Source organism: Streptomyces sp. NPDC088733, assembly GCF_044751185.1.
Taxonomy (GTDB): Bacteria; Actinomycetota; Actinomycetes; order Streptomycetales; family Streptomycetaceae; genus Actinacidiphila.
The window spans coordinates 55,346-113,016 of the sequence record NZ_JBIVLH010000014.1; the positions used below are offsets into that span (position 1 = coordinate 55,346).

50 protein-coding genes (2 of these 50 running past the window's edge) are annotated in these 57,671 nt (G+C 70.1%); 23 read left to right on the forward strand and 27 right to left on the reverse strand.

Translation table 11 applies throughout. The features are described 5' to 3' along the window. Positions 1–901, forward strand: partial view of a DUF4331 family protein gene (locus tag ACIP64_RS25005; RefSeq protein WP_401590771.1) — the 3' portion only. Its footprint begins 119 nt before the window's first position; only the last 901 of its 1,020 coding nucleotides appear in the window; the start codon falls outside the window, past its left edge; the stop codon is at positions 899–901. A gap of 119 nt (positions 902–1,020) precedes the next feature. Then, positions 1,021–1,737, forward strand: coding sequence for a hypothetical protein (locus ACIP64_RS25010; protein ID WP_401591114.1), 717 nt, complete (start codon positions 1,021–1,023; stop codon positions 1,735–1,737). 45 nt (positions 1,738–1,782) lie between these two features. Here ACIP64_RS25010 and ACIP64_RS25015 read toward each other — a convergent pair whose 3' ends face one another. After that, positions 1,783–2,175: a MerR family transcriptional regulator gene (locus ACIP64_RS25015; RefSeq protein ID WP_401590773.1), complete on the reverse strand. Its 393-nt coding sequence runs from the start codon at positions 2,173–2,175 to the stop codon at positions 1,783–1,785. 168 nt (positions 2,176–2,343) lie between these two features. Here ACIP64_RS25015 and ACIP64_RS25020 point away from each other — a divergent pair, with 168 nt between their 5' ends. Beyond that, a complete protein-coding gene (locus tag ACIP64_RS25020) occupies positions 2,344–3,306 on the forward strand; it encodes a TIGR03619 family F420-dependent LLM class oxidoreductase (RefSeq protein WP_401590776.1) in 963 nt (320 codons plus the stop codon). 245 nt (positions 3,307–3,551) lie between these two features. Here the strand turns inward: ACIP64_RS25020 and ACIP64_RS25025 are convergent, their stop codons facing one another. From ACIP64_RS25025 to ACIP64_RS25040, 4 genes are all read right to left on the reverse strand, one after another. After that, on the reverse strand, positions 3,552–4,718 hold the full coding sequence (locus ACIP64_RS25025; protein WP_401590778.1) for an ROK family protein: 1,167 nt from the start codon (positions 4,716–4,718) through the stop codon (positions 3,552–3,554). A gap of 284 nt (positions 4,719–5,002) precedes the next feature. Then, positions 5,003–8,299, reverse strand: coding sequence for a PQQ-dependent sugar dehydrogenase (locus ACIP64_RS25030; RefSeq protein WP_401590780.1), 3,297 nt, complete (start codon positions 8,297–8,299; stop codon positions 5,003–5,005). A gap of 140 nt (positions 8,300–8,439) precedes the next feature. Continuing rightward, complete coding sequence (locus ACIP64_RS25035) at positions 8,440–9,408, reverse strand: sugar phosphate isomerase/epimerase family protein (RefSeq protein ID WP_401590783.1); 969 nt, start codon at positions 9,406–9,408, stop codon at positions 8,440–8,442. Positions 9,409–9,502: 94 nt separating this feature from the next. Beyond that, positions 9,503–10,453: a hypothetical protein gene (locus ACIP64_RS25040; protein WP_401590786.1), complete on the reverse strand. Its 951-nt coding sequence runs from the start codon at positions 10,451–10,453 to the stop codon at positions 9,503–9,505. Between the two features lie 1,016 nt (positions 10,454–11,469). On the opposite strand from ACIP64_RS25040, the gene ACIP64_RS25045 reads away from it, so the two are divergent. The 3 genes from ACIP64_RS25045 to ACIP64_RS25055 are packed head-to-tail and all read left to right on the forward strand — an operon-like array spanning position 11,470 to position 12,984. Continuing rightward, positions 11,470–11,835 (forward strand): ArsR/SmtB family transcription factor, encoded by a 366-nt coding sequence (locus ACIP64_RS25045; RefSeq protein WP_401590788.1) that lies wholly within the window; start codon positions 11,470–11,472, stop codon positions 11,833–11,835. Further along, positions 11,816–12,319 (forward strand): SRPBCC family protein, encoded by a 504-nt coding sequence (locus tag ACIP64_RS25050; RefSeq protein WP_401590791.1) that lies wholly within the window; start codon positions 11,816–11,818, stop codon positions 12,317–12,319. Before ACIP64_RS25045 ends, ACIP64_RS25050 begins: the two co-directional genes overlap by 20 nt. Then, positions 12,319–12,984, forward strand: a complete 666-nt coding sequence (locus ACIP64_RS25055; protein WP_401590794.1) for a dihydrofolate reductase family protein — start codon at positions 12,319–12,321, stop codon at positions 12,982–12,984. The genes ACIP64_RS25050 and ACIP64_RS25055 overlap by 1 nt, the downstream gene beginning before the upstream one ends. Positions 12,985–13,024: 40 nt before the next feature. Here ACIP64_RS25055 and ACIP64_RS25060 read toward each other — a convergent pair whose 3' ends face one another. Next, on the reverse strand, positions 13,025–13,660 hold the full coding sequence (locus ACIP64_RS25060) for a hypothetical protein (protein WP_401590796.1): 636 nt from the start codon (positions 13,658–13,660) through the stop codon (positions 13,025–13,027). Between the two features lie 236 nt (positions 13,661–13,896). Between ACIP64_RS25060 and ACIP64_RS25065 the strand changes: the two genes are divergently transcribed. The 3 genes from ACIP64_RS25065 (at position 13,897) to ACIP64_RS25075 (ending at position 17,864) form a co-directional block, all read left to right on the forward strand. Continuing rightward, entirely contained in the window at positions 13,897–14,574 is a 678-nt protein-coding gene (locus ACIP64_RS25065; protein WP_401590798.1) for a helix-turn-helix domain-containing protein, read from the forward strand. 174 nt (positions 14,575–14,748) lie between these two features. Beyond that, positions 14,749–16,272 carry a GMC family oxidoreductase gene (locus ACIP64_RS25070; protein WP_401590801.1) on the forward strand — a complete coding sequence of 508 codons (1,524 nt, stop codon included), beginning with the start codon at positions 14,749–14,751 and terminating at the stop codon, positions 16,270–16,272. Between the two features lie 110 nt (positions 16,273–16,382). Continuing rightward, positions 16,383–17,864, forward strand: coding sequence for an aldehyde dehydrogenase family protein (locus tag ACIP64_RS25075; protein WP_401590804.1), 1,482 nt, complete (start codon positions 16,383–16,385; stop codon positions 17,862–17,864). A 71-nt stretch (positions 17,865–17,935) separates the two neighbouring features. On the opposite strand, the gene ACIP64_RS25080 is transcribed toward ACIP64_RS25075, so the two are convergent. The 3 genes from ACIP64_RS25080 to ACIP64_RS25090 form a co-directional block, all read right to left on the reverse strand. Next, a complete protein-coding gene (locus ACIP64_RS25080; RefSeq protein WP_401590807.1) occupies positions 17,936–18,442 on the reverse strand; it encodes a hypothetical protein in 507 nt (168 codons plus the stop codon). A gap of 216 nt (positions 18,443–18,658) precedes the next feature. Beyond that, a complete protein-coding gene (locus tag ACIP64_RS25085) occupies positions 18,659–19,201 on the reverse strand; it encodes an HAAS signaling domain-containing protein (RefSeq protein WP_401590810.1) in 543 nt (180 codons plus the stop codon). 222 nt (positions 19,202–19,423) lie between these two features. After that, positions 19,424–19,783: a DoxX family protein gene (locus ACIP64_RS25090; protein ID WP_401590812.1), complete on the reverse strand. Its 360-nt coding sequence runs from the start codon at positions 19,781–19,783 to the stop codon at positions 19,424–19,426. Positions 19,784–19,943: 160 nt separating this feature from the next. On the opposite strand from ACIP64_RS25090, the gene ACIP64_RS25095 reads away from it, so the two are divergent. Further along, the gene (locus ACIP64_RS25095; protein WP_401590815.1) at positions 19,944–20,795 is read left to right on the forward strand and encodes a LysR family transcriptional regulator; all 852 of its coding nucleotides are present in this window, start codon (positions 19,944–19,946) and stop codon (positions 20,793–20,795) included. Positions 20,796–20,903: 108 nt separating this feature from the next. Then, complete coding sequence (locus ACIP64_RS25100; RefSeq protein ID WP_401590817.1) at positions 20,904–22,205, forward strand: amidohydrolase family protein; 1,302 nt, start codon at positions 20,904–20,906, stop codon at positions 22,203–22,205. Here ACIP64_RS25100 and ACIP64_RS25105 read toward each other — a convergent pair. The 5 genes from ACIP64_RS25105 to ACIP64_RS25125 all read right to left on the reverse strand — a co-directional run bounded on the left by ACIP64_RS25105 (position 22,202) and on the right by ACIP64_RS25125 (position 28,086). Further along, complete coding sequence (locus tag ACIP64_RS25105) at positions 22,202–24,943, reverse strand: AAA family ATPase (RefSeq protein ID WP_401590820.1); 2,742 nt, start codon at positions 24,941–24,943, stop codon at positions 22,202–22,204. The genes ACIP64_RS25100 and ACIP64_RS25105 overlap by 4 nt on opposite strands. 109 nt (positions 24,944–25,052) lie before the next feature. Next, on the reverse strand, positions 25,053–25,781 hold the full coding sequence (locus tag ACIP64_RS25110) for a YoaK family protein (protein WP_401590822.1): 729 nt from the start codon (positions 25,779–25,781) through the stop codon (positions 25,053–25,055). Continuing rightward, entirely contained in the window at positions 25,756–26,592 is an 837-nt protein-coding gene (locus tag ACIP64_RS25115; RefSeq protein ID WP_401590824.1) for a fumarylacetoacetate hydrolase family protein, read from the reverse strand. The genes ACIP64_RS25110 and ACIP64_RS25115 overlap by 26 nt, the downstream gene beginning before the upstream one ends. Before the next feature lie 139 nt (positions 26,593–26,731). Continuing rightward, on the reverse strand, positions 26,732–27,295 hold the full coding sequence (locus ACIP64_RS25120; RefSeq protein ID WP_401590827.1) for a GNAT family N-acetyltransferase: 564 nt from the start codon (positions 27,293–27,295) through the stop codon (positions 26,732–26,734). 161 nt (positions 27,296–27,456) lie between these two features. Next, positions 27,457–28,086, reverse strand: coding sequence for an SMI1/KNR4 family protein (locus ACIP64_RS25125; RefSeq protein WP_401590830.1), 630 nt, complete (start codon positions 28,084–28,086; stop codon positions 27,457–27,459). Between the two features lie 251 nt (positions 28,087–28,337). On the opposite strand from ACIP64_RS25125, the gene alsS reads away from it, so the two are divergent. Beyond that, on the forward strand, positions 28,338–30,023 hold the full coding sequence (gene alsS / locus ACIP64_RS25130) for an acetolactate synthase AlsS (protein WP_401590832.1): 1,686 nt from the start codon (positions 28,338–28,340) through the stop codon (positions 30,021–30,023). 83 nt (positions 30,024–30,106) lie between these two features. Beyond that, complete coding sequence (locus ACIP64_RS25135; RefSeq protein ID WP_401590835.1) at positions 30,107–31,162, forward strand: NAD(P)/FAD-dependent oxidoreductase; 1,056 nt, start codon at positions 30,107–30,109, stop codon at positions 31,160–31,162. 87 nt (positions 31,163–31,249) lie between these two features. On the opposite strand, the gene ACIP64_RS25140 is transcribed toward ACIP64_RS25135, so the two are convergent. The 6 genes from ACIP64_RS25140 to mmsA form a co-directional block, all read right to left on the reverse strand. Next, positions 31,250–34,729, reverse strand: a complete 3,480-nt coding sequence (locus tag ACIP64_RS25140; RefSeq protein WP_401590837.1) for a phosphodiester glycosidase family protein — start codon at positions 34,727–34,729, stop codon at positions 31,250–31,252. 231 nt (positions 34,730–34,960) lie between these two features. Further along, positions 34,961–35,389 carry a pyridoxamine 5'-phosphate oxidase family protein gene (locus ACIP64_RS25145; RefSeq protein ID WP_401590840.1) on the reverse strand — a complete coding sequence of 143 codons (429 nt, stop codon included), beginning with the start codon at positions 35,387–35,389 and terminating at the stop codon, positions 34,961–34,963. 133 nt (positions 35,390–35,522) lie between these two features. Beyond that, a complete protein-coding gene (locus ACIP64_RS25150; protein ID WP_401590843.1) occupies positions 35,523–35,906 on the reverse strand; it encodes a VOC family protein in 384 nt (127 codons plus the stop codon). Between the two features lie 110 nt (positions 35,907–36,016). After that, entirely contained in the window at positions 36,017–37,132 is a 1,116-nt protein-coding gene (locus tag ACIP64_RS25155) for a substrate-binding domain-containing protein (protein WP_401590845.1), read from the reverse strand. 80 nt (positions 37,133–37,212) lie between these two features. Then, a complete protein-coding gene (mmsB, locus tag ACIP64_RS25160) occupies positions 37,213–38,511 on the reverse strand; it encodes a multiple monosaccharide ABC transporter permease (RefSeq protein WP_401590848.1) in 1,299 nt (432 codons plus the stop codon). Next, positions 38,508–40,055: a multiple monosaccharide ABC transporter ATP-binding protein gene (mmsA, locus tag ACIP64_RS25165; RefSeq protein WP_401590851.1), complete on the reverse strand. Its 1,548-nt coding sequence runs from the start codon at positions 40,053–40,055 to the stop codon at positions 38,508–38,510. The genes mmsB and mmsA overlap by 4 nt, the downstream gene beginning before the upstream one ends. 268 nt (positions 40,056–40,323) lie before the next feature. Between mmsA and ACIP64_RS25170 the strand changes: the two genes are divergently transcribed. Together ACIP64_RS25170 and ACIP64_RS25175 are read left to right on the forward strand one after the other, a co-directional pair. Next, a complete protein-coding gene (locus ACIP64_RS25170) occupies positions 40,324–41,520 on the forward strand; it encodes an ROK family transcriptional regulator (RefSeq protein ID WP_401590854.1) in 1,197 nt (398 codons plus the stop codon). Between the two features lie 171 nt (positions 41,521–41,691). Next, positions 41,692–41,913: a hypothetical protein gene (locus ACIP64_RS25175; RefSeq protein ID WP_360908072.1), complete on the forward strand. Its 222-nt coding sequence runs from the start codon at positions 41,692–41,694 to the stop codon at positions 41,911–41,913. A gap of 18 nt (positions 41,914–41,931) precedes the next feature. Here ACIP64_RS25175 and ACIP64_RS25180 read toward each other — a convergent pair whose 3' ends face one another. After that, on the reverse strand, positions 41,932–42,369 hold the full coding sequence (locus tag ACIP64_RS25180) for a GMC oxidoreductase (protein WP_401590858.1): 438 nt from the start codon (positions 42,367–42,369) through the stop codon (positions 41,932–41,934). Positions 42,370–42,653: 284 nt separating this feature from the next. On the opposite strand from ACIP64_RS25180, the gene ACIP64_RS25185 reads away from it, so the two are divergent. After that, on the forward strand, positions 42,654–43,064 hold the full coding sequence (locus tag ACIP64_RS25185; protein WP_401590861.1) for a hypothetical protein: 411 nt from the start codon (positions 42,654–42,656) through the stop codon (positions 43,062–43,064). Positions 43,065–43,089: 25 nt separating this feature from the next. Here ACIP64_RS25185 and ACIP64_RS25190 read toward each other — a convergent pair whose 3' ends face one another. The 3 genes from ACIP64_RS25190 to ACIP64_RS25200 form a co-directional block, all read right to left on the reverse strand. Continuing rightward, entirely contained in the window at positions 43,090–43,521 is a 432-nt protein-coding gene (locus tag ACIP64_RS25190; protein ID WP_401590863.1) for a hypothetical protein, read from the reverse strand. Between the two features lie 91 nt (positions 43,522–43,612). Further along, complete coding sequence (locus ACIP64_RS25195) at positions 43,613–44,098, reverse strand: VOC family protein (RefSeq protein ID WP_401590866.1); 486 nt, start codon at positions 44,096–44,098, stop codon at positions 43,613–43,615. Between the two features lie 151 nt (positions 44,099–44,249). Further along, positions 44,250–44,873 carry a hypothetical protein gene (locus ACIP64_RS25200; protein WP_401590868.1) on the reverse strand — a complete coding sequence of 208 codons (624 nt, stop codon included), beginning with the start codon at positions 44,871–44,873 and terminating at the stop codon, positions 44,250–44,252. A 128-nt stretch (positions 44,874–45,001) separates the two neighbouring features. Here ACIP64_RS25200 and ACIP64_RS25205 point away from each other — a divergent pair, with 128 nt between their 5' ends. After that, positions 45,002–47,854: a TIGR03767 family metallophosphoesterase gene (locus ACIP64_RS25205; RefSeq protein WP_401590870.1), complete on the forward strand. Its 2,853-nt coding sequence runs from the start codon at positions 45,002–45,004 to the stop codon at positions 47,852–47,854. Positions 47,855–48,287: 433 nt separating this feature from the next. On the opposite strand, the gene ACIP64_RS25210 is transcribed toward ACIP64_RS25205, so the two are convergent. Then, on the reverse strand, positions 48,288–48,608 hold the full coding sequence (locus tag ACIP64_RS25210) for a DMT family transporter (protein WP_401590873.1): 321 nt from the start codon (positions 48,606–48,608) through the stop codon (positions 48,288–48,290). 174 nt (positions 48,609–48,782) lie between these two features. On the opposite strand from ACIP64_RS25210, the gene ACIP64_RS25215 reads away from it, so the two are divergent. The 4 genes from ACIP64_RS25215 (at position 48,783) to ACIP64_RS25230 (ending at position 53,304) form a co-directional block, all read left to right on the forward strand. Next, positions 48,783–50,324: a molybdopterin-dependent oxidoreductase gene (locus ACIP64_RS25215; protein ID WP_401591116.1), complete on the forward strand. Its 1,542-nt coding sequence runs from the start codon at positions 48,783–48,785 to the stop codon at positions 50,322–50,324. 72 nt (positions 50,325–50,396) lie between these two features. Further along, the gene (locus ACIP64_RS25220; protein WP_401590876.1) at positions 50,397–51,056 is read left to right on the forward strand and encodes a fasciclin domain-containing protein; all 660 of its coding nucleotides are present in this window, start codon (positions 50,397–50,399) and stop codon (positions 51,054–51,056) included. Positions 51,057–51,353: 297 nt separating this feature from the next. Beyond that, positions 51,354–51,983, forward strand: a complete 630-nt coding sequence (locus ACIP64_RS25225; protein WP_401590879.1) for a TetR/AcrR family transcriptional regulator — start codon at positions 51,354–51,356, stop codon at positions 51,981–51,983. 433 nt (positions 51,984–52,416) lie between these two features. Then, on the forward strand, positions 52,417–53,304 hold the full coding sequence (locus tag ACIP64_RS25230) for an NmrA family NAD(P)-binding protein (RefSeq protein WP_401590882.1): 888 nt from the start codon (positions 52,417–52,419) through the stop codon (positions 53,302–53,304). 572 nt (positions 53,305–53,876) lie between these two features. Here the strand turns inward: ACIP64_RS25230 and ACIP64_RS25235 are convergent. Then, positions 53,877–54,335: a winged helix-turn-helix transcriptional regulator gene (locus ACIP64_RS25235; protein ID WP_401590884.1), complete on the reverse strand. Its 459-nt coding sequence runs from the start codon at positions 54,333–54,335 to the stop codon at positions 53,877–53,879. 175 nt (positions 54,336–54,510) lie between these two features. On the opposite strand from ACIP64_RS25235, the gene ACIP64_RS25240 reads away from it, so the two are divergent. Then, positions 54,511–54,927: a VOC family protein gene (locus ACIP64_RS25240; protein ID WP_401590887.1), complete on the forward strand. Its 417-nt coding sequence runs from the start codon at positions 54,511–54,513 to the stop codon at positions 54,925–54,927. Positions 54,928–55,151: 224 nt separating this feature from the next. Here the strand turns inward: ACIP64_RS25240 and ACIP64_RS25245 are convergent, their stop codons facing one another. Next, entirely contained in the window at positions 55,152–56,606 is a 1,455-nt protein-coding gene (locus ACIP64_RS25245) for an MFS transporter (RefSeq protein ID WP_401590890.1), read from the reverse strand. Positions 56,607–56,789: 183 nt separating this feature from the next. On the opposite strand from ACIP64_RS25245, the gene ACIP64_RS25250 reads away from it, so the two are divergent. Beyond that, positions 56,790–57,671, forward strand: partial view of a PIG-L family deacetylase gene (locus tag ACIP64_RS25250; RefSeq protein WP_401590893.1) — the 5' portion only. 21 nt of this gene lie beyond the right edge of the window; the window shows 882 of its 903 coding nt (coding positions 1–882); it begins with the start codon at positions 56,790–56,792; its stop codon lies off the right edge, out of view.

Here is a 57,671-nt window from a genome sequence, read left to right on the forward strand (position 1 = left end):
CGATGCCAACCCCAACGCGGATGCCCTCCACCCCGACGCCGTCTACCGGCTGAACATCGACAACGACGGCGACTACCTGACCGACATCGCCTTCAGCTGGGTCTTCAGCGCGCCGGGAGCGGACGGCTCGCAGACCTACAGCGTGTTCATGGCGACCGGCGCCGAGTCCCGCAAGCCGGAGGCGGTCGGCACCAAGATCGTCTCGGACGCCGCGGTCTCCTTCCGCCAGGAGGCCAACGTGGTCAGCAGCGGTGACTACAAGGTGGCCGCGGGCAGCCGCAGTGATCCCTTCTTCTTCGACTTCGACGGCATCAAGAATCTGTTCGACACCAGCGGCAAGAAGAATTTCACCGCCCCGCATCTGGGCGGGAAGTCCCCGTGGACCGGCGTCGACTCCAACACCACGGCCAACATCTTCTCCATGGCCGTCGAACTTCCGACCGCGGAGCTGGCTCCGAAGCCCGTACTCCACATCTGGGGCCGGTGCAGCGTGCGGCGCGACGGTGAACTCGTCCACGCGGACCGGGCCGGACACCCGTCGGTGAGCAGCTTCTTCAACACCGACGACACCAAGGAGGAGTACAACGCGAGCGAGCCGGTCAACGACCGGGCCAGGTGGACGGACCAGTTCGTCCACCTCCTCGGCCACACCGGCGGCTACACGTCGGAGGAAGCGGTCGCCGCGCTCGACGAGCACGGCATCCTGCCGGACGTGCTCACGTTCGACCCCGCGAAACCCGCCGCGTACCCCAACGGCCGGACCTTCACCGAGGACGTCATCGACATCCGCGTCGCCTTCCTCACCAAGAACGAGGCGCCCCCCACCGGCCTCACCCCGCACACGGACACCCTCGACCGCTTCCCCTACCTCGGCAACCCGCACCCGGCCGCGACCTCCTGAAGTTTCCGGGCGACCGCTCGCCTGAGTGGACAGGCGAGCGGGTCCAGGCACACGACGGGCTGACGGAAACCCCTTCGACGGACCGGGCCAGGACGGGCCATGATGCGCCCGTGACGGCGATGCAGCAGCACATGACCCGGGCCGCGGCCCGCAACAACGCCGAATGGTGCGCGTCGATGTGCCGATCGCACGGCCTGGCGGGCGAGTTCGGGTCGCAGGCCTGGGCCGTCCCGTCCCGGCCGCCGCGGTACTACCCCGACGCGGTGACGCTGGTGCGGGGGGCCGATGCCGCCGCGCTGGTGGACCGGATCGACACCGCCGCTCCGGGCGCGTGCGTCAAGGACAGTTTCGCCGACCTCGATCTGACGGGGGCCGGGTTCAAGGTGCTGTTCGAGGCGCAGTGGATCCACCGCCCGGCGAGCGCGCCGCACACCGCCCCGGATCTCGCCTGGGACGTGGTCGGCAGCCCGGACACGCTGCGGGCCTGGGCCCTTGCCTGGGATGACGGGGACGGCGACGCGGACCTCTTCCGGCCCGAACTGCTCGACGACCCGGCCACGTCCGTGCTCGCCGGGCGCTCCGCCGACGGCCGGGTGGCCGCGGGGGCGGTGGCGAGCCGCAACGGTCATGTGGTCGGCGTCTCCAACGTCTTCGCGGTGGACGGCGGCGCCGACCGGGCCTGGCCGGTGGTGCTGGACGCAGTGCACCGGCTGTTCCCGGCCCTGCCCGTGGTCGGCTATGAGCACGGCGCGGACCTGGATGCCGCCGTGCGGCACGGCTTCGAGGCGGTCGGCCCGCTGCGGGTCTGGCTGCACGGCCAGGCACTGTCTCCTTGACCGTCTGCACGGCGGTCCACCCTTCCGGCACCCCGAGCGCCCCACTTATGGTGTGTCACCGCTCCCGGTGTGCGCCGACGTGACGCTGAGAACCGTGTCGAGGTATTTGGCGATGGCGTCCCTGTTGCGGGTCAGGAACTCGATGCGTTCGGACAGTCCGGCCTGTTCGCGTTGCAGCGTGGCGATCATTTCCGGTGTCACGTAGGGGACATAGATGGTCTGCGGCTTGTCCAGGCAGGGCAGGATCTCCTGAATGATGCGCGTCGGCAGTCCGGCTTCGAGCAGCCCCTTGATCTGCCGCACGCTGTCCACATGCGCCTCGCCGTACTCGCGGTAACCATTGTCGGCGCGACTGGGTGTGATCAGCCCTTGCTCCTCGTAGTAGCGCAGTAGCCGACGGGATACGCCGGTCCGCTCCGCGAGCTCTCCGATTCTCATGTGCCCCAGCCTACGGCTTGACCCTCACATTAATGTGAATGTTCGAGACTGTATGAGATGGGCAAAGAACTGCCGAAATCAGCGCCCTGTCGGAAATTAGGGGTATGTCAGATTCTCGGCTCAGTCCTGTGCCTGCCACGACCATCACGACGACATCGAAGGCTTGACATGAAACTCGGACTTCGTCTTCCCCAGCGGCTGGGAGTCGACCTGCGACACGACGTGGTCGAAGCGGCCAGAACGGCCGAAGCGGCCGGTTACGCCAGTGTGTGGACGAACGAACGGCTGCTTTTCCCGGAGACGCCCGTCGAACCTTACGCCTACGCCCCGCCGGACGCGCCGTGGCCGGAGATCGCGCGGCAGGCCGCCGACCCACTGGCGCTCCTCACGGCAGCGGCGGTGGTGACCGAACGGGTACGCCTCGGTACCGCCGTCCTGATCGCCCCCCTCCACGCCCCCGTCCAACTGGCGAAGGCACTGGCCACCATCGACCAGATCAGCGGCGGCCGCATGATCGCGGGTATGGGCGCCGGCTGGTCCACCGACGAACTCCGGGCCACCGGAGCCACCCGGGCGGACCGGGGCAGATTCCTCGATGAGACGCTGGACGTCTTCGACGCCGTGTGGGGGCCGGACCCGGTGACCTTCCGGAGTCCCCGCGTCATCATCGACAACGCCTCGGTCCTGCCCAAGCCCGCGTCGAAAATCCCCGTGATGCTGGGCGGCGGTGTCAGCAACGTGGGCGGCGGTACGAGTTCCAAGGCGGTGGAGCGCATCGCCAGGCGCGCGGACGGCTGGCTGCCGTTCTTCACCACAACCGGGCCCGCCGGAGCCGCGGAACTGCGCGCGAGCTGGGACCGTATCCGGGAAATCGCGTCCGGGTACGGCCGGGACACGAGTCGGATGGAGTTGGTGGCGGTGGGCAACGTCACCTTCACCGACCGTCCGGCAGGACCTGACCGATCGGCGTTCGTCGGCACCCTCGACCAGATCATGGACGACATCCACACGGTCGAGGAGGCGGGCGCGGACGAGCTCATCGTGGATCTGAATCTGCAGGACTGGTTCACCAGTACCCCGCAGATGCTCGAGACGGCGGTGGAGATCCGCGAACGGATCGCGGCTGCCTGACCGGGGGTGCCATCGGTCAGCACGGCGGGCGGAGGCGGTGAAGGGGCTCGGGTCCTGTGATGAGGTTGCTCGGGCGGCCTGGCTACGGGATCGGTGGGGAGCCCCTGCACCCGATCATTCACATCGCGTGCAACAGGAGCCCGACGAAGAACTCGCCTGGAGGATCGGCAGCTTCTTCGCCCGCAAGCCCGCTGCTGCCAACGGCAGTCGGCCCTCAAGGCGCTCACAGGGTGGAGCCCTGTCCCTCAGAGATGGCTCTCGAAGTCGAGCTCACTGGCCAGGAGTGCCGCGCCGGCCACCCCGGCGCGCGGGCCGAGTTCCGACAGCACGATCTGGAGGTTCCCGGTCGCGAGGGGGAGCGAGCCCTTGTAGACGACGCTGCGGATCTCGGCGAGCAGCAGGTGGCCGAGCCCGGAGACGCCGCCGCCGATCACGATCATCGACGGGTTGATGAAGCTGACCAGCGTGGCGAGGACCTGTCCCACCCGGTGGCCGCCGTCCCGGATGAGGTTGACGCACGTGACGTCCCCGCCGGCCGCGCACTCCGCCACGTCCACCGCGGTGAGGGCGCCCTCCGCGGCGAGGCGTTCGGCCAGCGCCGGCGACTGCCCCGAGCGGGCGGCGGCGGTGGCGTCCCGGGCCAGGGCCACACCGCCGAAGAAGGCCTCCAGGCAGCCGGTCTTGCCGCACGAGCAGGCCGGTCCCTCGGTCTCGACCTGAATGTGGCCGATGTCGCCCGCGGACCCTTCCGACCCGCGATAGATCTGGCCGTGGACCTGGACCCCGCAGCCTATGCCGCTGCCGATCTTGACGAACAGCAGGTTGTCGACGGCCTTGGCGACCCCCGCGTACCGCTCGCCGAGTGCCATCACGTTCACGTCGTTGTCCACCACGACCGGGCAGCCGTGCGCGCGGGTGAGGGTGTCCCGGACGGGGAAGCGGTCCCAACCCGGCATGATCGGCGGGGAGACCGAGATCCCCTCCTTGAAACTGACCGGACCCGGCAGCCCGATGCCGATGGAGTTGAACCGCGCGCACCCGGCCTGGTCCGCCATTTTGTTCAGGAGTTCGTTGACCCTGTCCAGGACGGCACGGGGGCCTTTGCGGATATCGGCTGCCTCGGCATAGGAGGCGATCGGCTTCAGCCCTCCGTCGGTGATCTCGATGTCGATCGAGCTGGCCCCGAGGTCCACCGCCGCGAACCGTATGTCGGGGTCGAGTTGGACGAGAGTGGAGGGGCGGCCGCCGCGAGAAGTGGCCCGCCCCGCCTCGAGCACCCTTCCGGCGGCGATCAGGCGGTCGAGTTCAGCCAGCAGCCTCGGCCTCGCCACTTCCAGCTCGTCGGACAGCTGTGCGCGCGACAGCGGCCCGAGGTCGCGCAACAGGCTCAGCACGCGGTACTGGATGCTCACGGGCTCACTTCCTGGGTATCGGCCGAATGTGTGACAAAACGTTAGGGGCGTTGATTCACAAGCGTCAATGGCTTTCACGCGAATTGTCGAAAGTTAAATTCGAAACGAAGAAAGCATCAGTGGGTCGCAAAGTTACGCGAGGAGATTTTGAGTTCGGGGGTGCCGGGTACGTGGACGGACTCCAGGGCGGGCGGCCGACGTTCCGCGACGGCCGCTGGTGAGCCCTGGAGCCACCGGCAGGGTGCTGCCCGCCGCCGTGCGGCGGACGGGCAGCACTCCTCGCATCAGCCGGCCAGGCCTCCCTTCACGGCGAGGGCATCGCGGGCCAGCGCGGTCCGCGCGGTCGCGTCGGTCACCAGCTTGGTGTCCGCGGCCAGTTGGGCGACCTGGTCCAGGACGGCGGCCGCCTGGTTGGTGCGCCCCGCGTCGGCGTGCGCCCGGGCCTGGTCGAGCCGGACCGTCAGGCGCTGCCGGCCCTGCTCGGTCAGCCGGTTCTCCGCGCGCAGCTGGGTGATCAGGGTGTCCAGCTCGTCGAAGGAGGTGGTGGTGGTGAAGTGCACGGTGCGCGTGGTGGTGTTGCCCGCCGCGTCACGACCCGTGACCACCAGGTCGTGGCCGCCCACCGGCAACCGCCACAGCAGCAGGGGCTGCCCCGGGGTGACCGCCGTACCGTCCAGCTGCGCGGTCGCGGTCGGCCCTCCGGAGACGGCGTCCGTGACCGTGACCACCGGCGTCGGACGCTGGGAGTCCCCGTAGGCGGTGTCGGCCGTCACCCCGGTGACCGTCACCGCGGGTCCGGTCTTGTCGATCCGGACGGCGACGGTGCCCACGGCGGAGACGTTGTTGGCCGTGTCCGTCGCGCGGTACCGGATGGAACTCATGCCCTCCGTGGAGAGGGTGACCGCGCTGTTCGCGCTCAGCCAGGTCGTTCCGCCGTTGAGCGAGTACTCCCGGCTCTTGATGGCCCCGTTGTCGGTGGCGTTGACGCTCAGCGACACATTGCCGGTGTACCAGCCGTTGCTGCCGTTGGGCTGTGCCGGGTTGAGGGTGGCCGTCACCGTCGGCGGGGTCCTGTCGGCGACACCGGACCCCTGGAAGGTGAAGGAGTCCACGTCGACGCCGCCCGAGGAGGTGACGTAGAGCTGCCCGGTGCCGGTGGGAGCCGAACCCAGCGCCGTGTTGACGGTCTGCCAGCCGTCGCCCGCCGGGACCGTGATCGTGGCGAACGGGTCGGACCTGGGCGTGCCCCAGCGCAGCGACAGCGTTCCGGCGCCGGTGGCACGGGTCTGCACCCCGGTGATGCCGGCGAAGGACACCGGGTCGTAGCCGATCCAGTCGCCGGCGTCGAAGGCGGTCAGCTTGCGCTGTCCGGAGGCGGTGGTGTCATCGGTGATCGTGACGCCCTGGGCCGAGTCGTAGTGCTCGCCCTGCATGAGAGCGGGGTTGAGGACGACCTGGGCGTCGCTGGTGGCCGGGGGCACACTGCCGGCGCCGCGGTCGGTGTAGGTGAGACCGAGGACGCCGAAGACGTTCTCCGTGTCACCGTGGCCGGCGTCGGTCGGGGTGGTGATCGCCCCCGAGCAGCCGGTCCCGCTGCTGACCGGGTGGCCGTGCTGGTTGTGGCCGAGGCCGAGGGTCCAGGCGGCCTTGGTGCAGTCGATGTTGGTGCCGTCCTCCGGATCGTCGATCCGGGTGGCGTACGGCACCACGTCGCCCCAGGTGAAGAAGCCGCCGTTGGGCGGGGAGGTGAACGCCACCGTCGGAGCGGTGTTGCCCACGGTGATCTGCTTGCTGGTCAGGCCGGTCTTGCCCTCGGGGTCGGTGACCTTGAGGCGGGCCTGGAGCTGGCCGTTGTCGGGATACGTGCGGCTGGCCGTCGGGCCGGTGGTCTCGAACGTGCCGTTGCCGTCGAGGTCCCACTGGTAGGTGAGGGCGGAGCCTTCCGGGTCGCTGGAGCCGGTGGCGCTGAAGGAGACGGTCAGCGGTGCCTGGCCCGAGGAGGGACTGGCGCTGATCACCGCGGTGGGGGCCTTGTTGCCCTCCGCGTAGTCGATCCGGTAGAGGCCCGCGTCCGGGTTCTGCCGGAAGAAGCCGTCGCCGTAGTCGAGGACGTAGAGCGCGCCGTCGGGGCCGAACTCCAGGTCCATCGGGTTGTCCCACGGCGGGATGCCGTTGCCGGCACGTTCGCTGTTGGGCAGGACGTTCTCCAGCTTGGTGACCGGTCCGTCCGGGCCGGCCAGGGTCAGGGCGGCGACATAGTCCTGGGAGAACTCCCCGAAGAACGCCTTGCCGTCCCAATACGCGGGGAACTTGCCCGGAGCCGGATTGGACGCGTCGTAGTGGTAGACCGGGCCGCCCATCGGGGCCTGGCCGCCGGGGCCGCCGGGACCGCGGAAGGCGGTCAGTTCAGGCCAGGGCTGGTCGGTGTCGCGGTCGCCGTACCACAAGGTGGCCGCCCTCGCCGGGGGCAGATCGGTGAGGCCGGTGTTCCAGCGGGAGTCGTTGACCGGCGCGGCGCAGTCGAAGGCGGGGCCGGGAGTGAGGGTGGCGAAGTCGAAGTCCCTGTAGGGACGGGTGTTGTCACCGGTGCAGAACGGCCAGCCGCTGTTCATGGCCGTCGTGGTGGTGTCCCACTCGACATAGCCCATCGGCCCGCGGTTGGCGTCGGCGTTGCCGGCGTCGGGGCCGTAGTCGCCCCACATCACGGCGCCCGTGGCCTTGTCCACCGTCATCCGGTAGGGGTTGCGCAGGCCCATCACGAAGATCTCGGGACGGGTCTTGGGCGTACCGACCGGGAACAGGTTGCCCGACGGGATGGTGTAGCTCCCGTCGTCCTGGACGTGGATGCGCAGGATCTTGCCGCGCAGGTCGTTGGTGTTGCCGGAGCCGCGGCGCTCGTCGAGGCCGGGGTTGTAGGTGGCCGCGTCGTTGATCGGCGTGTAGCCGTTCACGTTCGGACCGGACGCGGGCGTGTTGCCGCCGGTGGACAGGTAGAGGTTGCCCTGCGCGTCGAAGTCGACGTCGCCGGCGACGTGGCAGCACTGACCGCGGTTGGTGGTGACGCGGATGATCTCCTGGGCGGTGGACAGATCGAGCTGGTCGCCCGTCCACTTGAAGCGGGTGAGGGCGTCGTAGCCCTCCCACTGCTTCCAGTACGCGTCGGTCTGCCCGGCCGGCAGCCGCTCGGGGGCCGAACCGGTGGGAGTGCTCAGCGGCGGCGAGTAGTAGAGGTAGACCCAGTGGTTGGTGGCGAAGTCCGGGTCGAGGGTGACGGTCTGCAGACCCATCTCTGAGTTCTGGTAGACGTCGAGGTGGTTCACGACCTTGGTGATGCCGGTGCCGGGGTCGGTCATCCGCAGATCGCCGTTGCGGGCGGTGTGCAGGACGCGCAGATCGGGCAGCACGGCGAGGTCGATCGGCTCGCCGGTGTTCTTGCTGAGCGTGACCTTCTCGTAGTTCGACCAGTCCACGGCGGGGTCGGCGGCCGCGGTCGCGTGGGCGTCGTCCGGGTGCGCCTGCGCGGCCGGTGCTAAGGCGAGACCGCTCAGCATGGGCAGCGATGCGAGGAGCACCCCGGCCATGAGGCCTCTCAGGGTACGGTACACAGTGATGCGTCTCCTTGGTCTGTTCCGGTCAGGAGGTGCGCAGCCGGGCCGGCCCGCCGGTTGCGCCGTGGCAGCGGTACGCCAACGGCGGGCCGGGCCCGGTGGGGTGCCTGCGATCAGGCCAGCAGCTGCTTCAGCGCCGTGAAGCTGCGCTGCGCGGCGCCGAACGAACCCGGCGGGTTCGGCTGGGTGTTGGGCGCGGTGTCCTGCTCCCAGATGCCGACGTGGCTGCCGCGGGCACCGATGTCCCGGATGAACTGCTGGTAGGGCAGGACGCCGGCGCCGAACTCGACGATGGAGTAGCCGTCCGCGCTCGAGTTGGCGGCGCCGTCCTTCATGTGGAACAGCGGGTAGCGGTAGGGCTGGTTGCGCACGTAGGCCGCGGGGTCGAAGCCCGGCCAGCGGTGCTGCCCGACATACGCCCAGTACACGTCCATCTCCAAGTAGACGTAGCGCGGGTCGGTGTTGCGCAGGAAGACGTCGTACAGCCGGACCGACGGCTGGTCGGTGGCGAAGGCGAACTCGCCGGCGTGGTTGTGCTGGTACAGCTTCAGACCGCGGGCGGCGGCCGCCTGGCCCCAGGTGTTGAACTCCTCCGCGGCGGCGAGGTAGCCGGAGACCGTGTTGGAGTTCGACGGCGCGTTGGCGGTACCGACGTGCGGCATGCCCAGGATCTGCGCCGCGTCGAGCTGGCCCTGGAGGTTGGAGCGGAAGTCCCCGATGCCGACGTGACTGCCGATCGCCTTCAGGCCGTTGTCGTCGAGCAGCTTCCGGATCTCCTGGAGCGTGATCTGCCGGCCGAGGATCGAGGTGTTCTGGGTGTAGCCCGCGAACTCGATCTCCTTGTAGCCGATGCGTGCCATCTCCTCCAGGACGACCCGGAAGCCGAGCGACGTGACCTTGTCACGGACGCTGTAGAGCTGCAGGGAGATGCGGTCCTTCGGGATGGACAGGATGCTGGGCGCGGCGGAGGCGGAAGTCGCCGTCGCGGCGCCGACCACGGAGGCGGCGGCGACCGCCACGGTGGCACCGGCGGTGGCCCGCAGGAAGTCTCTGCGGTCGAAGGATTTGTCCAGGTGGCCCACGGTCACTCCTTGGTGGATGCGGCGAAGAAGAGTGCGGTGCGAGGTGCGCGGTGCTGGCGGTGCGGAGCGCTTGTCGCCCGTGGCCGGGCCGGGATCACAGCCCGGTGCCCGCGGCGGCCGCTGCGGCCTCCGCCTGCGCGGTACGCTCGGCCACCTTCGCGGCGAGGTCGGCGCCGCGGTCCTGCGAGGCGGCCTTGGCGGCCCGGGCGAGCGACGTCGCGGGGGCGGTGGTGGTCGCGGTGATGCCGCCGCGCACGCGGGCCAGCGGGCCCACCTGGAGTGCGGGGCTGTTGTCGCTGGCGGTGAGCTTGCCGCGGACGATGGTGTTGTCCAGGACCGCGTTCGCGTTGTTGCCGGTGACCGCGAGGTCGCCGCCGAGGTAGGTCGCCCCCGCGCAGGAGCTGAGCGGGCCGTCGCCGCCGAGCTGCAGGTTGTCGGAGTTGTTCTGGTAGACCGTGTCGCCCTCGACCTCGCTGGCGCACAGGACACCGCCGAGCGTGTTGCCGCTCACGGTGAGCGTCTTGCCGACCGTGGTGTCGTAGACGTCGGTGTAGAGGTTCGCGTCGCCGGCGACGGCGCCGGAGACGGTGGTGCCCGAGATGTACAGCTCGCCCGAGGAGGCTCTGACGTCTCCCCTGACCGTGGAGTCGACGCTGTACAGGAAGCCGTCGACGGCCGAAATGCCGCCGCTCGCCGCGGTGTTCTGCACGTGCACGCCGAAGGCGCCCTGCTCGGTCACCGCGCCCTTGACGCTGCTGTCGGTGATGTCCAGGTAGGCGTTGTTCCCTACGGCGACAGTGCTGCTGAAGGTGACGCCCTTCGCCACGAGGTCGGCGCCGGCCTCGATGGTCACCGCGCCCTTGACCTTCGTACCGGTCAGCGTGCAGGACGCGCCGGCCGGCACCACGAGGGTGCCGTTCACGGTGACGGCCCCGCCCTCTCCGACACAGGTGGTCGTGAGCGCCGCCTGCGCGGGCGCCGCAATCGTGACCAGCCCGCCCGAGGCCACCAACGAGGCTGCAACAAGGTAGGAACGGATCTTCATGGGGCTTCCCTTTCTGCTGCGGTTACGGCCACGGCGGCATGCCGCGGCCGGGAACCCCCGCCGGGGCGGGGTGCTGCGGAGTGCGGGACATCTGTGCGGGGGGAAAGCCGCCGCTCGCGGGCGGGTGGGAGGTCGGCTTCTCGTCGGCGGTGAGGACGCGTCGCATACGGCCCCGGCGAGCGGGGCGGGTGGGTTGCAAGGCCGCACTGGCGTTACATCGACGAAACATCGTGTCGATCGGCTGGAACGCTAACCGGGGTCCCCAGTGGTGTCCAGAGCTTTGGACGGAGTCATCAAAATCTTTTTGGTGAACCGTCAAAAGATCGCCGTCATCCGCGAATTGAATCCAACGAAATGCTGGATAGCACCTTGACAGGGGTGACGCTCTGCCGCACGCTCGTGACGCTTCGCCACTCGGTCGGCGCTTCCGCGCACCGTCGTCGTCCCTGACAGGAGCGCTCATGTCGAGCGGATTGTGGATCATTGGCGCGCGCCCGTGGCTCCGTCGCCACCGCGGCCGCGCCTCCCCCTTCGCCGATGCGGGCCGTCGCGGCCGGTCCGGCCTGGTCCCGGCGTAGTCGAATCCGCACCCGGCGGCCCACTGTGCGGTCGGCGGATGATCCCCTTCCTGACCCGCGGCCCGGCGCAACTCGCCCTCGCTGTCGCCGGCTTCGCCCTCGTCGTGACCCTCGGCTGGTACGGCACCGAGACCGTGCACCCCGACTGCGCCTACGGGTATGCCACCGTGCGCGGTGGCGACGGGAAACCCATGCCCGGCGCGGACGGGAAGGTGCGGACGGATGGGAAGTGGCCGACCTCGCCCGCCGGCGGGCCTATGAGTCAGGTCAGTGCGTCATGCCGCACCCCCGCTGGCGCGACTGGCTCGGCTGAGTCGAGGAGGGGCGTCGCTGCAGCCGTACCCGCCGCAGGGTGAGCTGTGTGAGCCGTGACCGGCCGGAGCCGGGCGGGCGCCGCGTGTGCATTGACGCATTCCGATATAGGCATATGATGGTGCCATGGCACGAGCGGCGACGACCTCGGACACGTTCAACGCGATCGCCGAGCCGCAGCGGCGCGAGATCCTCATGCTGCTGCGGGCCGGCGAGCGACCCGTGACCGCACTGGCACGGGACCTCGGGATGAGCCAGCCGCAGGCGTCCAAGCACCTGCGGGTGCTCCGCGAGGTCGGCCTGGTGCGCGTTCGCGAGGCGGGCAAGCGGCGGCTGTACGGGCTGGACGCCCGGGGGCTGCGGCCGGTTCACGAGTGGGTGGGCGGCTTCGAGGAGTTCTGGAACGGGACCTTCGACCGGCTGGACGCGTTCGTGCGAGACCTGGAGCAGGAACGGCAGGAGGAACCACCGGATGACGACGACCAGCAGTGACGGCGAACCCGGCCGTACGACCGCGGACCGCGAGATCGTGATCTCCCGGGCGATCGGCGCCCCACGGGAGCTGGTGTTCCAGGCGTTCACGGAAGTCCGGTACCTGTCGCGGTGGTGGGGACCGGACGGCTTCACCACCACGACGCGGTCCTTCGAGTTCCGCGCGGGCGGGGTCTGGGCCTTCGTGATGCACGGGCCGGACGGGACCGACTACCAGGAGTGGATCACCTGGACCGAGATCGTCCCGCCGGAGCGGATCGCGCTGGTGCACGGCGAGTCCCGCGACGACCCCGACGCCTTCGAGTCGGTCCTGACGTTCGAGCCGGCGGGGGAGGAGACCCGGATCGTGATGCGCACGGTGTTCCCCACGAAGGAACTGCGCGACGAGGCGGCGGAGAAGTACCACGCGGTCGAGGGCGGCGAGCAGACGCTGCGCAACCTGGCGGCCTACGTCGACGAGCTCACGAGGAAGGCGGTGGGCTGATGGCCGGGAAGGTGTTCTTCAGCGTGACGATGTCGATCGACGGCTTCGTGGCGCCGGAGCCCGTACCCGTCGAGGACGTCTTCGCGCCCGGGGGCAGCAGCGACCCCGGGGTCCAGCGCTGGATGGCCAAGTGGTCGGAGCTGCAGGCGTGGGTGTTCCCGCAGCGGTGGTTCCGGGAGAACCTCAAGCTCGGCGAGGGCGGCGAGGAAGGACTCGACAACGACATCGTCCGCGCGACGTACGAGCGCACCGGCGCGAGCGTCATGGGCAAGCGCATGTTCGACGCCGGCGAGCGGGCATGGCCGGAAGAAGCCCCTTTCCACACCCCGGTGTTCGTCGTCACCCGCACCGAGCGCGCCCCGTGGGAGCGGCCGGGCGGCACGACGTTCCACTTCGTCAACGACGGCATCTCCAGCGCACTGGACCGGGCTCGCGAGGCCGCCGGTGACCGCGACGTCCGCATCGCCGGCGGCGCCGAGACGATCCAGCAGTATCTGGACAGCGGCCTGGTCGACGAGTTCTCGATCACCCTCGCACCCGTGCTGTTCGGCACCGGCATCCGCCTGTTCGACCACGTGGACCCGGCCCGGTTCACCCTCGACCAGACCCGCGCGGACGCCTCGACCCGGGTGACCCACCTGACGTACGGCGTCGGGAAGCGGTAGCGGGATCCTGCCGGCGGGGCGCGGCCCCCAGGAGTTGCCGTCAGTAGCAGAGTGTGAGCCCGACGGCGCCTGATCCCGTGCGCGCCGCGTGACGCAGCACCCGCAGCGGGCCGTCGATGAGCTCGTCGATGTCGCGATTCGGGTCGTCCGCCATCTCGTCCAGCCACAGCCGGACCCGGGCGGCCACGTCGGCCCTGCGCGGCAGTTGAACGACGAGCGCCTGCTCGGCTGCGGGAAGCGCGGCCCGTACCTGGGCGGCATCGAGCAGGAACTGTCCGCAGCAGCCGGGAAGTCGGAGCGTCGCGTCGAGGCCGAGCGCCCACATGAGCGCCGCCGCTCCGTCACTCCTGGGTACGGCGGCGCAGAACATGTCCTCACCCTCCTGTTGCGGGGCCGTGTGCAGCAGATGGTCCTGGAACGCGTCCACCTCTGGCGCGCTGTTGCGGACCTCGTCGACCGCGTGGGCGAAGAGCGCGATCTCGTTGGCGCGCGACGGCTGCCCAGGTGTCACCTCGAACGTCCCCACAGGCCCGAGACGCTCGTACCACTGGCTCTGGTCGTCGAACGGTTCCGGCCAGATGCCGTGGGCGCGTGCCGCGACGGGGAACCGGCGACGCGCTTCCGCGATCGCATCGTCCGTCACGACGCCGACGACCCAGACCCCGATCACGCTCATCCTCGCCCCTTCGTATGCACGTCGCTCATGTGCGGCGAAGGGAAAAAGTTAGCGCTGTGACCGAGGGTGAACGTACCTGGGGCCGTGTTACCCAGTGCTCCAAGGTGACTTCGTTGAGTGTCCCCCTCGTGTCGCCGGCCAACCGGAGCGGAACGCGAGAGGGGAGACACCGGCTTACGATCGATGAAGGGTGAGATGTGCGGCCGGCGCCCTTCCGGCGCGGGAAAGAGCGGACGATGATGGACGACTTCGCCTCGGAGCGCGTCCCGGCATCAGGACGCGCGGGCCAGAACGACGGCGTCGTGCGCAGTGCGTTCGCGCTCATCCGGGTCCTCGTCCAGGCCCGGCGTCCGATGGGCGTCACGAGTCTGGCGGCGGCGGTGGGCCTGCCCAAGACGACGGCACACCGGATCCTGGAGCAGCTGGCCCGCGAGGGTGTCGTGAGCCGTCGCGACCACGCATGGGCCCTGGGCGCGGGGCTGGGCGACCTGTCGCAAGTTCCCTACCGAGCCGACCTGGCAGGTGTGGCGCACGTTCGCATGCATGCCCTGAGCCGCGCCACGGGGGCGACCCTGTTCCTGTACGTGCATGCCCCGGGACAGCCGCTCAACGCGCTCTCCCGGGCCTACGGAGCTCGGGTACACGGCGCCGTGACCGCCCCCGAGCAGCGACGCTCCGCCGAGCATCCGGCCTCGGCCGTCTGGCGCGCCCTGGAGCGGGGACAACTGGCGGCCGAGTACGGAGAGGCACACCCGGACATCGACTGCATCGCCACGCCCGTGACCGTTCCCTGCGGCGACACGGCGATTCTCACCCTCGCCGAGCCCAGGGGCGTGGACCTGGAACCCTTCAAACGCCCCCTGGACCGGACCATCGCGCTGATCCTCTCCGACCTGCGCCGCCTGGAGCACTGAAAGAACCCGCGCGAGCCCTGCTCACTGCCCTGCCGCGCCGCCGGGGGGCACTCACCGTCCCGTTTCGCTGAGCGGAACGAAAGTCCTGCCGCCCTCTCTTTCGCGTTACCCCGGTAGGAGCGCACGTGAGTGCCCAGACATCCCTGACGGGGGATTTCGACGGTGGGAGAGACCATGCCAACCACGACCGACGGGTTCGACTACATCGTTGTCGGCGGAGGGACGGCCGGCTGTGTGATCGCCGCGCGGTTGTCCGAGGACGACGGCTCGCGGGTCCTGCTGCTGGAAGCGGGCCTGGCGCGTACCCCGGCTGCCAAGTCCGCGCCTCCGGCGTGGCCGACGCTGCTCCAGACGTCCGCGAACTGGGGGGATGTGACGGTCCCGCAGCGGACCACCGGCACGAGGATCCCCATCGGGAACGGGCGGGTGCTCGGCGGTGGGTCGGCCATCAACGCGATGAACTACGTCCGGGGCCATCGCAGCAGCTACGACGCGTGGGCGAAGGCGGGCCTCACGGAATGGGGGTTCGAGGACCTGCTGCCCTACTTCATGCGGAGCGAGAGCACGGTCGGACGGGATCCTGAACTGCGCGGCACCTGCGGGCCCTTGAGGGTGGGACCCCCTGATCCTCCGAACCCGGTCGTGGCGGCCATGCTGGAGGCGGCGGCGGAGTCCGGCCATCTCCGCGCGGCCGACATCAGCGGGGGAGCGGAGGAGGGGTTCGGCTGGTCCGATCTGAACATCGTCGACGGAAAACGGCAGAGCGCGGCTGATGCCTATCTGGCGCCCGCGATGGACCGGCGCAATCTGACGGTGGTGACCCAGGCACTGGTCCACCGGTTGCGGATCAGCGGCGGCCGGTGCACGGGAGTGGAGTACAACACCGGGGGCGACACCGTCTCGGTCGGCTGTACGGGCGAGGTGGTCCTCGCGGCCGGCAGCGTCGGGTCGCCGCAGTTGCTGATGCTCTCCGGGGTCGGCCCGGCACGGCAGCTGCGGCAGGCGGGCGTCGACGTCGCGGTGGACCTGCCGGATGTGGGGGAGAACCTGCACGACCACCCGATGTCCGACGTCGTCTACCAGGCGGCACGTCGTGTCCCGGCGGCGATGAACAATCACGGCGAGGCGTTCGGCCTGGTGCGCAGCCGGCCGGGGCTCGACGGACCCGACCTGCAGATACTCTTCATCGACGTTCCGGGCCACATCCCGGATGCCGACGTGCCCGAAACGGGGCGGGGCTACACGATCGCCGTCGCCCCGATGCTGCCGCTGAGCCGGGGCACCGTCCGGCTGGCGAGCGCGGATCCGGGGGTACGGCCCTTGGTGAACCCCAACTACTTCGGCGACGACCGGGACTTGGAAGCGGTCGTCCGGGGACTGCGCCTGGCACGTGAGATCGGCGAGGCGCGTGCGCTCGGCGAATGGCGTGAGCGTGAAGTGCAGCCGGGGCCGAGGGTGACGGACGACGTCGATCTGCGGCGGTTCGTGCTCACCACCCTGACCACCTACAACCACCCCGTGGGCACCTGCCGGATGGGTGTCGATCCGCGGGCTGTCGTCGACGACAGGCTGCGCGTGCGGGGTGTCGAGCGTCTGCGGATCGCCGACGCCTCGGTCATCCCGTCCATCCCCTCGGCCAACACCAACGCCACTGTCTGCGCCATCGCGGAACGGGCCGCCGAACTGCTGCGCTCCTGACGGCTCCGGCCCGTCGCACCACGCACCGGCCGGAGACCACGGCCCCCACCCCACCTTCGGGCGCCGCGGCCCACGTACGCCACGACGCCCCCGAGCACGGAGAACCACCCATGACGCTCACCACTGAGAACACCTTCCAGCACCTGCTGATCGACGGCATGTGGCAGCACGCTTCCCACGCGCGTACTTACACGGCACGCGACCCGTTCACCGGCCATGTCGCCTCCCAGGCCGCGGCGGCTGCTCCCGAGGACGTCGTGCTCGCGGTCGATGCCGCCGAGCGGGCCTTTCCCGCCTGGGCGGCGCTGGCACCGGGCGAGCGCCGCCGCATCCTGTGGACGGCGGCCGAGACGATCGAGGCCCGATCGGACGAGATCTCCCGGGCGATCACCGCCGAGATGGGCGGCCCCGCCGGCTGGGGCCACTTCAACACCACGGTCCTCGCCGACAACTTCCGCTACGCGGCGGGCGCCGTCCATGAGACCCTCACCGGCGAGATCATCCCCTCCGACATGCCGGGTCGTACCTCGATCGCGATCAGGAAGCCCGCCGGCGTGGTGGCCTGCATCGTCCCGTGGAACGCGCCGGCACTGCTGGTCGGCAGCTCGGTTCCCCATGCGCTGGCCGCGGGCAACACCGTGGTGATGAAGGCGGCGGAGCAGACTCCGCGCACCCACGGTCTGATCGCCGAGTGCATCACCGAGGCCGGGCCTCCGGACGGGGTGTACAACCTCGTCACCAATGCCCCTCAGGACGGCCCCGCCGTCGTGGACGCCCTGATCGCCCACCCGGCCGTACGGCGCGTGCACTTCACCGGGTCGTCCCGGGTGGGCCGCATCATCGCGGAGAAGGCCGCCGCGCACCTCAAGCGGGTCATCCTCGAACTCGGTGGCAAGGCGCCCGTTCTGGTCCTCGCCGACGCCGACCTCGACCAGGCGGTCAGCGCCGTCGCCTTCGGCTCGTTCGCCAACTCCGGCCAGGGCTGCATCACCACCGAACGCATCATCGTCGACCGCACCGTCGCCGATGAGTTCACGCGGCGCCTGACCGCCCTCGCCGTCATCCTCACCTACGGCGACGGTCGCGATCCGCGCACGGTGCTCGGCCCCCTCGTCGGACCGGACAGCATCAGGCGGCTGTCCGACATGGTCCACGACGCCGTGGCGGGTGGCGCACGGCTGCTGACGGGCGGCACGGCTGACGGTGCCTGCTACGCACCCACCGTACTGGCCGATGTCACGCCGGCCATGCGGGTCTGGCGTGAGGAGTCCTTCGGGCCGATCGTCGGAGTCGCCGTCGCCGACGGACCGGAGGAGGCCGTGCGCATGGCCAACGACAGCGACTACGGGCTTTCCGCGGCCATTTTCACCCGCGACATCCCCCTCGCGCTGGACCTCGCGAAGCGCATCGACGCCGGCATGTGCCACATCAACGGCACGACCCTCGACGACGAACCCCAGATGCCCTTCGGCGGGGTCAAGGGCAGCGGCTACGGAAAGTCCGGTGGGCGCGCCGGCATGCAGGAGTTCACGGAACTCCAGTGGGTCACCATCGAAGGCTCCCCGCCGCCGCGCTACCCCATCGCCGAATGACCGTCTCCCGGGAAGGGAGACATGCCCCTCGGAGACCGACTCCGAGGGGCACGGTCAGCGATTCGGCACGGTCAACGGGGCGACGCCGGCGGCCACTGACCGCGGGACAGGTCGTGATCGAGCAGCCGCTGACCGACGTCGCCCTGGTAGAACAGGTCCGGCCCGAACTCGTCACCGAAGTGCTTCGCCAGCAAGGACGAGAACAGCAGGGCGGCCGACTGCGGCCGGTGGTTCATGACGAGCTGACTGGTCTCGCCCGCCTCGTTGAAATACACGACGACGAAGTTGTAGATTTCGATTCCGCCAGGGCGGTAGTCCTCGCTGCCGCGGATGCTGGAGCGGTAGTCCTCCAGGAAGAGTTCGCCGCGCGGGCCGTAGAAGCGGAAGTCCTGGAAAGCGTAGATGCTCCGCGCGAAGCCCAGCAGCTTTGCCACCTTTTCCTTGCCGAGAACTTCGCCATTGGCGAAATTGCCCTGAAGAATGACGTCGTCGGCAAGGTTGTCGAGCCAGTGCGGGTAATAGTCGAGATGCGGTGCCTGGTTGATCGACCCGCGAGTGGACTCGTTCGGTGTGGTCACGGCAGTGTCTCCTCGTTCCCGGTTTTGACCAGCTATTCCGATGAACAGAATCACTCCGTGCACCGGCGGGTGTCCAACGCAATTTCGCGATTGCCCCGATCTCTCGGAGAGATGCCCTCGCGTCCCCGGTCGTCCGGGAATTCCCGCGGAACCTTATTGCCATTGAAATCAAAAAGTGTCCGGTGTGCCGGGCCGACAGGGCCAGAACCCTCGCCGCTATACCGGCATGCGGCGACCGGCCCGGAAGAGGTACAGCGATGCGGCTGCCGCAACAAGCGCTATGGCGGCGACAAGGGTGATCAGAACCGGCTCGGTGAGGCCCCCGGTCGCAGCGAAGGCCAGGCCGACGAACGCGACGCCCACGGGGACCAGAAGCGCCGCCGCAGTGCCGATGATCTTGTCGCGCCGGCCCCAATGAGGTGCCCCCCACAGCAGCACGACGCTCGCGATCATGACGATGCCGCCCAGGAGGGGGGTGACGGCCAGAAGTAGCCCACCGAGCGGCAGCAAGATCAATGGTGCGAGGCTGTGCCACGTAACGGGCGGCGGCGCGATCGTCTCGCCGTCCCGGGCCGCGGCCACGACGGTGCGGGGGTCGCCGAGGCGATCCAGCACGGCCTCCACCTCGGCGTCACTGCGGGCCGGACGCTCGGCGAGAGCCATCTGCAGGCGCTCTGTCAGATCGGCAAGCAGCGCGGTGCGGCGCTCCGGTACCAGGTCTGCGGCCTCGCGTGCCACAGCGTCCAGGTAGGCCACCACAAGCGGATGCTCGATGTTCTGCAGGGTGAATCTCCGGGTCTACGGTGTGAGTTGGTTGTTCCATCGGTGGTGAAGCGGTTGCCGCGGACGTGCGGCTCCTTATCGGCGACCTCGGTGTCGCGCCGCGATCCGTACTCCACCCTGCGGCGATGTCCCCTGTGTGCTTGCGAATTGAAAGTACGGGTAAGTCCTTGCCCGGTCAAGCACGTCCTTCTGGTGCGATCACAGCGTGGTCGACAGCCAGACGGCCACGGCCGCGGTGGCCGTGAGCCCGAGGTTGAGGGCGATCCGGCGGTCCTCGCCCGTCAGGTGGACGGCGATCGCACCGGCCTGCAGGAGGACGAAACCGATGGCCGCGACCCCTGCCAGGAACGGCGCGATGCCGGTCAGGGGCGGCAGGACCAGGCCGGCCGCGCCGAGTACTTCGAGCGTTCCGAGCGTCCTGACGACGGGCAGGGGCACGCGGTCGACCCAGGCCATCATGGGCCGGAGCCGATCGCGGTCGCGGAGCACCTTCAGGGTGCCGGCGTAGAGGTAGAACGAGGCGAGCAGTCCCGCCACGATCCAGTAGGCGATGTCCATGTTCTCCGTTCGCGGCCGGGCTTCAGGCAGGTTCGGTCGCGTAGCGGCTCATCGCGTCGACGTTGGCCTCTCGCGCCATGCCCACGAGTGCACCGCCGAGACCCTGCCGGTGTCCAAGACCTGTCCCGCGATTGCGATACCTCGTGGGTATCATCCCAGCGTGGAGCTTCGTACCCTGCGCTACTTCGTGACGGTCGCCGAGGAACTCCACTTCGGCCGGGCCGCCACCCGACTGCACATGAGCCAGCCGCCGCTGAGCCGGGCGATCAAGCGGTTGGAGGCCGAGGTCGGGGCCCCGCTCTTCGTCCGCTCGCCGGCCGGCGTCACGCTCACCGCGGTGGGCACGGTGCTGCTCGACGAGGCGCGCGCCCTGCTGGAGCATGCCGACCGTCTCCGCGTCCGCGTGAGCGCGGCCGCCGGCGTCGCCACCGTCACCGTCGGCATTCTGGGCGACGGCACCGACCCGGGGATGACCAGGCTGGCGGCCGCCTACCGGCAGCGGCACCCCGGCGTCGACATCCGCATCCGCGACACCGATCTGACCGACCCGACGTGCGGGCTGCGCGCCGGGCTGGTCGACATCGCCCTGACCCGGGCGCCCTTCGACGAGAGCGCCCTGACGGTGCGTACGCTGCGGGCGGATCCGGTCGGCGTGGTCCTGCGCGCCGACGACCCGCTGGCCGGCCGCACCGAGCTGCGGCTGGCGGAACTGGGCGACCGCCGCTGGTTCCAGTTCCCGCAGGGCACCGACCCCCTCTGGCAGGCGTACTGGAACGGCGGCAGGCCCCGCCGGGGCCCCGTTGTGCGCGCCGTCCAGGAATGCCTCCAAGCCGTCCTCTGGAACGGCACGGTCGGCCTCGCCCCGCTCGGACACGACCTGCCCGCGGAGCTGGCCGTGGTGCCGCTGACCGACATGGTGCCGAGCCGGGTGGTCGCGGTGTGGAACGAAGGCGACACCAATCCGTTGATCCGGTCCTTCGCCGAGATCGCGACAGCCGCGTACCGCCACTGAGCGCCGGCCCGATGGGCCGGCGGACGGCCGAGGAAAGTTGACCTCACGTTGCGTGACGCCCTAGCGTCCCGCCCCTGACCGTCAAGCGCATCCGTCCGGGAGGGGCTCGTGCCCAAGGCAACGGCGATCGTCAACGCGAGAGTGTTCGACGGCACCCGGCTGCGGGACTGGACGTCCGTCCGGTTCGCCGACGGTGTCATCACCGACTGCGCCACCGGCCCCGCCGCCCGGGACGGCGACGAGGTGATCGACGCCAAGGGCGGCACCGTCCTGCCCGGGCTGATCGACTCGCACATCCACCTGGTGCCGGGCGCTCTGGCGCAGGGGCTGACCTTCGGTGTGACCACCGCGCTGGACATGTTCAGCCAGGCCGACGTGATGGCCGCGGCCAAGCAGCAGGCCGGCGCCCGGCCGGACGTGGCCGACGTGCGCTCCGCGGGCATCGGCGCCACCGCGCCGGGCGGGCACCCCTCGATGATGTACGACCCGTTCCCGACCCTGACCGGCCCGGAGGAGGCCGAGCAGTTCGTCGCGGACCGGGTCGCCGAGGGCTCGGACCACCTGAAGATCTTCGGCCCCTCGGGCGCCGCGGGTCCGTGGGCGGCTCCGTCCCTGGGCCTGGAGACGATCACCGCATTGACCGGGGCGGCACATCGCCGCGGGCTCGTGGTCGTCGCGCACATCCACTCCGTGGCCGGGATGCGCGAGGTCGCCGCCGCGGGCGTCGACGTCCTGGCGCATGTGCCCGTGGACGGCGAACTCGACAGGGACCTGGCCGAGCGGATCGCCGACGCCGGGATCGCGGTCGGCCCGACGCTGGCGACCCTCGAGAACGTCCTGGGCGAACCGGGCGGGGCCGCTGTGGCCGCGGACCCGCGACTCGCCGGGGCACTCGGCGACGCTCAAGTGCGGCGGCTGGCCTCCGGCGCGTCGGGACGCGGGCGGGGGGTGCCGCCGTACTCACGTGCGGAGGAGAACGTCGGCCGCCTGGTCGACGCGGGTGTCACGATCCTGGCCGGCACCGACGCCCCCAACCCGGGGACCGTGTTCGGGGCGAGTCTGCACCGTGAGCTCGAACTGCTCGTCCGCTGCGGCCTCACGCCCGCTCAGGCGCTGCACGCCGCGACGTCCGCCCCGGCACGCGTGTTCCGTCTCGCCGACCGCGGGATCGTCGCACCCGGTTGGCGCGCGGACCTCGTGCTCGTGTCCGGCGACCCGACGACGGACATCACCGCGACCCGGGCCGTCGAAGGGATCTGGCGGGCGGGCGTCCCCTGCGAGCGGCGTGTGTTCGTCGCCGACGCGGCCGAGGCCGCGGAACTCGCGGCCTTCGACGCACGGGTGGCCGAGGTCGTCGCGGCCGTCCGTGAACGCCGCTACGGGTCCGGCCCGATGGACCGCCGACCCTAGGACGTGGGGAGCCGCCGGGCGAGCTGGGTGCGCGTGGTGACATCGAGCTTCCGGAACACCTTGCGCAGGTGGTAGTCCACCGTGCTGGCGCTGATGAACAGCCGTGAGGCAATAGCGGCGTTGGTGGCCCCTTCGGCGGCCAGGACTGCCACGCGCCTTTCCTGCGCGGTGAGTTGTTCGTCGGGCGCGGGCCGGTGCGCACGGGTCCGCTCGCCCGCCGCCGACAGTTCACTGCGGCTGCGCTCCGCGAAGCCGTCCATGCCGAAGCGCAGGAACATCTCGTAGGCCTGCCGAAGTTGTTCCCGCGCCATGACCAGTCGGCGCCGGCGCCGCAGCCACTCCCCGTACAGCAGATGCGTACGGGCCAGCTCGGCGTGCACACCCGTCTGCCGCAGCCGGTCGAGGGCGGTGCGGTACAGCTCATCGGCCTGCGGGTCGGCGGCGAGCAGGGCCCGGCAGCGCGCCTCGACCCCCGCGGCCCAACCGGTGGAGCAGGGACGGGTCGTCCGGCACAGCGCGTGCAGCGCCTCCTGCGCCGTGTCGCGCTGCCCCGCGCGCACGGCCGCCTCGACGAGCTCGGCAAGGGCCCAGTTGCCGAACCGCTGCGCGCCGGCCTCGGCACCGGCCTGCCGGGCGGACTCGAGCGCCCGGTCGTACCGGCCCGTCCCGTTGTGGAGCACGGCGGCGGCCCATTCCAGGAACGTCAGGGCCACGCCTTCCCCGCGGTCCCTCGCATCGCGGGTCGCGGTCCGGATCGCGGCTGTCGCCGCCTCCTGCTGACCGCGGAAGGCGGCGAGCCCCACTTCGGCGTAGGGGGCCAGGCCGGCTCCGGTCATCGCGGTGACGTCGGCGGCGGTCTCCGCCAGCGACGCGGCCTGCTGAAGTTCGCCGGCGAGCAGGTGCAGTCCGGCGCGGGTGGCCGCCGCCATCGGCAGGATGCTCAGCGCGCCGCGCTCCTCGCAGGAGCGCAGCAGCCGTGTGGCCAGCACCTGCCACGCGTGGTCGTCCCACAGCAGCCCGGCGGCGTGGCCCGCCAGCCACAGCCAGCGCATTTCCTCCTCGGAGGTCAGGTTCTCACTGGTGAACGCCGCGACAGCGGTGCGCAGTGCGGGCACGCCGGCGTCGTGCCCCTGCGCGATGAGGAGCGTCAGCCCGTCCAGCAGCAGGTCGGGCGCGCGTGGGACCGGCGCCGCGGCCGCCCGCCGGGCGGCTCGGGCGACCTCGGTGATCCCGCAGTCCCCGCCCAGCCGGCCGGCCAGCAACGCCGCGGCCAGGGCCTGCAGATGGACATCCCTGGCCCGGGACGCATCGATCGGCTCGAAGCGGCGTGCCGCCCGGAGCAGCGCCGGTGCGGCGCCGCTGCCGAAGCTGCGGGCGAAGGCGATCTGCCCGCGCAGCAGTTGACTGCCGGCGGCCCGCAGATCGTCGGCGGGTCCTCGCTCGGCGAGGCTGAGAAGGTGCAGGGCACTGTCGTACGCGCCCGCCTGCTGCTTGGCGCGCGCCGCGGCCAGGGCCCGCTCCGCACGGACGGCGGGGTCGGGGCTCAGCGCCGCCGATCGTTCCATGAACGCCGCCGCGGCGGCGATCCCGCCACGTGCCTGGGCCCGGTGGGCCGACCGTTCCAACTCCGCCGCGGCTGCCTCGTCGAAGCCGGTGGCGGCCTGCGCCCGGTGCCAGGCGCGCCGGTCGGGATCGGCGGGACTGGTGACGTCGGCCAGCGCCCGGTGCACCGCCCGGCGCTGCGCCGGTGTCGCCGCCCGGTAGACGGCCGACCGTACCAAAGGGTGGCGGAAGACGACCTGGGTGCTGATCGACAGCAGCCCGTCGGCCTCGGCCGGCACCGCGGCCGCGGTCCCGATCGCCAGTTGCCCGGCCGCCCGCCACAGGAGCGCGGAGTCGCCTGTCGGCTCCGCCGCGGCCACCAGCAGCAATGTGCGGGTGTCCGGCGGCAGGCGGAGGACCCGGCTGCGGAAGCTGTCCTCGATGCGGCCGGGCAGCGCCTCGGTGTCCCAGGGGTCGAACCCGCCCGCGAACGCGGTGGCGGTCATGGTCCGCGGCAGTTCGAGCAGGGCCAGCGGATTGCCCCGGGCCTCCACCGCGATCCGCTCGGCCACCGCCTCGTCCAGCGGTACGTGCAGAGCCGAGTGCAGCAGGGCGCGGGCATCGCCGGGGCCGAGCCCGGTCAGCGCCAGCTCCGGCACACCACGCAGCCCGTCCCCGGTACGACGGGTGGCGAACACGAGGCCCAGCGGTTCCGCCCCGATGTGGTGCGCCACGAACGCCAGAGCCTGGGCGGAACCCGGGTCGAGCCACTGGGCGTCGTCGATCACGCAGATGAGCGGCTGGCTGCCGGCCGTCTCGGACAGCAGGCCGAGCACGGCCAGTCCGACCATGAAGCGGTCGGGCACCGCCCCTGCCCGCAGCCCGAAGGCGACGGCCAGGGCGTCCTGCTGCGGTTTCGGGAGATGCTCGAGCGCGGCGAGCGCCGGTGTGCACACCTGATGCAGCACCCCGAAGGGCAGATCCGTTTCCGCCTCGACCGCCGCGGCCCGTACGACACGGAAGCCGGCCGCCGTCGCGACGACGTGGTCGAGCAGCGCGGACTTCCCGATGCCGGGTTCCCCGCGGACGACGAGCGCGCCGCCGCGTCCGGAACGGACCGTGTCCTGCCATCGATCGAACAGCGCACATTCGGCACGCCGACCCAGAAACACCGCGGGACGCCCCGGCGTCAGCATGATCCCAATTTACCCGCCCCGATCGGTACTTGCCTTCCCATGGGCCGCCGGGTGCGGAAGCGTACTTCTGGTATGCGGAAGGGCGACGGGATTGCGGACGGAGCCCCGTTCAGCGTCCGGAGACGGCCGCCACCGCCGCCACCGCCGCGACGAACAGCGCGCAGCCCGCGGCTGCCGCGATGCCGACCGCGGGGCCCGAGTGCAGGACGACGAGAGCGCCGGCGACGGCCCCGGCGATCAGGGCCAGGACGCTCAGCACCTGGCGCACGGCGAGCGGTGACGGGTGCCTGCCGACGCCGCCGATCAGGCCGACCAGGGTGCGGGTCATGACGGTGGTGGTCAGGCCGCTGACGCGCAGCCGCCCGGCCATCCCGTTCTGCAGGCCCAGCGCGACGGCGCAGACGGCGACGAGCACACCGTGCGGTGCACCCCACCCGGCCAGCCCCGCCGCCGTGCCGAGGAGCGCCGTCTCGCAGACCGCACCGGCCCGGATCAGTGCTGCGGGCGGGTGCAGCCCGCCGACGGTCGCGCGGCACAGAAGGACGCCGGCGACGAATCCGCCCAGGGCGACCAGCGACGTGCGGAGGGAGAAACCGGACACGCCTGCCAGGCCCAGGCTGACGAAGACGAGGTTGCCCGTCATGTTGGCCACGAAGACGTGTCCCAGCGCGATGACGCTCACGGCGTCGATCATCCCGCTCAGCACGGTGAGGACGAGCAGCAGCACGGGTGCCAGGTGCGCCGCCTCTGTGCGGGGGCCGCCGGCCGTGTTGACCTGCGCTGGACGGGCGCGGAGCTTCGCCGAGTCCGCGTCAGGTGAAGGTCTGATGGAGTTCACCGATGCCCTCGATCCAGGTGTCGAGCCGGTCCCCGGACTGCAGGAAGACCTGGGGCCGGCGACCGTAGCCGACGCCGGGGGGAGTGCCGGTCCAGATGAGGTCGCCGGGGTGCAGCGGCATGATGCCGGTGACGAAGGCCAGCAGCGCGGGCACGCTGAAGATCATGTCGCTGGTGCGGGCCTTCTGCCGGATGTCCCCGTTGACCTGGCAGCCGATCTCCAGATCGTCGGGGTCGGAGAACTCGTCCAGGGTGACCACGGCGGGGCCCATGGGGCCGAAGTCCGGGTGGGACTTGGCGATCGACCACTGCGGGGACGGCCCGGCGAACTGCAGCGTGCGTTCGGACAGGTCCTGGCCCGCGGTCAGTCCGGCCACGTACGACCACGCGTCGTCCGGCGACACGTGCCGGGCCTCCCGCCCCATGACGACAACGAGTTCGGCCTCCCAGTCGATCGTGCCCTCCGGCAGCGCGACCGGGCCCTCCGGACCGGTGAAGCACGAGCGGAACTTGGTGAACACGTCCGGGTCGTGCACTTCGGCGAGATGGGTCTCCTCGCGGTGCCCCTGGTAGTTCAGGCCGATGGCCACCGCCTGGACGGGTTCCGGGACGGGCGCGCCCAGGTCCCGGGAGGCGCAGGGGACGGCGGCCGGCGCGGTGCCGGCGTCCCTGGCCCAGCCGGAGAACGCCTCCCAGTCGTCGTACAGGCTCTGCGGGCCCGGGCCGAAACGGCCCCCGCTGGCGGTGGCGATGTCCGTGGCGCCGGCACCGTCCAGCAGGACGGCACGGCCGGAAAGGTTGGCGATACGCATGGATCCGCTCCTCTGCGTGCGTGTCCGGTACGAGAGAGTGCGGCCGCACTGAGTTGCTGTCGCCACCGTAGGCACGTGCCGCCGCCCGGCGGCACCACGTAAACACGTAGTCGGTCCCCTGCGCACGTGTGCCGGCTGATCAGCCCCGATCGGCCCGCCACTCGCGGGCGAGCGTCGCGTAGACGTACTCGCTGCCCCAGCGCCCCTCGTCGAGGTCGTTCTCGACAAGGTGCGCCTCCCGGCGCATACCGAGCCGCTCGCACACACCCACCGACCCGGTGTTGAGCACGTCGAGCCGGGCGAAGAGCCGGTGGACGTCCAACTCGGCGAAAGCCAGGCCGGCCGTCGCACGCGCCGCCTCGGTCGCGTAACCCCGCCCAGAAAAGGCCGGGTTGAAGACCCAGCCGATCTCGGCCTGGCGCGCCCGCGCACTCGCCAGCTTCAGGACGACCTCGCCGACCACCTTTGCCTCGTCGAGCGGGCAGACGGCGACCACCAGATCGTCACCGTCCTCGGCCCACGCCGAGCCGGCCGCGCGCCGCGTGAGGCTCTCCACGCACTGTTCACGGGTGAGCGGCTGCCGGTAGAGATAGCGGGCGACGTCGGGGAGGCCTTGATACGCGTGCAGGTCGTCGAGGTCGTCCGGGGTGAACAGACGCAGATGAAGCCGTTCGGTGGTGATGGGCAGCGAGATCGTGGGCATCGATCAGGTGGTCCTCTCCCGAGGGGCGCCCCGCCGGCCCGAGTGACCGGTCGGCGAAGCCCTCAACGACGTGTCCTGGGCAACAACGCCGTTCTAGATCACGGGTTGTTGGCCGCGCAATCGCAATTCGCCGGGGATGCCACCCACGCGCACACCGCGGGTCAGGCGGGCTGCCCCAGGCCGGCGTGTCCGGTCTCCGGGACGAGGCCGCACGTGGCCTCGGCGGCCGTGAGCCACCCGAGGTACCAGGAAGCGAAGTCCACAGGAGAGCCTTCGGCGTCCCGCAGCGGATGCAGATCCATGCCGTCGCTGCGCGGGTCACGCCACATGCGTCCGCGCTCCGGGCCCGTCACGACCAGCCATACCGTCAGGCCGCAGCCTTCGTCGCACAGGCAGAGCGCCCCGGCGGTGAAGCGCGGATCGTACTGGACCTCCGCCAGACGCTCCTCCCACACCTCCAAGGCCGCGTCGAGGTCCGCGAGGTCGTCGAACGCCTCCGGCGACGGCTGCTCGGCCAGGATCCTTGTCGCCGCCGCCGGATCCGCCCCTCCCGGGAACAGCTCGGCGAGCTCGCTCGGCTCGACCTCCTCGGGGGCGTCGCCGCTCCACCGCCAGCACCCGGAATCCTCCCGCCGCACCGGAAAGACGCCGTAGGCCGGGCCCGCACCGCCCGCTCCGACATGCAGCAGGAACGAGCGGTAGTCGTCGGGCAGCTCAACGCCCAGCCATGCCTCGAGATCCGCCACCTCGGCGGCCGCCATGGGGGCATCGAGCGCGAAGCCGTGCCCCATTGCGCCGAACACCCTGTCGCTGCCCGGCGCCGGGGCCAGTGCCAGAACCCGCTCGCTACCCCGGTCCAGTCGGTCATGGCGCCCGACACTACCGGCCGCCGCCGACACTCGGGTCCGACGCCCGTCCCGCGCGTGAAGGGACTACGCGTTCACGTGGTGCCGAGAGGGGGCGCCGCGTGCCTACCGTGAGCAGTGGTCCGGCGCCGGACGACCGCGCCGCGCCCCACACCGCGGAAAAGGTGGCGAGAGCCATGACGAACGTGTCCGTCCGCTCGGCCCAGCGCGTGGTCGAGACCCTGTCGCAGTACGGGGTGCCCTACGTCTTCGGCGTCCCCGGGGCCAAGATCGACGCCGTCTACGACGCCCTGGTAGACGGCGGTCCCGAGCTGGTGGTGTGCCGCCACGAGCAGAACGCGGCCCTGATGGCGGCCGCCGTCGGGCTGCTGACCGGTACGCCCGGTGCGGCCCTGGTCACTTCGGGTCCCGGCACCACCAACCTGATGACCGGGCTGGTCACCGCGACGACCGAGCAGTACCCGATGGTCGCGCTGTGCGGGGCCGTGCCCCGCCGGGACCGGCTCAAGCGGACCCACCAGTCGATGGACGCGGTGGCCGCGCTGCGGCCGGTCACCACCTGGGCCGGCGAGGTCAACGACGCCGACAACGTCCCCGAGGCCGTCGCCAACGCCCTGCGGGCCGCGGTCACCGAGCCCCGCGGCGCCGCCGCCGTGGTGCTGCCCGCCGACATCGTCGGCGCCCCCACCGCCACGGCCGTCGTCCGGCCCCCCAGGCCCCCCGTCCTGGGTCCCGCGCCGGCCGCGTCCGTCCACCGGGCCGCCCAGATGATCCGCGCCGCACGGCGGCCCGTGCTGCTGGTCGGGCTGCGCGGTGCCGATCCCGAGGCGTGCGCGGCGCTGCGCGACCTGATCGCCGCGACGGGGCTGCCCGTGGTGGAGACCTTCCAGGCCGCCGGCGTCGTTCCGCGCGAACTGGAGGAGCAGTACGCCGGCCGGGTCGGCCTCTTCCGCAACCAGCCGGGGGACGTGCTCGTCGCGCACGCCGACGTCCTGATCACCGTCGGGTTCGATCCCGTCGAGTACGACCCGGGCCTGTGGAACACCGACCCCGACCGTCCGCTCGTCCACATCGACACGATGCCCGCCGCCCTCGACAACCGCTACCAGCCCGCGCTCGAACTGCGCGGGGACGTGGCCGCGACGGTCGGCGAGCTGACCGGGCAGTTGTCCGGGCTCGATGTGGGGGACGAGGCCCGTGCCGCGCTGGCCGAGCAGCGTGCCGAGCTGGCCCGCGTCGACGAGGAAGCCCGGTCGGCCCCGCCCACCGCTGCCGGCCTCAACCCCGCCGCGGTCGTCCTGGCGATCCGCGACGCGGTGAACGACGCCGCGACCGTGGTGTCGGACGTCGGCTCGCACTGCATCTACATGGCCCGCCACTTCCGCGGCTACCAGCCGCGGCACGTGCTGTTCTCCAACGGCCAGCAGACACTGGGCGTCGCTCTGCCGTGGGCGATGACCGCCGCGCTGCTGCGGCCGGGAACACAGATCGTGTCGGTGTCCGGGGACGGCGGATTCCTCTTCAGCGCACAGGAGTTGGAGACCGCCACCCGGCTCGGCCTGCGCTTCACGCATGTGATCATGCGGGACAACGGCTACGACATGGTGGCCTTCCAGGAACTTCTCAAGTACGGCAGGACCTCGGGCGTCCGGCTGGGCGACTACGACGTCGCCCAGTACGCAGGAGCGTTCGGCGCGCGGGGAGTACGGGCCGACACCATGGACGCCTTCGAGACCGAACTGCGCACATCCCTCGCCCCGGACACCCTCTGCGCACCAGGAGTCACGGTCATCGACGTCCGGGTCGACTACACCCGCAACGCCGAACTGTTCGCCCGGCTCCACGACGGCGTCCTGGAATAGACGGCCCCGGCGGCCGGAGGCGCTTTTTGCCGAAACGGCAGGAAACTTTGCCGGACGCCCACGGGCCGGGCGATCGTGCGGGCATGGACGAGAAGAGCAGCATGGAGATATCGGGTGGCGTGTGGGACGTCGTGGTCGTCGGGGGTGGCGCCGCGGGTCTGTCCGCCGCGCTGACCCTGGCACGGGTACGGCGGTCGGTGCTGGTGATCGACGCGGGCGAGCCCCGCAACGCCCCGGCCGCCGCCGCGCACGGCCTGCTGGGACGCGACGGCATCGCCCCGCTGGAGCTGCTGCGCAAGGGGCGGGAGGAGATCGCGTCCTACGGCGGTCGCGTCGTCCCCGGCAGCGTCGCGGCGATCCATCGCGACGGCGGCCGCTTGACGGTGGTGTGCGGGGACGGACGCCGGGTGGTGGCGCGGCGGCTGCTGGTGGCCTCGGGCCTCGTCGACGAGCTGCCGGACGTGCCGGGGCTGGGGGAGCGGTGGGGCAGGGACGTGGTGCACTGCGTGTTCTGCCACGGCTGGGAGGCGCGGGACAGCGCGATCGGGGTACTGGGGAATTTTCACCAGGCCCTGATGTTCCGGCAGTTGTCGCAGGACGTGACACTGTTCCCGCACGAGGGAGCCGACCTGACGCCCGATCAGTGGGAGCAGCTCGCCGGCCTGGGGGTCGGCGTGGTCGAGGGCGACGTTGCCGGACTGGAGATCGACGACGCGGACCGGCTGGCCGGGGTGCGCCTGGCGTCCGGACACGTGGTGCCCGTCCGTCTGCTCGTGGTCGCCCCGCGCTTCACGGCGCGGGCGTCCTTTCTCGGCGACCTCGGGCTCGCCGTGCGCGAGCATCCCGCAGGCTTCGGGGAGCAGCTCACCGTGGACGCCCTCGGCTTCACCGGCGTCGACGGGGTGTGGGCCGCGGGGAACGTCAGCGACCTGATGGCGGGCGTTCCGGCAGCCGCGGCGGCCGGGACGACAGCAGCGGCAGCCGTCGTCATGGACCTGCTGGCGGCCGACGCCCGCGCCGCCGCCCGGGCCCGCGAGGTCGGTGCCGCGGACGTGTTCAGCGGGCCGATGGAGGCCGAGGTGTCACGGCGGGTCCTCGGCGTCCGGGCACACGGGCTGGACCTGCCGCCGAAGGCGTGAAGCACCGAGGGCGAGCACGTGGTGTGTGCTCGCCCTCGGTCACGCGGTCACGCGGTCACGCGGTTGCGTGGGTCACCCGGGTGCGGGTCAGCCCTGCGGCAGGACCTGGATGGTCTTGGAGGTCGTGATCGGCGCGAGCGACGCGTCGTCGGTGTAGGGACGCATCGAGTCGTTGGTCACCGTGACGGTCACGGTGCCGGGGTTGAGTGCGGTGAGGATGCGGGTCTGCGGGTCGAGGATGGCGGTCTTGCCCTTGCGGCGGGCGTCGTCGACCGCGTCCTGGCCGGTGCCGACGGCCAGGTTCGACGAACCGGTCCAGTTCACCGACATCGGGTAGCGCAGCGGCACGACACGCGAGCCGGTCGCCACGCCCTGCGGCTGCACGATGCTGCCGGAGATCTGCGCGGTCGTCCCGGCCTGCACGGTGTCGGGGGTGTTGAGGGTGGTGGACTGGGCGAAGGCGCGCACGTCGGCCTGGATCCACTGCTGGCGCGCGTTGCGGTGCGAGTCGACGGACCAGTCGACCCAGCCGGTGAAGCCACCGCGGTCCGGGGTGCCGTAGGGGTCCTTGCCGGAGGACGGCAGGACCATGTAGGGGACGCCCTCGACGTGGTGGACGTTGGCGATCTGCGCGTGCGAGCCGACCATGACGGCGCCCTTGCCGGAGTCGTCACGGAAGTCGGTCAGCAGGTTCTCCACGAGCGCGACCTCGTCGCGGTCACCGAGCTGGCTGGACTTGGTCTCCGCCGGGTCGTCCACCGGGTGGTGGGCGAACACCGCCACGTTGTCGATGGACTTGTCGTCCTTCGCGTCGGCCAGGGCCTGCTGGAGCATGGGGAGCTGGTCCCAGGCGGTGCTGCGCAGCGAGCCCAGCGAGCTGGCGAGCAGGACGAAGCGGGTGCCCTTGTGGTCGAACGTGCGGTAGGGCTTGCCGAACTCGGCGGTGAAGTTCGTCAGGTCCGACTGGACGTTGTTCAGGCCGTAGGACTCGTGGTTGCCCGGCACGTAGTAGCAGGGGATCGACCCGGCGGCCGGGTCCGGGGTGCTGTCCGCGGCGGGCTCCTGGCCGACCGGGATCAGGTCGCAGCCGGCGTCGGTGAGGACCTGGTGGGCCAGCTTGAGGTCCTGCGGCAGACCGCGGTCGGTGATGTCGCCGTTGAGGACCAGCAGGTCCGGGTGGGTCGCGCGGATCTTGTGGATCGCGGCGGTGGCCACCTGCGTCAGCGCCGGGCTGTCGGCGGTGAACTGCACATCGGACAGGGTCGCGAACTGCCAGGTGCTGCTGCCCTTGAGGAGCGAACCGTCGTCCGAGACCAGCGGGTCCGGCTTCAGGTCCGGCTGCGCGGGCAGGTCCATCGAGGTCGGGACGTCCGCCTCGATCCGGTCCAGGACGAACGAGCCCGCCTTCTGCTGCGCCACGCTGGTGTTGATGCCCTGGAAGCTCGAGATCGAGATCGGGAACTTCGTACCGGCGGGGACCTGGAACGTCGCGTACTGCCAGTCGCTGCTCGCGGCCAGTCCGGTGCCGTAGATGCCGACGCTCTTGCCCGACGAGTCGGTGTAGTTCATGTACGTCAGGCCGTTGGGCACGCTGATGCTGGATTTGATGCGTACCCGCAGACGCAGCGGCTGGCCCTCCACGGGGATGCGCGTCGTGGTGCTGATGCCCACGTTGCGCATGGCGTTGAAGTCGATCCGCAGGCCCTCGGGGGCCTTCGAGAACGTCGTGGCCGCGGTGCTGTTGTTGCGCCAGCGGGCCAGCACGTCGTCGTCGAAGTCGTAGACCGTCTTGGTCTGCACACCGATGGTGATCGGCAGCTGGGCGGTCTGGCCGCCGGCCGAGATCTTCAGGATCGTGCTCGCGTTGGCCAGCGGGGTGATCCGCAGCTTGCCGTCGACGAACTTGATGTCGACCACGTCGTGGTCGTAGTCGAGCGAGAGGTCCTGCGGGTCGATCGGGGCCGTGTAGCCCTCGGCGTCGCGGCCGGTCACGGAGACGGTGGTCGCGTCGGCGGGGGTGGGGGAGGCGATCGACAGCAGCTGGGAGGAGGGCTCCACGCTCGCCAGCGGGCCGAGGACGGAGACCGTCGCGTGCCCCTGGACGTTGCCGGACTTCGCGTCGATGGTCACCGGGCCGTGTGCCTGGGGGCCCGTGACCGTGGCGCCGTCGACGGACGCCTCGCGTGCGGACCACTGCACGGAGGACGGGTCGACCGTCACCGGCGTCTGGTGGTTGTCGACGCCGACCGCGGTGAGCGTGCGGTGCAGGCCGGGGAAGACCTTCACCTCACCGTCGGCCGCGGTCTGGCCGGGCGCGGGCTTGACGAGCAGCTGGTTCAGCTTGCCGTCGCCCTTCGTCACGAACACGCCGACGCCGTTGGTGTTGCTGCGCTCCTGGCCGTCGGACGGGGTGTTGCGAATGGTCACGTGGTCCTCGCCGAGCGGGCGGGCGACCATCTCGCTGGAGCCGCCGCTGTCGAGGACGACCGCGGTCTGCACACCCAGTGCGGCCATGTCGTGGGCCATCTTGTCGAGCCCGACGCCGCCCTTGCCGGTGCCGCCGGGGCCGTTCCACTCGCCGAGCACGAGCGTGTGCCCGCCGTCCTTGAAACCGAAGGAGGTGCGCGGGGAGATCGAGGTGTCCAGGTTGGCGCGGGGCTTGCCGTTGGAGACGATGATGCCCTCGGCATTGCCGCCGTGGCCGAGCGCGAACTTCATGGTCTTGGCGACCGGGTCGGCCAGCTCCCAGTTGAGCTTCACCGGGTCACCGGGCTGCAGCGCGCGGATCGCGGCCGCCGAGGCGTCGCGTCCGACCAGGTAGAAGCCGTCGTCCGGGATCGTTCCCGAGCCCGCGGGACCGTTCGGAGTGACCTTGACAACCTTGTCATTCTGGACGAGGACCTCGGCGAGGTCGCTGTCCACGCCGATGAACGGGCGGTTGCGGCTGTAAGTGCCCCACGTGGAGGTGAACGCGACCATGCCGTCGGCCGGAACCGGGTGCGGCTCGGGGTCCGCGGCGTTGACCGACAGCAGCTTGTGGTCCGTGCCCGCGAAGGTCGCGGACGCGTTGACCATCGCGTTCACGAGCTGCGCGATGCCGTCCTTGCTGACGCCGACGTGCGGCTGCGCCTGGGCGGCCTCCGGGCCGCCGAGGTTGGAGGTCTTGAGCAGCTTCCCGTTCTGGATCTCGGCACCGTGCGCCGCGGTCGAGTTGCCCAGGTCGTAGAAGTCGCCGTTGACGCCCGCGACGGCACCCGCCTTGTCGGCGGCCACGGTGAGCGCTCCGCCGGACGCGACCGGTCCGGCGGTCAGCAGGTCCGTGTCGACCGCGCTGTTGGACAGGTCCACCGTCAGGAACCGCGCGTCGTACCAGCCCTTCTGGTCGAGCGCCTGCACGTGCTGCAGGTTGATCCCCGGGCCGATCTTCTCGGACGTGTTGATCAGCGGGATGCCGCCGGTGACGGGCGCGGGCACGGTGCTGTCCGCGTACGCCACGGCCGGTGCGGCCGCCAGCGCGGTCGCCGTGGCGAGCACCACGAGCAGAGACCTCGAGCGCCGTTGGTTCACGACCATCAATTTCATGGGAACCTCGCGTCGGAAGGGACACGGAGGCACGCCTCCGCTGCACCCATGTCGATCATGGGTACAGATCCGATTAGAGATTTTCAGTGCGGAATACACATGACGTCTTCGCGATCGCCCAATGAACCCTGGTTGTGGCCTTGTGTCTCCCGGGCCCCGGGTGACGTCCCCTCAGAAAGCGTGGTCATGCGGTGTGTGGCAGCCGGCGGGACGCAGCTACGCCGACGAGCCCAGATCGGCGGTGAACCAGCGCTGCGGCCTCATGCGGACCACGACATGATCGGCGAGTTCCGCCTCGGCCATGGCCACGAACCGCTCAAGCGCGTCACCCGAGAGGTACCGGGCGGCCATCTCGCGGTGCAGGGCGGTGGTGCCTTCCGTGATGTCGGCGACCGGTCCTTCGACCGACACGTACCGGGGCGTCGGCTCCGTCCGCTGGACCAGCAGGCTGAACCGGCCCGCCGCCCCGATCAGCTTCATCTTCGCGGAGCGCGCGCCGGTGAGGATCCACGGCAGCCGGCCGGGCTCATAGGCGTACCAGATCGGGATCACCAGCGGCCCGCGGTCGGCGCCGGCTGCGACGCCCAGCGCGGCGACGCGCGGTTCGGCCAGAAAACTCTCGCGTTCCTCACGTGACAGTTCCATGCCCCGACTGTAGGCCCGGCCACCGGGTGTTCGGGTGGGCAGCGCAAGTAAGTTCCGTCGGCAGTCGGCGGTCTTCCACCGTCTCGCGGAGCGTTCGGCCGCACCGCCGACGCCAATATCGTGGTACGAGCCCTCAGGAATCCGTCGCGGCCCGGTCGGACTCGCTGCGCAGGACGCAGAACTCATTGCCCTCGGGGTCGGCGAGGACGGCCCAGCCGGAGCCGTCGGGATTGCGGTGGTCGGCGACGAAGGCGGCGCCGATCGCCAGCAGGCGTTCCACCTCCTGGTCGCGCGAGGTCTCGGGACGCAGGCACAGATGGATCCGGTTCTTGATCCGCTTGGGCTCGGGCACCTGGTTGAAGTACAGCACCGGGCCCTCCGGCAGCAGGACCTGGGTCTCCCGATGGCCCGGTCCGTCCTCCGGATGCAGCGGACGGCCGGTCACCCTGCTCCAGAACAGAGCCAGTTCATAGGCGTCCGCACAGTCGATCGCCACGTTCTGCACCACCGAGACCATGTACGTCAGCCTTCCCGACTTCCGCTCCGGACGCCACCGGGTTCCGCTTGTCGCCCGCGTACACGGTGGGGGCGGGGCCGCGTCCGGCCCCGCCCCCACGGTGGTGCGGACTACTTCGTCAGCGGCGACAGCTTGGGGTCGTTGGCGTACGCCTCGGCCGCGTTCTCCTTGGTGACGATGATCGGCGGGAGCAGGTAGGCCGGAACCACCTTGGTGCCGTTGTTGTACGACTTCGTGTCGTTGATCTGCGGCTTCTCACCCTTCTGCAGCGACTGGACCATCTTGACGGTCTCCGCGACGAGCTTGCGGGTGTCCTTGTTGATGGTCGAGTACTGCACTCCGGCCATGATGGACTTGACCGACTCGACCTCGGAGTCCTGGCCGGTGACGACCGGGACCGGCTTGCCGGAGCCCTGCACCGAGGTGATGATCGCGCGGGCGAGGGTGTCGTTCGGGGACAGGACGCCGTCCAGCTTCTTGCCGCCGTTGTACGTCGACGTCAGCAGGGAGTCCATGCGCGACTGGGCGTTCTCCGCCTTCCAGCCCTGGATGGCGGTCTGCTTGATGTCGGTCTGGCCCGACCCGACAACGATGTCTTTCTTGTCGATCAGTGGCTTGAGGACGTCCATCGCGCCGTCGAAGAAGACCTTGGAGTTGTTGTCGTCCGGCGAGCCGGAGAAGAGCTCGATCGTCCAGGGGCCCTTCGGCTTCTTCGCCTTCATGCCGTCGATGAGGGCCTGGCCCTGCAACTGGCCGACCTTGAAGTTGTCGAACGCGATGTAGTAGTCGACGTCCGGGGTGTTCGTGATGAGCCGGTCGTAGGCGATGACGGTGGCCCCGGCCTGCCGGGCCTGCTCGACCTGGGTGGAGAGCTGCGAGGCGTCGGTCGCGCCGATGACGATCACCTTCGCGCCCTTGGTGACCATCGAGGAGATCTGCGCCTGCTGGTCCGCGACGGTGGTGGAGGCACCCGCGTACTGGACGTCGGCCTTGAAGCCCGCGTCCTTGAGGCCGTTGGTGAACAGGTCGCCGGCGAGCACCCAGTTCTCCGAGGTCTTCGAGGGGAGGGCGACACCGACGAGCGAGTCCTGCGCGAACCCCGCCGTGGCCTCACCACTGGCCTTGGCGGACGTGGAGCCCTCGCGGTCGTTGGAGCAGGCCGTGCCCAGGAACAGAAGCGTGGTGGCGCCGATCGCGGCGATACCTCTGGTGATGGTTGTACGCATGGTGGGATGAGCCTTTCCTGACGATGGGGGAAGAGTCGTGCACCCCGCGGATGCGGCACCTTGCTGTTGTGTCCGGTCGGTCATCCTGCGACCGAGGTCTTGTCGGGACCGGCGGCCGCCTTCGGCGACTGGGCGGCCGTGCTCGTGTCGCCGGAACGCGAGGGGCGCGTGAGCGTCCCGATGATGGAGAAGCGTCCCTGGCTCTTGCTGTAGACGTCGAAGGCGACGGCGAGGAGGAGCACCAGGCCCTTGATGATCTGGACCATGTCCGAGCCGACGCCCTCCAGTTGGAGGCCGTTGTTGAGCAGCGCCATCACGAGGCCGCCGACGATGGAGCCGCTGATGGTGCCGAGGCCTCCGGTGACCGCCGCGCCGCCGATGAAGACGGCCGCGATGGCGTCGAGTTCCCAGCTCAGACCGTCCTGCGGACCGGACGCCGCCGAGCGCGCCACGAAGATCATGCCGGCGAGCGCGGCCAGGACGGACATGTTGGTCATGACGAGGAAGTTGACCCGCCGCAGCTTCACGCCCGACAGTTCCGCCGCACGCGAATTGCCGCCGACGGCGTAGATGTGCCGGCCGCCGATCGTGTTGCGCGTGTAGTAGGAGTACGCGAGCACCAGGGCGATCAGGATGATGCCCGAGATGGGCAGGCTGGTGCCGATCCGGCCGCCGGCGAAGCGCAGCGTCGCGAAGATGACGATGGTGAGCATCACGGCGAGCCGTATCCCCGTCACCCACAGCGGAGCGGCGTCCGCGTGCATCGCGCGGCGGGTCTGCCGCGACCGCCACTCGCGCCACACCACACCCACGCAGGCGGCCAGGCCGAGGAGCAGCGTCAGGTTGTTGTAGCCGGTGTCCGGCCCGACCTCGGGCAGGAACCCGGCGCCGATGTCGCGGAAGCCCTCGGGGACCGGCACGGTGTCGGCGTTGCCGATGAACTGGTTGCCGCCGCGGAACAGGAGCATCCCGGCCAGGGTGACGATGAACGCCGGCACCCCCACATAGGCGACCCAGAAGCCCTGCCAGGCACCGATCGCCGCGCCGACGAGCAGGCCGAGCAGGATGCCCAGGGGCCAGGGGATCGAGTACTCCTGCATCGCCTTGGCGACGACGATCCCGGTGAAGGCCGCCACCGAGCCGACCGACAGGTCGATGTGCCCGGCGACGATCACCATCAGCATGCCGATGGCCAGGATCAGGATGTACGAGTACTGGCTGACCACGGCGATGAGATTGCCGGAGGTCAGCGTCAGCCCTCCCGTCCAGATCTGGAAGAGCAGCACGATCGCGACCAGCGTGGCGATCATGCCGAACTGGCGGGCGTTGGAGGTCGTGCCTCCGAAGAGGTTCTTCTGAAGGTCTGTGATACGGCTCATGGGCTCGGCGTCTTCTTCGTAGAGGTCATCTGTTTCATGAGGCGTTCCGGGTTCGCGTCACGGCGCGTCACCTCACCGGTGACGGCGCCTTCGAAGACGGTGTAGATGCGGTCGCACAGTCCGATGAGCTCGGGCAGCTCCGAGGAGATGACGATGACGCCCTTGCCCTGGCCGACGAGCCGCTGGATGATCCCGTAGATCTCGTACTTGGCACCCACGTCGATGCCCCGCGTGGGCTCGTCGAGGATCAGCAGGTCCGGGTCGGTGAACATCCACTTGGCCAGGACGACCTTCTGCTGGTTGCCGCCCGAGAGCTTCACGACCTCCTCGTCGACGCTGGGGGTCTTGATCCGCAGGCTCTGGCGGTACTCCTCGGCGACCCGGTGCTCGCGGACCGGGTCGACGACCTGGCGGCGGGCGACCTTGGAGAGCTTGGCCGCCACCATCGAGGTCTTGACGTCGTCCAGCAGGTTGAGGCCGATCGTCTTGCGGTCCTCGCTGACGTACGCCAGGCCGTGCCGGATGGCGTCCGACACCGACTTCAGATGGATCTGCCTGCCGTCCTTGAAGACCTGGCCGGACAGGAACGTGCCGTACGAACGGCCGAACAGGCTCATGGCCAGCTCGGTGCGCCCGGCGCCCATGAGCCCGGCGAAGCCGACGATCTCGCCGCGCCGCACGGTGAAGCTGGACCCCTTGCAGACGAGCCGTTCGTCGGAGGCCGGGTGCCGTACCGTCCAGTCGCGGACCTCGAAGAACACCTCGCCGATGTCGGGCGTGTGGTCGGGGAAGCGGCTGTCGAGCTCGCGGCCGACCATGCCGCGCACGATGCGGTCCTCGTTGACGCCGTCGGCCTGGACGTCCAGGCTCTCGATCGTCCGGCCGTCGCGCAGGATGGTGATGGTGTCGGCCACCGCCTCGATCTCGTTCAGCTTGTGGGAGATCATGATCGAGGTGATGCCCTGCTCACGGAACCCGCGCAGCAGGTCGAGCAGATGCCGGGAGTCCGTTTCGTTGAGCGCCGCGGTCGGCTCGTCGAGGATGAGCAGTTTCACGTCCTTGGCGAAGGCCTTGGCGATCTCGACCAGTTGCTGCTTGCCGACACCGATGTCCTTGACCAGCGTGTCCGGGTCCTCCCGCAGACCCACCTGCTGCATCAGCTCCAGGGCCCGGCGCTGCGCGGCCTTCCAGTCGATCCCGCCGCGCCGCCGCGGTTCGTTGCCGAGGAAGATGTTCTCGGTGATCGACATGCCGGGCACGAGCGCCAGTTCCTGGTGGATGATGACGATGCCGGCCTGCTCGCTGGCCCGGATGTCGGGGAACCGGACCGCCTCGCCCCGGTAGACGATCTCGCCCGCGTACGTCCCGTGCGGGTGCACCCCGCTGAGCACCTTCACCAAAGTGGACTTGCCGGCGCCGTTCTCGCCGCAGATGGCGTGGATCTCGCCTTCCCTCACCACCAGGTTGACGTCCTCCAGGGCCGTCACGCCGGGGAACGTCTTGGTGATGGAACGCATCTCCAGCAGGATCCGGTCCGTGATCATGCGCGGAGCTCCGTACGGCGGGCACCGTCACGGTCGCGTGGCTCCGCCGCGCCTGGGACACGACGTTTCGTGGACATCAGGTTGCCTCCGATGACACTGCGCTGTGCCTTCACTTCCAGCCGGTTACGGCTGGGCACGGACTTTAAATCCATTTGTTTTACTAAGTCAACGCCCCGTACCACTACGATTGTTGCGGCTCTTCGAGAGAGGAACTCGTGTGCGGCAGGCAGGGACAAACCTTCCCAAGGTCGGACGCTACAACCGAGCGGTGGTCCTGGATCAGATCCAACTCGCCGACGGCATCAGCCGGGTGGAGATCGCCCAGCGGACCGGGCTCACCCCGCAGACCGTCTCGGGCATCGTGCGCCGCCTGCTCGACGAGCAGATCGTGCGCGAGGACGGCGCCAGCCGGGTCGCCGGCGGCGGCAAACCGCGGACCACGCTGCGGGTCAACGCCGATGCCGGCAGCGCGGTCGGGCTGGTGCTCGACCCGCTCGAACTCACCTGCTCCGTCGTCGACCTGCTCGGCCGGCCGCTGGTGGTCAAACGGCGCCCCACCCCGCCCGGCACCGATCCGTCGCACGTGGTGGCGGCCATGGCCGAACTGGTCGCCGACGTGCTCGCGAAGGCGGGGGTGCCGCGTGACAAGGTCCTCGGGCTCGGCCTGGTCACCCCCGGGCCCATCGACCAGCAGTCCGGCGTGATCGTCGCCCCGCCGCAGCTCGCGCACTGGACCCGGGTGCCCCTTCAGCAGATGCTCGGCGACGCCACCGGCCTGCCGGTGACGCTCGACAACGACGCCACCGCCGCGGCCGTCGGCGAGCGCTGGGCCGGCCGGGCCAAGGGCGTCGCCAACGTCGCCTACCTCTTCTTCGGCACCGGCATCGGCGGCGGACTGATCCTCAACCACCAGGTGTACCGGGGCGGTTCGCGCAACGCGGGCGAGTTCGGGCACTCCACCGTCCTGTCGGACGGCCCCGAGTGCTACTGCGGCAACCGGGGCTGCCTGGAACGTCTGGTGAACCCGTCGGCGATCGTCGCGGAGACGCACCGAAGACTCGCCGCACGGTCCGGAACCGGCGGCAGCGCGCTGGCGCGCTTGTTCGACCAGGACCCGGCCCAGGTGGACCACGCCGCGATCCAGCGCGCGGCGGGAGCCGGCGACCCCGTCGCGACCGCCGTCGTCGACGAGGCCGCGCGGCACGTCGCCTCGGTCGCCGTGAGCATCGCCAACTTCATCGACGTCGACCTCATCATCCTCGGCGGCCAGGGCATCCAGCACGTGGAGTCGCGCTACGTCGAGGCCGTTGCCTCCGTCCTGGCCGCTCGGCCGCTCGCCCGGCACATCCGCGTCGTGGAGGTCGCCGCCTCCGCACTGGGCACGGACGCCGCCGTCGTCGGCAGCGCCGCGCTGGTCCTGCACGCGGCGTACTCACCGCAACTGTCGGAGCTCGTCTCAGCGTGACGGCGGCCTGGCTGTGCCGCCGCGCGTGCATCGGCGGTCGGTTCACGTCGGGGACGGTCGGATTGTGTCGGAGACGCGCTTTCGGAGCGAGACGATCACCAGTGCGGCTACTCTCTTGCGCCAGACCGGCCACCGGCGCCGGTCGCACACGGCTGACGCAGGAGCGCTGACATGCCCGAGACCCGACTCAAGTGCCGCAGTGCCGCCTCCGCCGCGGCCGTCGTCGCCGCGAGCGCCGCTCCCGGCGACCCCCGGCACACCGTCCGGCAGGACGGCCGCCACGTCGTCATCGGCTACGAGGACAAGTGGTGGCCCCTGGACGTCGCCGAGTGGGCCGCACTCGAAGGACACGCCCGAGACAAGGCCGTGGTGCGCATCATGACCTCCCTGTGACGGGCGCGCGCCGCACGGCTACTCCTGGGCTGCGCGCCATGTGCGCGTGAGCAGGTCGGCGGCTCGTTCGGCGACAGCGATCGTCGTGGCCTGGGTATTGGCCCGTGGGACGGTGGGCATCACCGAGGCATCGGCGACGGACAGTTCGTTCGCGCCCATGCGCGCGGTACCGGTCAGGTGCCAGTACGGGTCGGCGTTGCGGGTGGCGAACTCCAGCAGCGCGCGGTCGTCCGCCCATTCCTCCGGAGCGGGCCGGGCACAAGGGCCCAGCAGGGCCCGCATCGCGGGCGTCTCGAAGATGTCCTTGAGCCGGCGCAGGCCCGCGACCAGGGCGTGCCGGTCGGCCGGCTCCCGCAGGCAGCCGGGGTCGATCGAGGGCGGGACATCGGGATCGCTCGTGGTCACGTGCACGGTCCCACGGCTCTCGGGAGCGAGCAGCGCGACATTCCCGACCACGCCGGGGCCTTCGTCGCGGGACGGGGCAGACCCGGCCGCGCAATCTGTTCGGTCTCCGGTATGTGCGACACTGCCGCGGGATCCGGCCGGACTCCCGTGCGGGAGAGGCGACAGCTTCCCGCTATTGTCGCCCGTTCGGGCGGAGCGACATGTTCCGTAATGTACCTTCCAATCGCCGGGGGCCCGAAAGCCTTCACTGAACGAAAGTGTGGTGCTGTCCCGTGGTGACGTCGGGGCCTACCGGGACGGCGACAGTCCGCGGACTTGCTCTGCCCGCACTCCTGATGTCTCTCATCGATTGCGACCTGTGGCGCAGCCCAGGCGATGCCGTGCTGGCAAAGGCCGTTCCGTGGTTCGAGGATTCGCTGGCCGTCGTGAGCAACCCTGAGCAGATGACGTACGCGTCCCAATTCCTGGACCTGCTCGCCGACGATCCGCACTCCGACTACTTCAGCGTGGGGCGCGGAATCCATGCGTCCGCCCCGCTCGAACTGCCGTGGCTCGACGCCGACCAGGCGGTGCTGATCGCCATCACCCGCAATCCCGGCGACGACGGCGCCTTGGCGCTCGACTACCGTACCGACCACTCGAACCCGCGCGTCGTCGGCAGTGACTTCTGGACGAATCCTGATCGGTGCCAATGGCGGGTCGTCGCACCTGCCTTCTCCGACTTCGTGACGAGCGTCGGCCTGTAGAACAAGCCCTCGTACCACGATCGTGTCAGGCTTCGAAGTCCTCGGCCAATTCGTCCCAGGGAAGGCGCAGGAGTTGCGGGTGCGCGTTCTTGCCGGAGGGGATTTCCGTGGTGTCCTGGAACCAGACGACCGTGAGGGCGGACGAGTACCAGCCGTTGTCGTGGGCGGGGTCGATCTCGCTCGAGTCGAAGGCGCCGATGCAGACGACGGCGGGAAGCCGTTCGAGCGGGTGCCTCAGATGCACGGGCGTGTCGGGGTAGGTGCGTTCGGGGGTGATCAGATGGACGGGACGCCCCGGACACGCCTCCTTGGCCACACGCAGGCGGCTGCTGACGATGAAGTCGTTGACATGCTGCGACGGTTGGCCCTCCAGCAGGCCGTCGTAGGTTGCGGAGATCCGCAGCTCGGAGAGGTCGATCGACCGGCCGGACGACAGGATGAGGCGGCTCAGGGGCATGCCCGAACCCTAGCCGCGGACACTGGTTTTGACGCTCCGTAAGGTACCGCCCCTGCCCGGCGGGAAGCACCGGACAGGGACCCGTGATGCGTCACACCGCGGCGGCGAGACGGCGGCGCAGTTCCTCCTCCGAGACGTCCTCGACGTGGGTGAGGAAGACCCAGATGTGCCCCGAGGGGTCCTGGAGGACGACGGTGCGGTCGCCGTGGAACATGTCCGTCGGCGGCTGGAGGATCACGGCACCGGCGGCTTCGGCGCGTTCCGCGAGGCTGTCGACGTCCGTTACGAAGACGTGCAGCGTGACCGTCGTTGCCCCGTTGAGGGCGGTCGGTGCGGTGAAGGAGGCACCCTCCGCCTCCTCCGTACTGGCATCCCCCAGCATCAGTACCGACCGACCGATGCTGATCTCGGCGTGCAGGATCCCGCCGCCCGGGGCGTCGACCCGGACGTCCTCACGGGCGCCGAACGCCCGCTGGTAGAAGTCGACGGCCGCGGCGGCGTCGTCGACCATGATGTGCGGGATCACGGCGTAGCGGTAGCGGTCGGGGATCTCATTGCCGTCTGAGCGCTCGGTCACAAAGGACCTTCCTGGAAGACAGCGCAGGCCGGTTCCTGCGGCTGTCGAAGCAGGCTAAAAACTCGAGTCCGGTTGAGGTCAACCGTCGCCCGGGGCACGCTAGGACGCAGCTCGGTGCGTCGCCAGTCGAACCCGTCCCACGCCGTCCCGCTCATGTCCGTACTCCCACGGGCTGCTCGATCCAGCCGTCGTCCACGGAGAGGTCGCTGTCGTGGAGCACGAACTCCCGCTCCACGCCCAGCACCACCGCCCCGTCCAGCTCCGTCAGCAGCCGCTCCAGGGCCCGCCCCGCCCCGTCGGCGCCCACGTCGCGGCACCGCTGCGTCACGAACCGCTCGTGCCGTGCGCCGGCCCGCACCCGCAGGGCGTTCCACGACAGGTGGGCGCCGTGCGGCACCACCCGGGCCGCGAGTGCGGCCAGGTCTGTGTCCGCGTCGAGCAGCAGCTTCACGTGGTGCTCAAAGTACCGTTCGTCGTCCCCGTCGAGCAGCGCCGGCACCTCCGCGGCCCATGGCGCGGACTCGGTCTTCACCCGCACCGGCGCGAAACCGTCCGCGCGAAGGCCCGCTACGACGTCCCGCGCGTGCGCGGCCTGTTCGGCGTAGGACGGGGAACCGGACAGCGTGAGCATGGGCTGCTCGCGCATCCTGCCGCGTGCCAGCACGATGTGCGTCAGCTTCAGATCACGCGATGCCGCCCATCGCCCGAGCCGCCCCCACTCGCCGGGGCCGGAGCAGCGCACTGTCACATGGGATTCGTACAAGGATGCGGACACCCGCGGATCCTGCCAGACCACGGCGCCCGTTGCACCTGCGGCACCCGTGTCTCCCCGTGGAACACGGCGGAACGCAATGGAACGCCGCAGGGGGAGAGACGAGTTCGACCTTTCCTGGGAGACACGGCGTGGGTATCTCGCGAAGAAGGCTACTGACGACGACCGGAGTGGGCGTGGTGGCGGCGGCCATCGACGCCGGCGGCTTCCGTGCCGCCGCCGAGGCCGCCACCTCGGTACGCGGCCGCAAGGCGGCCGCCGCCACCGCATCGGACGCGCGGGCGGTCACCACCTGGGACCAGACGGTGCAGCGGGCGAGCTACGCGCCGGGCACGGGCTACCAGCGGCTGGTCGCCGGCCCCGGGGAGCCGCACACCATCCGCACCGACCTCTGGTACCGCTTCGGCCCCCCGACCATGGCACTGGCCGCGTTCGCCCAGCTGACCGATCTGCACATCGTGGACGACCAGTCTCCGGCCCGCCTGGAGTTCATGGACCGCTACGCCGACGACGGCGCCCCGCACTACGCCTCGTACCCCACCGACTCGGCCTACCGGGGCCATGAGTTCCTGTCGACGCAGGTCGTGGACGCCATGTGCCAGGCCGTCGCGGCCGTCGGCAAGGGCCCGCGGAGCAAGAAGCCGCTGCAGTTCACCATCGTCACCGGCGACGCGATCGACAACTGCCAGCACAACGAGAACCGCTGGTACATCGACCTCCTCGACGGCGGCCAGACCATCGTGCCGGACTCCGGCCAGACCGGCCTGGACCAGAGCTTCTCCAGCGGCGCCCTGACCGGCGGCGGCCCGGCGGACAACCACTACTACTACCCGTCCGTGCCGCCGGCGCAGGTGCCGGGCAACCAGTACACCGGCACCTCCGGCCTCGGATTCCCCTACGTCCCGGGGCTGCTCGACGCGAGCGGCGTGGTCGGAGCGGCCCGCAGGCCGTTCGTCTCCCACGGCCTCGGCATGCCCTGGTACGCCGCGTACGGCAACCACGACGGCCTGTGGCAGGGCAACGAGCCCATCGACAACAACCTCGTCGACGTGCGGGGCATGACGGTCGGCTCGTCCAAGACCACCGGCACCTCCGCGGACCTGCCGGACGACTACGACGACCTCGGCACCTTCGGCAAGCTGATGGTCGCCTGGGACCTGGAGGGCACCCGGGTCGTCCCGGACCCCAACCGGCGGCTGCTGACCCGCAAGGCCTTCATCCAGGACCACTTCAACACCGCCGGCCTGCCGGTCGGCCACGGCTTCCAGGGCGTCGGCATCGACAAGGCCTACTACGCGATCCCTTCCGGCTCCGGCGACCTGATCCGCTACATCACCCTCGACTCCACCAACACCAACACCGACGGCTTCGGCTCCGGTGCCGCGGGCGGCTCGATCGACACCGACCAGCTCGACTGGCTGGAGCAGCAGCTGCGAGCCAACAGCTCGCGCTACATCGACACCAGGAACCGCATCGTCACGCAGACCGGTGTGCAGGACAAGATGTACGTCCTGTTCTGCCACCACACGCTGAACACCATGGACAACCTCGACGACGGCATCTTCGGCGGCATCTTCGGGGACCGGCACACCGGCGACGAGCTGAAGGCGCTGCTGCTGCGCTACCCGAACGTCATCGCCCTGGTCAACGGGCACACCCACGCCAACAAGATCGTCCCGCACCCCACGCCCGCGGGCAGCCCGATCTCCGGCGGCTTCTGGGAGATCTCCACGGCCTCCCACATCGACTGGCCGATCCAGAGCCGCATCATCGAGATCATGGCCAGCCCCGACGCGCAGAACGCGGGGGAGTTCGGCTCGGCCGCCGGGCCCGCCACCATCTCGATCTTCACCACCATGGTCGACCCCGCCGCGCCCCTGTCCTTCGGCGGCGACACCAGCACCCCCGCACAACTGGCCTCCCTGGCACGGGAGCTGGCCACCAACGACCCGCAGGAGGTGAGCCACGGCATCACCCGGCGCATGGGCGTCAACCAGGACCGCAACACGCAACTGCTCCTGCCGGCCCCCTTCCCGCTGCACGCCCCGCACCCGCTGGGCTCCCCGATCGCCGCGGCACGCAACAAGGACGGGCGTCTGGAACTGTTCGGCACGGACGCCCAGGGCAACCTCTGGAACACCAGCCAGGCGACCGCCGCCGGCGACCTGCAGCCGTGGACGAAGCTCGCGAGCGGACCGGGGTGGCAGTCCGTCACCGCCTCCGGCCACCAGGACGGCCGGGTCGAGGTGTTCGCCATCGACCAGAACGGATCCGTCAGCCGCCGCGCGCAGACCAGCGCGGGCAGCGGCGCCTACACCGCCCCCCAGCAGTTCGACGCCGCGTTCACCTCGGCGACCGCCGTCCAGGACCAGTGGGGCGGCATGCAGGTCTACGCGACCCGCGGCGACAACACCATCCGCCACCGCTGGCAGGACTTCCTGAACGACGACACCCCCTCCAACGGCTGGTTCACCCCGTGGACCCAGCTCGGCGGCACCGCCATCCAGCTCGCCGTCGAGACCGGCGCCGACGGCCGCGCCGTGCTGATCGCCATCAAGGAGGACGGTCTGCTCATCCAGCGCAAGATGAACATCGCCAACGCCCAGACGGAGAGCGAGTGGGGCGGGGTCTTCCCGCTCGACGGCATCCTCGACTCCGTCGACATGGCCCGCAACCTCGACGGACGCCTGGTGATCGTCGGCACCAACCCCGACGGGCAGCTCTGGCACCGGTTCGAGACTGCGCCCGGCAGCGGTACGTGGCAGCCCTGGGCCCTGGTCCCGACGCAGCTCGGCACCACCACGCTGCGGATGCGGCACGTCTGCGCAGAACGCAGCGGACCGGGGCGGATCGAGATGTTCGCCGTCGACGACACGGGCATGCTGTACCGCAGCAGGCAGAGCGACCCCAACAGCACGACCTGGTCGCCCTGGGAGTCCTGCCAGTTCACGCTGCGCCCCACCCACACCCTCACCGGCCTGTGACGGGCCCGTCCCGTCCTGCTGTCTGAACCCAGGGGTGCCGGCCCCCGCCCAGCGGCGGGGGCCGGAGTCAGGACCCGTGCGTCAGCCGCGACGGGGCCGGCGATGCGTGTGCGAGCGACCGAGGCGGGCGGCGTCGAAGTACAGACACGGCCGGACACGGCGTGCGCCGGCTGCTCGGCCCTCTCCGCGTCGCAGAAGCCGACGTAGCGAGCCGAGAACAGGGCGCGGACCGCGTCGGGATCCACCCGCCGGTCGCCCGGGACGACCACCGGCACATGGCGCGTGACCTTCCTGCCAATCCTGACGCTGGGCACCAGGCACTTCGCCGCCTCCGGCACGGGATGCCCCCGCAGTGCGCTGACGGCCCCGGTGCCGCCCTCCGGCGCGTGGTCCAGGAGCTTGTATCGGGTCCCGGCACTGTCGAGCAGGCCGATCAGACGTTCGTAGGGGCCGTGGTCGGCCATGAGGTCTCCTTCTTCGGACAGCGCGGATCCTTGGGTCCGTTGCCGACGCGGCGCGCGCGTTCGCCGGACTGTCCCCCAGTACGTGCCGACGACCATGAGCGCGGTCCCGAGGCCGTGACCGCGGAGAGCCGCTCACCGCCCAGGGCAGTGCGGAACACCACCGCCCGGACGGGCTCCGTGCCGAGCAGCAGACTGGCCCGGTTCGCCGAGGTGCGCTGCACAGCCCAGGTCTGGGCGAGGAAGGCGAACACGCCGCACATCAGGGCCAGGTGAAGCGGCAGGGGCAGCACCTCCCGGGGACCCCCCTGTGCGGGGATCGCCTGCTTTCCTGGCCGCACCGCAGGTTTCGGGTGTACCGCGCGGCCCGGGTCACTCGTACGGGTGAGGTCACCAATCCCGGGCCGCAGGCATGACGAATCACCGGCGTGCAGATCTTGAGCAGGCGGCGACTGACGGGCAGTGCCATGGGCGCACTGTGCGGGCTGTTGACCGCCGGTGCCGCACTGGCGGCGGCGGAGTTGATGGCGGGTGTGCTGCGGCCGGAGGCAAGCCCGGTGGTCGCGGTGGGCGGTGCGGCGATCGATCGCACGCCGGCGGCCGTGAAGGACTGGGCGATCCGCTCGTTCGGCACGCACGACAAGCTGGTGCTGCAATTCGGCATTCTCGCCGTGCTCGGATTGCTGGCAGCCGTGCTGGGCCTGCTGGCCGTGCGGCACCGGCGCGCGGGCGCGGCGGGTGTGCTCGTCTTCGGCGGGGTGGGAGCGGCGGCAGCGCTGAGCCGGCCGGACTCCGCCGGAGCCATCGATGTATTGCCGTCCCTGGCGGGCGGGCTGGCCGGTGCGGCCGTGCTGTGGCTCCTGACCGGTCGCCTGACGCGGGTCGGTACGCCCGTCAGCGAAGCGGAGTCGCGTGCGGCCGGCGACCGCCGCCGCTTCCTGCTGGCCGCGGCTTCGGCGGCCGCGGGGTCCGCCGCGGCCGGAGCACTGGGACGCGCCCTGGCCTCCTCCTCCGGCAAGGAGGCAGTAGCCTCCCGCGCCGCTGTCCGGCTGCCGTTGCCGGGGTCGCCCGCTCGTTCGTTGCCGCGTGGTGCGGCACTGCGGATCCGCGGGATCAGCCCACTCGTCACACCGAACGCCGATTTCTACCGGGTGGACACCGCGCTGGTGGTCCCGAAGGTCGACGCGACGCGGTGGCGACTGCGCGTCCACGGGACCGGGGTCACCCGGCCGTTGGATCTCGGCTTCCGGGATCTGCTGCGCCGTGAACTGGTCGAGCGGGACATCACGTTGACGTGCGTCTCGAACGAGGTCGGCGGCCCGTACGTGGGGAACGCCCGCTGGCTGGGCGTGCGCCTCGCCGACGTGCTGCGCGAGGCCGGCGTGCGGCCGCCCTCGCGGGGCGGCCCGGCGGACCAGCTGGTCTCCCGCTCGGTGGACGGCATGACGATCGGGACGCCCGTCGAAGAGGTCATGGACGGGCGCGACGCGCTGCTCGCGGTCGGCATGAACGGCGAACCCCTGCCGCTGGCACACGGCTTCCCCGTCCGCATGGTCGTTCCCGGCCTGTACGGATACGTCTCGGCGTGCAAGTGGATCGAGGATCTCGAACTCACGACCTTCGCCGCCTACGACCCCTACTGGGTCAGGCGCGAGTGGGCGCGTGAGGCCCCGGTCAAGACGCAGTCCCGCATCGACACTCCCAAGCCGTTCGCCCGCCCGAAAGCCGGGACCATCGTGGTCGCGGGTGTCGCCTGGGCCCAGCACCGCGGCATCGAGCGCGTCGAGGTCCGCGTCGACGACGGCCCGTGGCGGGACGCCCGCCTCGCCGCCCAGGTCACCACCGACACCTGGCGGCAGTGGTCCTTCTCCTGGGAGGCCACGCCCGGCCCGCACACCTTGACCACACGAGCCACCGACGGCACCGGAGTGGTCCAGACCGCCCTGCGAACGCGGACCGTCCCCGACGGCGCCAGCGGCCGGCACTCGGTGGTGATCACCGTGGACTGACCCGGCTCACCGACTCCACCTCCGGCGGGCACTCCCCGCCTTCCCCTCCCTAACAATCAAGGAGAATCCCTGATGAACACCCTGCACCTGCGCCGTGCCGCGATCGCCGTGGCCGTTGCCGCCGTCCTGCCGCTGGTCCTGACCGCCTGCGGCGGCGACAACCAGGACAAGGCTTCCGACGCCTCGTCCATGACGGCGTCTTCCGGCCCGGCCGACGACGGCTCCGCCAACCAGAGCCCCGGCGACCCGATGGCCATGGACAAGCCGTTCGGTGCGGCCTGTTCCGCGGTGCCCAAGGACGGCGCGGGCAGCTTCGACGGAATGGCTCAGGACCCGGTGGCCACGGCCGCCTCGAACAACCCGGTGCTCTCCACACTGGTGGCCGCGGTGAAGAAGGCCGGCCTGGTCGACACGCTCAACAACGCCCAGAACATCACGGTGTTCGCGCCCACGAACGACGCGTTCGCGAAGATCCCGAAGGCCGACCTGGACAAGGTGCTGAACGACAAGGCCACGCTGACCAAGATCCTCACCTATCACGTGGTCGGGCAGCGGCTCACCCCGGCCCAACTGGCCAACGGATCCTTCGAGACCTTGGAGAAGGGCAAGCTCACCACGGCCGGGTCCGGCGAGGACTACACCGTGAACGACTCCTCCCACGTGGTGTGCGGCAACGTCAGCACGTCGAACGCCACCGTCTACATCGTCGACACCGTCCTCATGCCCCAGTAGGCACTGCTCTCCTGGCCGGGCCCGCCACGCGCGGGCCCGGCCAGGCGTACGAGAAGACAGGCGAGGGAGAGCGGTTCAACTACGACCTGATCGACGTGCGTCCGGGCAGGCCTGGCGGCGAGATCGCCGTCAAGGACCAACCGTCACGGACCGGTGTCCCTGAGTCACGGTTTCCGGCTCACCGACGGTCCTGACGGCAACCCTGTCCACTGGGTGAGCGCTGTGCGGCCTTCCGTACCCCGCACGGGGACGTATGATAGATGTCGCTTGACATTTAAAAGAAAGGTGGGTGCTCGCATGGGCCGCGTTTCGAAGGCTCAGGCCGAGGGGAACCGGGCCGGTGTCGTCGCTGTGGCTGCTCGGTTGTTCCGGGAGCGCGGCGTGCAGGGCGTCAGTGTGGTGGATCTGATGAAGTCCGCGGGGCTGACGCATGGCGGGTTCTACAAGCAGTTCGCGTCCAAGGACGCTCTGGTGACCGAGGCAGCGGCGCTGGCGTTCGCCGACAGGGACGCCTACCTGGCTGGTCTGGATGAGAGGCGCGCCGACCGGGCCGGGGCGCGCAGGGCCCTGGTGGAGGAGTATCTGTCGCAGGAGCACCGTGACAGCCCGGGTGCGGGATGTCCTTCAGCCGGGTTTTCCGGTGATCTGGCGCGGGCGGCGCACGAGGGGCACGTCTCCTCGCAGCAGGTGTACGCGGATGGTGTGGGGCGGTTCGTCGACTGGATGACCGAGGACGGGGACGACGGGCTTGTCGCCACGTGCACCTTGGTCGGGGCGATCCTGCTGGCTCGCGCCACGTCGTCCACCGGTATGTCCGACGAGATCCTGCAGGCGGCACTCGCGTCTCTCGCGCAGTCCCTGGACCGGGACCGTCTGCCGGGGGGCCACTCCTCAGAGGCGGCGGCGCCCGCCCGCGGTGAGGCCTGAAAACCCGGCGTAAGGTTCCGGCGGGCGTGCGTCGGGGGCTTCGTCGCGGATCCGGCGAGCCGCGCGGAATGCCGTGACCGCTCAGTGGCGTGGCGACGGCACGATGCCGGCTGCCGCGACACCCGGTCCTGTCGGGGCCGGGGCCTTGGGGGTGAGCTGGTCGTCGGATGCCAGTCCTCGATGCGGCGCCGAAGACTTGCCTCGATCCCGCCTCCGCCTTCCCAGCGTTTGTTGAAGCGGCCACAAACGTGCAGGTCAGAGACGCGAAAGCGATCGTTTGCCCGTAATGGATTATGGTTGTAATCTATTTCGTCATGGGGCTGACCACCTGACGAAGGTCATGCAGTGACCGCATCAGGCGGCCTCGGGGACGTAGCGGCGTCATCCGGCCGGCCTCGGCCATCGACATCAGTGACACAGTGAGGAAGCACGCATGACCACGATCCTGATCACGACCGCTGCCGGTGATACCGGCCGCCCGATGGTGGACCACTTGCTCAAGGAGGGTTTCCATGTGCGGGCGATGGTCCGCAGTGATGACGAGCGGGCCCAGCGGCTGCGGGACAAGGGGGCTGAGGTCGTCATCGGCGATCTGCTCACCCTCCGCGACGTTCGCGCGGCCCTGAAGGGCGTGCAGCGCGCCTACTTCAACTACCCCGTCGGCGAGGGCCTGGTGGAGGCGGCGGTGATGTTCGCGCAGGCCGCCAAGGAGCAGAACCTCGAATACATCGTGAACATGTCGCACATCCAGTCGCGGCCCGACGCACGCAGCAAGGCGACGCAGAACCACTGGCTGACCGAGCAGGTCTTCAATTGGTCCGGAGTACCGACGACGCACCTGCGCGTCACCTTCTTCACGCAGTGGCTGCTCTACATCTCCGGACTGATCCGCTACGGCCGCTACGCCATGCCCTTCGATGCCGACAGCCGCTTCGCGCCGATCACCGCCAGCGACATCGCCCTGACCGCGGCGAAGCTGTTCACCAAGCCCGCCGAGTATGCCAGGCAGGCCCTGATCCTCACCGGGCCGGTCGAGTACAGCCACGAGGAACTCGCGGCCGAGGTCAGCCGGGTCCTGGGCCGCGACCTTCCCTTCGAGCGGGTCACCGTGACGACGTTCCTGGAGCTGATCGGCATCCCGGATGACACCGCCAAGCTCAAGCACTTCGAAGCGGTCGCCATCGACCAGCAGGAGGGCCGCCTGGCAGGGGTCACGGACACCGCCTCGCGCATCACCGGGCGGCCCCTCCAGACCGTCGAGGACTTCCTCAACGAGCACCGCTCGCTGTTCGAACTCGACTACGCGGCCGCAGCAGGCTGATGACGGGAGCGCTTTGCGCCGCCGTATCGGACGCCCCGCGGGGCGTGGTGAGTGATCTTGACGGGGCCTGTGGCGCTGCAATTGCTGGGTGACGGCGACCCAGCGGTGGTCGCCGGCCCGGGAGCCGTGGACCACGGCGACGGGCGGGCGCGTGTGGTGTCTGCTCCACCGGTGCGGCGGCGTTGGCACGGCCGCCTGCGATCAGGGCGAGAGCTCCCGTGGCTGCGTCGACCGCAGGGGCGACACGTATGCGGCGCGTGATGTCCGTTCTGATGCCAAGGGTTTGGAAGCCCGTTCACGTTCGTCGGTGTTGACGGCGCGGGGAAGGTTTCGGTCCGGGCGCCGTGCATCTTCGGGGCGCCGCCTTGCGCACCCGGCCAGTCAGAACCGCATGCACCGCAGCCACTTGAGGGAGGACTCAACGACGACCTCGACGGCTCCGGAGGACACGTCGTACACCAGCCCGGAGACGCCGACCGCTGTGGCGCGCAGCTCTTCGCATGGTCGGCCAGGTACCTGGCGCGAGGCGGCCCGGTCGTCCTTCGCGGGTACTTCGCGGCAATAGGGACGGACTACGCCTCGGGACCTGACATCGACCAGCCGGGCGTGTTGGGGGTCCAGTGCAGGCCTCGCCCGTCGATCGTCTCCCCGCAGACGCTGCACACGGTCGTGGCTTGGACCTGATGGCCATGGTGTTCGACGATCATGGGCGGCTCTTCGACGGCCCAGCGGTCCCCCCATGCCAGGAGGCTGATGAGCAGGGGGAAGAGCTCTTTGCCTGCCTGGGTCAGGTGGTACTCGAACCGCGTGGCCTGGTACTCGCTCTTTTCGAGGATGCCGTTGGCCACGAGGGATTTCAGTCGTGCGGCGAGGCGGTCGCGGGGGGCGCCGGTGTTGCGGGCGATCTGACTGAACCGCCGGTTGCCGAACATGATCTCGCGGGCGATCAGCAACGCCCAGCGGTCACCGACCAGCTCCAGGGTTGCGGCGGCTGCGCAAGGCCGTCCGGGGACTACTGGATTTTCGGGCATGTTTGACTCTATCAATTTACGGTTTGTGAACCAAACTGTTCACCGTCGGTGCCATGGAGGCAGTGCGCAAGCACTTCCACCTGGGCTGCCGCCCCCTCGCACTGCTCGGCCTTGTTGAAGGCCGTCGAGTCCCACTGTTACGGTTTGAAAAGCAAACCAAACAAAGGGGACGATCATGACCGCTCGAGTCACTCCTTACCTGAACTTCGCCGGCAACGCTCGCGAAGCGATGGAGTTCTACCAGTCGATCTTCGGGGGCACACTGGACATCGCCACGTTCGCGGATCTCCACAGGGCTCAGGCCGCTGAGGAAGAGCACCTGATCGCGCACTCGATGCTCAAGGGAGCGGCAGGCGTCGTGCTCATGGGGTCGGACGCGCCGGCCTCGGAAGAGCGCAGGACCGGCGGTTCCTTCTCGGTGGCGCTCGGCGGTGACGAGGCGGACCTCACTGAGTACTGGGGCAGGCTCTCCGACGGCGGAACGATCACGGTGCCGTTCGCCACGTCCGCATGGGGCGCCCTGCACGGACAGTGCGTCGACAGGTTCGGTACAGCGTGGCTGCTCAACGTGACGGCGAAATCGGCCGCCTGAGCTTCGCGCACTCGCGCTCACGGAACAACCGACTGCCGGCGAAAGGGCGTCCAGGCTCGTCGTCACACACGAGCCGGCGGACGCCCTTTGTCCTGCTTGCGGCCCGGGACCTCGGCCCGAACAGCCGGGTGACTCAATACGGCGTTGCTTCACTGCGCTGCATTGAGTCACCCGGTCCCATGGTCAGACGTGGGCCCGTTCAGTACGGACCGAGCACAGAAGTCTCAGTTCCCGGAGGGTTCGGCACCTGCTCGCAGGCGGGGCAGGGACTGGACGACACCTGCGGCAAGGCCGAGAGCGGCGAACACCCACCAGATGTGCTGGAAGTTGCTCACGGCTGGGCCCAGCTTGGACGTTCCCAGGAGCGCGACGAAGATGCTCACCCCCAGAACCGCGCCCAGTTGCCGGAAGCTCGAGTTGATCGCGGAGCCAATGGCGAACTGTGCCGGAGGGAGCTTCGCTACGGCGGCCCCGGACTGCACCGGCAGCGTCAGGCCGATACCGACGCCGGTGAGCAGGGTCCACGGCAGCCAGTGAGTGACCCAATGCGGGGACGCGTCCACGAACAGGGCGAAACCGAGGCAGCCGAGGGCCCAGGTCACAGCGCCGGCGAGCAGTACACGCCGATGCCCTACGACGACCGCGAGCTTGGTCGTGGAGCGTGCGATGACAGTGACAACAATCGGCCCCGCGGAACTTGCGAGCGCGGCACGCAGCACAGAGTAATGCCATTCCGTCTGGAGGAATATCAAGTTGGCCAGCAGCAGGCCGAAGAAGGCGGTGGAAAACAACAGGGTTGCGATGTTGATGTCCCGGAACTGACGCTCCTTGAAAAGGGTGAGGTCCATCACCGGACGTGCGGCCCTGGAAGTCCGCCACAGGAATGCGGGGAGCGCGAGAGCCGCTCCGACGAAGCCGCCCACCACCCAGACGTCGGACCATCCACGAGAGGGGCCCTCGATGATGGAGAAGCTGAGAAGCGCGGGAATTACAGCGACAAGGAGCGCGCCGAGAGGGTCGGGCATACCTGAAGCATGCGGGTCACGGGACTCATGGAGCAGGCGCCTGCCGAGTGCCACGATCACCGCAGCGATCGGGACGTTGACCAAGAAGATCCAGCGCCAGGAAGCGTATTCGGTGAGAAGCGCGCCAAGAGTGGGGCCGACCGCTGCCGCGGCGGCGGCCATCGCGCCCCAAACGCCGATGGCGACATGCCGACGGGCCGCGTGGAACTCGTGGAGGACGAGTGCCAGCGAAGACGGAACGACGAGTGCGGCGAAGACCGCTTGCAGGGCGCGCGCCGTGATCAACACGCCCGCACTCGGCGCGAGTCCGCACAGTGCGCTCATGAGCGCGAATCCCGCGATGCCCACGATGAATATGTTCTTGCGCCCGTACCGGTCGGCCACTCGACCCGCCGGGATGAGCATGGCGGCGAATACCAGGCTGTAGGCGTTGAGGACCCACGCCAGGTGTCCGGCTGTGGTGTTGAAACTGTGACTGATCGTCTCGAAGGCGATGTTCACAATCGTGGTGTCCAAGAAGACCACGAAGGCACCGAGACTGCCCAGGGCCAGCACCCAACGAGCCCGTCGATTGTCGGCAGGTGCCTCTTCTGGAGATCCGCCGAGAGGCCGGATCGGACTCTCCTCGGCAGGCGCTCGCTCTGCATTGATCACCGTTCACCACTCCTAGTCTGTTGTGAAGTTGCGGCGTGCTCGGGTAACGTAACAACGTATGGTTTGAAAGTCCAACCATGAAATGCCGTGGATCGAGTGGTGACCGGACCGCCCGGGTTCGTCCGAAAGTCCGGTAACGGCCGTGTCGAGTCACAGCGTCCGCGGCGTCTTTTTGTTGTCCGAGTGGAAGGGTCCAAGCAATTGAAAACTCCGGAAAACCGGCTGCCTACGCTGATGGTTGTTCACGCGCACCCGGACGATGAAGCAAGCCAGACGGGCGGCACTCTTGCGAGATACGCCGCCGAAGGGTTTCGAACGGTTCTCGTGACGTGCACCGACGGCGGCCAGGGCGACGATGCCCTCGGCCGCGGGACCGGCCATCGTGACCACCGGGCGAAGCAGGTGGCCGCGCGGCGGTCCCGTGAACTGGCGATGTCCAAGGCCGCGCTGGGCATCAGCGACGTGATCGAACTGGGTTACCCCGACTCCGGCATGCACGAGTCCGTGAACGACATCGATCCCCGCGCGTTCAGCAGACTCGAGGGCGAGCCGATCGTCCGGCAACTTGAAGCGCTGATGGGGGAGTACCGGCCGGAGGTGATCGTGACCTATCCGCCCAACGGCCTCACCTACCACCCGGATCATGTCCGTACGCACGAACTGACCGTCGCCGCGATCGGGCGCGTTCGGGAGGCCGGCGGATATCCGCCTCAAGGCGAGAGCGGCGCATCTCCCCACCGGCGCATGCCGAAGCTGTACTACATCGCCCTTTCCCACTCCCGTCTCAAAGCAGTGCGAACCCGCGCGGAGGCGGCCCTCGGAGCCGGTGTCTGGACGCCGCCCTTGGAGATCGGCGTCGACGATGGCAGCGTCACGACGGTCGTGGACGTGTCCGGCTTCTGGGACCGCAAACTGCGTGCCCTCGCGGCGCATGCCGGCCAGGCGGATGCCGCCGCCCTGTTGCGGGTGTTGAGCGTCAGCGGGCACGAGAATCCTGTCGAGGAGTACGTACTGGTGGACCCGTCCTGGAAGGGCGGCGGAAGGAAGGAGAGCGACCTGTTCGAG

Bases quoted from the DNA above. Each gene is read 5' to 3' on its own strand.
- ACIP64_RS25010 (WP_401591114.1), top strand. From the start codon at position 1,021: ATGCAGCAGCACATGACCCGGGCCGCGGCCCGCAACAACGCCGAATGG.
- ACIP64_RS25015 (WP_401590773.1), bottom strand. From the start codon at position 2,175: ATGAGAATCGGAGAGCTCGCGGAGCGGACCGGCGTATCCCGTCGGCTA.
- ACIP64_RS25020 (WP_401590776.1), top strand. From the start codon at position 2,344: ATGAAACTCGGACTTCGTCTTCCCCAGCGGCTGGGAGTCGACCTGCGA.
- ACIP64_RS25030 (WP_401590780.1), bottom strand. From the start codon at position 8,299: ATGGCCGGGGTGCTCCTCGCATCGCTGCCCATGCTGAGCGGTCTCGCC.
- ACIP64_RS25040 (WP_401590786.1), bottom strand. From the start codon at position 10,453: ATGAAGATCCGTTCCTACCTTGTTGCAGCCTCGTTGGTGGCCTCGGGC.
- ACIP64_RS25045 (WP_401590788.1), top strand. From the start codon at position 11,470: ATGGCACGAGCGGCGACGACCTCGGACACGTTCAACGCGATCGCCGAG.
- ACIP64_RS25050 (WP_401590791.1), top strand. From the start codon at position 11,816: ATGACGACGACCAGCAGTGACGGCGAACCCGGCCGTACGACCGCGGAC.
- ACIP64_RS25055 (WP_401590794.1), top strand. From the start codon at position 12,319: ATGGCCGGGAAGGTGTTCTTCAGCGTGACGATGTCGATCGACGGCTTC.
- ACIP64_RS25060 (WP_401590796.1), bottom strand. From the start codon at position 13,660: ATGAGCGTGATCGGGGTCTGGGTCGTCGGCGTCGTGACGGACGATGCG.
- ACIP64_RS25065 (WP_401590798.1), top strand. From the start codon at position 13,897: ATGATGGACGACTTCGCCTCGGAGCGCGTCCCGGCATCAGGACGCGCG.
- ACIP64_RS25070 (WP_401590801.1), top strand. From the start codon at position 14,749: ATGCCAACCACGACCGACGGGTTCGACTACATCGTTGTCGGCGGAGGG.
- ACIP64_RS25075 (WP_401590804.1), top strand. From the start codon at position 16,383: ATGACGCTCACCACTGAGAACACCTTCCAGCACCTGCTGATCGACGGC.
- ACIP64_RS25090 (WP_401590812.1), bottom strand. From the start codon at position 19,783: ATGGACATCGCCTACTGGATCGTGGCGGGACTGCTCGCCTCGTTCTAC.
- ACIP64_RS25105 (WP_401590820.1), bottom strand. From the start codon at position 24,943: ATGCTGACGCCGGGGCGTCCCGCGGTGTTTCTGGGTCGGCGTGCCGAA.
- ACIP64_RS25115 (WP_401590824.1), bottom strand. From the start codon at position 26,592: ATGCGTATCGCCAACCTTTCCGGCCGTGCCGTCCTGCTGGACGGTGCC.
- ACIP64_RS25120 (WP_401590827.1), bottom strand. From the start codon at position 27,295: ATGCCCACGATCTCGCTGCCCATCACCACCGAACGGCTTCATCTGCGT.
- ACIP64_RS25125 (WP_401590830.1), bottom strand. From the start codon at position 28,086: ATGGGGCACGGCTTCGCGCTCGATGCCCCCATGGCGGCCGCCGAGGTG.
- alsS (WP_401590832.1), top strand. From the start codon at position 28,338: ATGACGAACGTGTCCGTCCGCTCGGCCCAGCGCGTGGTCGAGACCCTG.
- ACIP64_RS25135 (WP_401590835.1), top strand. From the start codon at position 30,107: ATGGACGAGAAGAGCAGCATGGAGATATCGGGTGGCGTGTGGGACGTC.
- ACIP64_RS25145 (WP_401590840.1), bottom strand. From the start codon at position 35,389: ATGGAACTGTCACGTGAGGAACGCGAGAGTTTTCTGGCCGAACCGCGC.
- ACIP64_RS25150 (WP_401590843.1), bottom strand. From the start codon at position 35,906: ATGGTCTCGGTGGTGCAGAACGTGGCGATCGACTGTGCGGACGCCTAT.
- ACIP64_RS25155 (WP_401590845.1), bottom strand. From the start codon at position 37,132: ATGCGTACAACCATCACCAGAGGTATCGCCGCGATCGGCGCCACCACG.
- mmsB (WP_401590848.1), bottom strand. From the start codon at position 38,511: ATGAGCCGTATCACAGACCTTCAGAAGAACCTCTTCGGAGGCACGACC.
- mmsA (WP_401590851.1), bottom strand. From the start codon at position 40,055: ATGATCACGGACCGGATCCTGCTGGAGATGCGTTCCATCACCAAGACG.
- ACIP64_RS25175 (WP_360908072.1), top strand. From the start codon at position 41,692: ATGCCCGAGACCCGACTCAAGTGCCGCAGTGCCGCCTCCGCCGCGGCC.
- ACIP64_RS25185 (WP_401590861.1), top strand. From the start codon at position 42,654: ATGTCTCTCATCGATTGCGACCTGTGGCGCAGCCCAGGCGATGCCGTG.
- ACIP64_RS25190 (WP_401590863.1), bottom strand. From the start codon at position 43,521: ATGCCCCTGAGCCGCCTCATCCTGTCGTCCGGCCGGTCGATCGACCTC.
- ACIP64_RS25215 (WP_401591116.1), top strand. From the start codon at position 48,783: ATGGGCGCACTGTGCGGGCTGTTGACCGCCGGTGCCGCACTGGCGGCG.
- ACIP64_RS25220 (WP_401590876.1), top strand. From the start codon at position 50,397: ATGAACACCCTGCACCTGCGCCGTGCCGCGATCGCCGTGGCCGTTGCC.
- ACIP64_RS25225 (WP_401590879.1), top strand. From the start codon at position 51,354: ATGGGCCGCGTTTCGAAGGCTCAGGCCGAGGGGAACCGGGCCGGTGTC.
- ACIP64_RS25230 (WP_401590882.1), top strand. From the start codon at position 52,417: ATGACCACGATCCTGATCACGACCGCTGCCGGTGATACCGGCCGCCCG.
- ACIP64_RS25235 (WP_401590884.1), bottom strand. From the start codon at position 54,335: ATGCCCGAAAATCCAGTAGTCCCCGGACGGCCTTGCGCAGCCGCCGCA.
- ACIP64_RS25240 (WP_401590887.1), top strand. From the start codon at position 54,511: ATGACCGCTCGAGTCACTCCTTACCTGAACTTCGCCGGCAACGCTCGC.